Annotated in this window: 54 protein-coding genes and 5 tRNA genes (1 of these 59 running past the window's edge); 13 read left to right on the forward strand and 46 right to left on the reverse strand. The window is 60.3% G+C overall.

Going from position 1 to position 55,292, the window contains the following annotated elements:
• Positions 1 to 78: 78 nt before the first annotated feature.
• The 4 genes from Q0I19_RS05035 (at position 79) to Q0I19_RS05050 (ending at position 467) form a co-directional block, all read left to right on the forward strand.
• A tRNA-Asp gene (locus Q0I19_RS05035) sits at positions 79 to 155 on the forward strand.
• 3 nt (positions 156 to 158) lie between these two features.
• Positions 159 to 234, forward strand: a tRNA-Phe gene (locus tag Q0I19_RS05040).
• 39 nt (positions 235 to 273) lie between these two features.
• Positions 274 to 349: transfer RNA gene (locus Q0I19_RS05045), tRNA-Gly, on the forward strand.
• A 43-nt stretch (positions 350 to 392) separates the two neighbouring features.
• A tRNA-Cys gene (locus tag Q0I19_RS05050) sits at positions 393 to 467 on the forward strand.
• 351 nt (positions 468 to 818) lie between these two features.
• On the opposite strand, the gene Q0I19_RS05055 is transcribed toward Q0I19_RS05050, so the two are convergent.
• Entirely contained in the window at positions 819 to 1,355 is a 537-nt protein-coding gene (locus tag Q0I19_RS05055) for an NADH peroxidase (protein WP_294759082.1), read from the reverse strand.
• A 120-nt stretch (positions 1,356 to 1,475) separates the two neighbouring features.
• On the reverse strand, positions 1,476 to 1,994 hold the full coding sequence (locus Q0I19_RS05060) for a Gx transporter family protein (protein WP_294759083.1): 519 nt from the start codon (positions 1,992 to 1,994) through the stop codon (positions 1,476 to 1,478).
• A gap of 229 nt (positions 1,995 to 2,223) precedes the next feature.
• Between Q0I19_RS05060 and Q0I19_RS05065 the strand changes: the two genes are divergently transcribed.
• The 3 genes from Q0I19_RS05065 to Q0I19_RS05075 all read left to right on the forward strand — a co-directional run bounded on the left by Q0I19_RS05065 (position 2,224) and on the right by Q0I19_RS05075 (position 5,450).
• A complete protein-coding gene (locus Q0I19_RS05065; protein ID WP_294759084.1) occupies positions 2,224 to 2,784 on the forward strand; it encodes a DUF4358 domain-containing protein in 561 nt (186 codons plus the stop codon).
• Between the two features lie 76 nt (positions 2,785 to 2,860).
• Positions 2,861 to 4,252: an MBOAT family O-acyltransferase gene (locus Q0I19_RS05070; protein WP_294759085.1), complete on the forward strand. Its 1,392-nt coding sequence runs from the start codon at positions 2,861 to 2,863 to the stop codon at positions 4,250 to 4,252.
• 16 nt (positions 4,253 to 4,268) lie between these two features.
• Positions 4,269 to 5,450, forward strand: coding sequence for a DHHW family protein (locus Q0I19_RS05075; protein WP_294759086.1), 1,182 nt, complete (start codon positions 4,269 to 4,271; stop codon positions 5,448 to 5,450).
• Here Q0I19_RS05075 and Q0I19_RS05080 read toward each other — a convergent pair.
• The 3 genes from Q0I19_RS05080 to Q0I19_RS05090 are packed head-to-tail and all read right to left on the reverse strand — an operon-like array spanning position 5,437 to position 8,739.
• A complete protein-coding gene (locus Q0I19_RS05080; protein ID WP_294759087.1) occupies positions 5,437 to 6,336 on the reverse strand; it encodes a hypothetical protein in 900 nt (299 codons plus the stop codon). The two genes, Q0I19_RS05075 and Q0I19_RS05080, sit on opposite strands and share 14 nt — an antisense overlap.
• Positions 6,312 to 7,307, reverse strand: a complete 996-nt coding sequence (locus Q0I19_RS05085) for a hypothetical protein (RefSeq protein ID WP_294759088.1) — start codon at positions 7,305 to 7,307, stop codon at positions 6,312 to 6,314. The genes Q0I19_RS05080 and Q0I19_RS05085 overlap by 25 nt, the downstream gene beginning before the upstream one ends.
• A complete protein-coding gene (locus tag Q0I19_RS05090; RefSeq protein ID WP_294759089.1) occupies positions 7,297 to 8,739 on the reverse strand; it encodes a spore germination protein in 1,443 nt (480 codons plus the stop codon). The genes Q0I19_RS05085 and Q0I19_RS05090 overlap by 11 nt, the downstream gene beginning before the upstream one ends.
• Before the next feature lie 58 nt (positions 8,740 to 8,797).
• On the opposite strand from Q0I19_RS05090, the gene Q0I19_RS05095 reads away from it, so the two are divergent.
• Both Q0I19_RS05095 and Q0I19_RS05100 read left to right on the forward strand, forming a co-directional pair.
• Positions 8,798 to 9,439: a YetF domain-containing protein gene (locus tag Q0I19_RS05095; RefSeq protein WP_294759090.1), complete on the forward strand. Its 642-nt coding sequence runs from the start codon at positions 8,798 to 8,800 to the stop codon at positions 9,437 to 9,439.
• Positions 9,436 to 9,804, forward strand: coding sequence for a DUF4363 family protein (locus tag Q0I19_RS05100; protein WP_294759091.1), 369 nt, complete (start codon positions 9,436 to 9,438; stop codon positions 9,802 to 9,804). The genes Q0I19_RS05095 and Q0I19_RS05100 overlap by 4 nt, the downstream gene beginning before the upstream one ends.
• On the opposite strand, the gene nrdR is transcribed toward Q0I19_RS05100, so the two are convergent.
• The 4 genes from nrdR to Q0I19_RS05120 all read right to left on the reverse strand — a co-directional run bounded on the left by nrdR (position 9,784) and on the right by Q0I19_RS05120 (position 14,406).
• Positions 9,784 to 10,257 (reverse strand): transcriptional regulator NrdR, encoded by a 474-nt coding sequence (nrdR, locus tag Q0I19_RS05105; protein WP_294759092.1) that lies wholly within the window; start codon positions 10,255 to 10,257, stop codon positions 9,784 to 9,786. The two genes, Q0I19_RS05100 and nrdR, sit on opposite strands and share 21 nt — an antisense overlap.
• Before the next feature lie 25 nt (positions 10,258 to 10,282).
• On the reverse strand, positions 10,283 to 12,598 hold the full coding sequence (gene secF, locus Q0I19_RS05110) for a protein translocase subunit SecF (RefSeq protein ID WP_294759093.1): 2,316 nt from the start codon (positions 12,596 to 12,598) through the stop codon (positions 10,283 to 10,285).
• A 269-nt stretch (positions 12,599 to 12,867) separates the two neighbouring features.
• Entirely contained in the window at positions 12,868 to 14,148 is a 1,281-nt protein-coding gene (locus Q0I19_RS05115; RefSeq protein ID WP_294759096.1) for an aminotransferase class I/II-fold pyridoxal phosphate-dependent enzyme, read from the reverse strand.
• A 174-nt stretch (positions 14,149 to 14,322) separates the two neighbouring features.
• Positions 14,323 to 14,406: transfer RNA gene (locus Q0I19_RS05120), tRNA-Leu, on the reverse strand.
• A gap of 114 nt (positions 14,407 to 14,520) precedes the next feature.
• Between Q0I19_RS05120 and Q0I19_RS05125 the strand changes: the two genes are divergently transcribed.
• A complete protein-coding gene (locus tag Q0I19_RS05125; RefSeq protein WP_294759097.1) occupies positions 14,521 to 15,432 on the forward strand; it encodes an RluA family pseudouridine synthase in 912 nt (303 codons plus the stop codon).
• Positions 15,433 to 15,472: 40 nt separating this feature from the next.
• On the opposite strand, the gene Q0I19_RS05130 is transcribed toward Q0I19_RS05125, so the two are convergent.
• The 27 genes from Q0I19_RS05130 to Q0I19_RS05260 form a co-directional block, all read right to left on the reverse strand.
• Positions 15,473 to 16,054, reverse strand: a complete 582-nt coding sequence (locus tag Q0I19_RS05130) for a DUF4093 domain-containing protein (protein ID WP_294759099.1) — start codon at positions 16,052 to 16,054, stop codon at positions 15,473 to 15,475.
• Complete coding sequence (gene holA, locus Q0I19_RS05135) at positions 16,048 to 17,082, reverse strand: DNA polymerase III subunit delta (protein ID WP_294759100.1); 1,035 nt, start codon at positions 17,080 to 17,082, stop codon at positions 16,048 to 16,050. The genes Q0I19_RS05130 and holA overlap by 7 nt, the downstream gene beginning before the upstream one ends.
• Positions 17,069 to 19,114: a ComEC/Rec2 family competence protein gene (locus tag Q0I19_RS05140; protein WP_294759101.1), complete on the reverse strand. Its 2,046-nt coding sequence runs from the start codon at positions 19,112 to 19,114 to the stop codon at positions 17,069 to 17,071. Before Q0I19_RS05140 ends, holA begins: the two co-directional genes overlap by 14 nt.
• Before the next feature lie 3 nt (positions 19,115 to 19,117).
• Positions 19,118 to 19,657 (reverse strand): phosphoribosyltransferase family protein, encoded by a 540-nt coding sequence (locus Q0I19_RS05145; RefSeq protein ID WP_294759102.1) that lies wholly within the window; start codon positions 19,655 to 19,657, stop codon positions 19,118 to 19,120.
• A gap of 43 nt (positions 19,658 to 19,700) precedes the next feature.
• The gene (locus tag Q0I19_RS05150; RefSeq protein WP_294759103.1) at positions 19,701 to 20,045 is read right to left on the reverse strand and encodes a histidine triad nucleotide-binding protein; all 345 of its coding nucleotides are present in this window, start codon (positions 20,043 to 20,045) and stop codon (positions 19,701 to 19,703) included.
• Positions 20,046 to 20,081: 36 nt separating this feature from the next.
• On the reverse strand, positions 20,082 to 22,742 hold the full coding sequence (gene alaS, locus Q0I19_RS05155; protein WP_294759104.1) for an alanine--tRNA ligase: 2,661 nt from the start codon (positions 22,740 to 22,742) through the stop codon (positions 20,082 to 20,084).
• A gap of 361 nt (positions 22,743 to 23,103) precedes the next feature.
• Positions 23,104 to 24,705 carry a penicillin-binding protein 2 gene (locus Q0I19_RS05160; protein WP_294759105.1) on the reverse strand — a complete coding sequence of 534 codons (1,602 nt, stop codon included), beginning with the start codon at positions 24,703 to 24,705 and terminating at the stop codon, positions 23,104 to 23,106.
• Between the two features lie 104 nt (positions 24,706 to 24,809).
• Entirely contained in the window at positions 24,810 to 26,444 is a 1,635-nt protein-coding gene (gene groL, locus Q0I19_RS05165) for a chaperonin GroEL (RefSeq protein WP_294759106.1), read from the reverse strand.
• Positions 26,445 to 26,487: 43 nt separating this feature from the next.
• Positions 26,488 to 26,772: a co-chaperone GroES gene (locus Q0I19_RS05170; protein ID WP_294759107.1), complete on the reverse strand. Its 285-nt coding sequence runs from the start codon at positions 26,770 to 26,772 to the stop codon at positions 26,488 to 26,490.
• 169 nt (positions 26,773 to 26,941) lie between these two features.
• Entirely contained in the window at positions 26,942 to 28,282 is a 1,341-nt protein-coding gene (gene clpX / locus Q0I19_RS05175) for an ATP-dependent Clp protease ATP-binding subunit ClpX (RefSeq protein ID WP_294759108.1), read from the reverse strand.
• A gap of 14 nt (positions 28,283 to 28,296) precedes the next feature.
• Positions 28,297 to 28,887: an ATP-dependent Clp protease proteolytic subunit gene (locus tag Q0I19_RS05180; protein WP_294759109.1), complete on the reverse strand. Its 591-nt coding sequence runs from the start codon at positions 28,885 to 28,887 to the stop codon at positions 28,297 to 28,299.
• A gap of 124 nt (positions 28,888 to 29,011) precedes the next feature.
• Positions 29,012 to 30,316: a trigger factor gene (gene tig / locus Q0I19_RS05185; protein ID WP_294759110.1), complete on the reverse strand. Its 1,305-nt coding sequence runs from the start codon at positions 30,314 to 30,316 to the stop codon at positions 29,012 to 29,014.
• Positions 30,317 to 30,444: 128 nt separating this feature from the next.
• A complete protein-coding gene (locus Q0I19_RS05190) occupies positions 30,445 to 31,128 on the reverse strand; it encodes a metallophosphoesterase (protein ID WP_294759111.1) in 684 nt (227 codons plus the stop codon).
• Between the two features lie 27 nt (positions 31,129 to 31,155).
• A complete protein-coding gene (gene thrC, locus Q0I19_RS05195) occupies positions 31,156 to 32,604 on the reverse strand; it encodes a threonine synthase (RefSeq protein ID WP_294759112.1) in 1,449 nt (482 codons plus the stop codon).
• 105 nt (positions 32,605 to 32,709) lie between these two features.
• On the reverse strand, positions 32,710 to 33,066 hold the full coding sequence (locus Q0I19_RS05200; protein WP_294759113.1) for a YraN family protein: 357 nt from the start codon (positions 33,064 to 33,066) through the stop codon (positions 32,710 to 32,712).
• Positions 33,059 to 33,706 carry a ribonuclease HII gene (rnhB, locus tag Q0I19_RS05205; RefSeq protein WP_294759114.1) on the reverse strand — a complete coding sequence of 216 codons (648 nt, stop codon included), beginning with the start codon at positions 33,704 to 33,706 and terminating at the stop codon, positions 33,059 to 33,061. Before rnhB ends, Q0I19_RS05200 begins: the two co-directional genes overlap by 8 nt.
• Positions 33,669 to 34,607, reverse strand: a complete 939-nt coding sequence (gene ylqF, locus Q0I19_RS05210; protein WP_294759115.1) for a ribosome biogenesis GTPase YlqF — start codon at positions 34,605 to 34,607, stop codon at positions 33,669 to 33,671. Before ylqF ends, rnhB begins: the two co-directional genes overlap by 38 nt.
• 14 nt (positions 34,608 to 34,621) lie before the next feature.
• Positions 34,622 to 35,161 carry a signal peptidase I gene (lepB, locus tag Q0I19_RS05215; protein ID WP_294759117.1) on the reverse strand — a complete coding sequence of 180 codons (540 nt, stop codon included), beginning with the start codon at positions 35,159 to 35,161 and terminating at the stop codon, positions 34,622 to 34,624.
• 73 nt (positions 35,162 to 35,234) lie between these two features.
• Positions 35,235 to 35,576 (reverse strand): 50S ribosomal protein L19, encoded by a 342-nt coding sequence (gene rplS, locus Q0I19_RS05220; RefSeq protein WP_294759118.1) that lies wholly within the window; start codon positions 35,574 to 35,576, stop codon positions 35,235 to 35,237.
• A gap of 210 nt (positions 35,577 to 35,786) precedes the next feature.
• On the reverse strand, positions 35,787 to 36,437 hold the full coding sequence (locus Q0I19_RS05225; protein ID WP_294759119.1) for a TIGR03936 family radical SAM-associated protein: 651 nt from the start codon (positions 36,435 to 36,437) through the stop codon (positions 35,787 to 35,789).
• On the reverse strand, positions 36,412 to 38,277 hold the full coding sequence (locus tag Q0I19_RS05230; RefSeq protein ID WP_294759121.1) for a TIGR03960 family B12-binding radical SAM protein: 1,866 nt from the start codon (positions 38,275 to 38,277) through the stop codon (positions 36,412 to 36,414). Before Q0I19_RS05230 ends, Q0I19_RS05225 begins: the two co-directional genes overlap by 26 nt.
• On the reverse strand, positions 38,241 to 38,795 hold the full coding sequence (locus tag Q0I19_RS05235) for a peptidase (RefSeq protein ID WP_294759122.1): 555 nt from the start codon (positions 38,793 to 38,795) through the stop codon (positions 38,241 to 38,243). Before Q0I19_RS05235 ends, Q0I19_RS05230 begins: the two co-directional genes overlap by 37 nt.
• Positions 38,761 to 39,522, reverse strand: coding sequence for a M23 family metallopeptidase (locus Q0I19_RS05240; protein WP_294759123.1), 762 nt, complete (start codon positions 39,520 to 39,522; stop codon positions 38,761 to 38,763). Before Q0I19_RS05240 ends, Q0I19_RS05235 begins: the two co-directional genes overlap by 35 nt.
• 103 nt (positions 39,523 to 39,625) lie before the next feature.
• Positions 39,626 to 40,006 carry a hypothetical protein gene (locus Q0I19_RS05245; RefSeq protein ID WP_294759125.1) on the reverse strand — a complete coding sequence of 127 codons (381 nt, stop codon included), beginning with the start codon at positions 40,004 to 40,006 and terminating at the stop codon, positions 39,626 to 39,628.
• 13 nt (positions 40,007 to 40,019) lie between these two features.
• Positions 40,020 to 42,215 (reverse strand): polyphosphate kinase 1, encoded by a 2,196-nt coding sequence (gene ppk1, locus Q0I19_RS05250; protein WP_294759127.1) that lies wholly within the window; start codon positions 42,213 to 42,215, stop codon positions 40,020 to 40,022.
• On the reverse strand, positions 42,208 to 42,597 hold the full coding sequence (locus Q0I19_RS05255) for a helix-hairpin-helix domain-containing protein (protein ID WP_294759128.1): 390 nt from the start codon (positions 42,595 to 42,597) through the stop codon (positions 42,208 to 42,210). Before Q0I19_RS05255 ends, ppk1 begins: the two co-directional genes overlap by 8 nt.
• 85 nt (positions 42,598 to 42,682) lie before the next feature.
• Entirely contained in the window at positions 42,683 to 42,943 is a 261-nt protein-coding gene (locus Q0I19_RS05260) for a YlmC/YmxH family sporulation protein (protein WP_294759129.1), read from the reverse strand.
• Between the two features lie 104 nt (positions 42,944 to 43,047).
• Between Q0I19_RS05260 and Q0I19_RS05265 the strand changes: the two genes are divergently transcribed.
• The gene (locus Q0I19_RS05265) at positions 43,048 to 43,662 is read left to right on the forward strand and encodes an HAD family phosphatase (protein ID WP_294759130.1); all 615 of its coding nucleotides are present in this window, start codon (positions 43,048 to 43,050) and stop codon (positions 43,660 to 43,662) included.
• 151 nt (positions 43,663 to 43,813) lie between these two features.
• On the opposite strand, the gene Q0I19_RS05270 is transcribed toward Q0I19_RS05265, so the two are convergent.
• Complete coding sequence (locus Q0I19_RS05270) at positions 43,814 to 44,593, reverse strand: SigB/SigF/SigG family RNA polymerase sigma factor (protein WP_294759131.1); 780 nt, start codon at positions 44,591 to 44,593, stop codon at positions 43,814 to 43,816.
• Positions 44,594 to 44,710: 117 nt separating this feature from the next.
• On the opposite strand from Q0I19_RS05270, the gene Q0I19_RS05275 reads away from it, so the two are divergent.
• On the forward strand, positions 44,711 to 45,229 hold the full coding sequence (locus tag Q0I19_RS05275; RefSeq protein ID WP_294759132.1) for a hypothetical protein: 519 nt from the start codon (positions 44,711 to 44,713) through the stop codon (positions 45,227 to 45,229).
• Positions 45,230 to 45,244: 15 nt separating this feature from the next.
• Here the strand turns inward: Q0I19_RS05275 and sigK are convergent, their stop codons facing one another.
• The 3 genes from sigK to Q0I19_RS05290 are packed head-to-tail and all read right to left on the reverse strand — an operon-like array spanning position 45,245 to position 48,395.
• Positions 45,245 to 45,952, reverse strand: a complete 708-nt coding sequence (gene sigK, locus Q0I19_RS05280) for an RNA polymerase sporulation sigma factor SigK (RefSeq protein WP_294759134.1) — start codon at positions 45,950 to 45,952, stop codon at positions 45,245 to 45,247.
• 16 nt (positions 45,953 to 45,968) lie between these two features.
• Positions 45,969 to 46,913: a sigma-E processing peptidase SpoIIGA gene (locus Q0I19_RS05285; protein WP_294759136.1), complete on the reverse strand. Its 945-nt coding sequence runs from the start codon at positions 46,911 to 46,913 to the stop codon at positions 45,969 to 45,971.
• Positions 46,914 to 46,973: 60 nt separating this feature from the next.
• Entirely contained in the window at positions 46,974 to 48,395 is a 1,422-nt protein-coding gene (locus tag Q0I19_RS05290) for a radical SAM protein (RefSeq protein ID WP_366012457.1), read from the reverse strand.
• Between the two features lie 247 nt (positions 48,396 to 48,642).
• Between Q0I19_RS05290 and Q0I19_RS05295 the strand changes: the two genes are divergently transcribed.
• The gene (locus tag Q0I19_RS05295; protein ID WP_294759137.1) at positions 48,643 to 49,200 is read left to right on the forward strand and encodes a TetR/AcrR family transcriptional regulator C-terminal domain-containing protein; all 558 of its coding nucleotides are present in this window, start codon (positions 48,643 to 48,645) and stop codon (positions 49,198 to 49,200) included.
• Between the two features lie 72 nt (positions 49,201 to 49,272).
• On the opposite strand, the gene Q0I19_RS05300 is transcribed toward Q0I19_RS05295, so the two are convergent.
• From Q0I19_RS05300 to ybeY, 6 genes are all read right to left on the reverse strand, one after another.
• Complete coding sequence (locus Q0I19_RS05300; protein WP_294759139.1) at positions 49,273 to 50,217, reverse strand: hypothetical protein; 945 nt, start codon at positions 50,215 to 50,217, stop codon at positions 49,273 to 49,275.
• A 148-nt stretch (positions 50,218 to 50,365) separates the two neighbouring features.
• Entirely contained in the window at positions 50,366 to 52,741 is a 2,376-nt protein-coding gene (locus tag Q0I19_RS05305; RefSeq protein ID WP_294759141.1) for an endonuclease MutS2, read from the reverse strand.
• Positions 52,742 to 52,757: 16 nt separating this feature from the next.
• The gene (gene recO, locus Q0I19_RS05310; protein WP_294759143.1) at positions 52,758 to 53,501 is read right to left on the reverse strand and encodes a DNA repair protein RecO; all 744 of its coding nucleotides are present in this window, start codon (positions 53,499 to 53,501) and stop codon (positions 52,758 to 52,760) included.
• A 175-nt stretch (positions 53,502 to 53,676) separates the two neighbouring features.
• On the reverse strand, positions 53,677 to 54,588 hold the full coding sequence (era, locus tag Q0I19_RS05315; RefSeq protein ID WP_294759145.1) for a GTPase Era: 912 nt from the start codon (positions 54,586 to 54,588) through the stop codon (positions 53,677 to 53,679).
• Positions 54,569 to 55,072 carry a diacylglycerol kinase family protein gene (locus tag Q0I19_RS05320; RefSeq protein WP_294759146.1) on the reverse strand — a complete coding sequence of 168 codons (504 nt, stop codon included), beginning with the start codon at positions 55,070 to 55,072 and terminating at the stop codon, positions 54,569 to 54,571. Before Q0I19_RS05320 ends, era begins: the two co-directional genes overlap by 20 nt.
• Positions 55,062 to 55,292, reverse strand: the 3' end of a protein-coding gene (gene ybeY, locus Q0I19_RS05325; RefSeq protein WP_294759147.1) for an rRNA maturation RNase YbeY. It continues 270 nt past the right edge of the window; only the last 231 of its 501 coding nucleotides appear in the window; its start codon lies beyond the right edge, outside the window — the gene reads right to left on this strand; the stop codon is at positions 55,062 to 55,064. The genes Q0I19_RS05320 and ybeY overlap by 11 nt, the downstream gene beginning before the upstream one ends.

The following is a 55,292-nucleotide window of genomic DNA, read 5'->3' on the forward strand; positions in this document are numbered from 1 at the left end:
AGTTTAGCTCAGCTGGGAGAGCATCTGCCTTACAAGCAGAGGGTCAGCGGTTCGAGCCCGTTAACTTCCACCATGTGTGGCCCGGTAGTTCAGTTGGTTAGAACGCTAGCCTGTCACGCTAGAGGTCGTCAGTTCGAGCCTGATTCGGGTCGCCATTTGCCTCTGTAGCTCAGTCGGTAGAGCAGGGGACTGAAAATCCCCGTGTCATTGGTTCGATTCCGATCGGAGGCACCAAGTTCTTGTACGTTCTCTTATAAAGAACGTACTTTTTATGCGGCCGTAGCTCATCTGGTAGAGCGCCACCTTGCCAAGGTGGAGGTAGCGAGTTCGAGCCTCGTCGGCCGCTCCAAAAAACAGTGAAACCGGCTCCTATGCCGGTTTTTCACTAATATGGTGACGTGGCCAAGTGGTAAGGCAAAGGTCTGCAAAACCTTCATTCACCAGTTCAAATCTGGTCGTCACCTCCACAAACCGCTTTCAAGTGCAAGCTTGAAAGCGGTTTTTGTTTTGGGGGTCTCCCCTGCTCCGGGCTGTCACCCCGCCCTACGGGGCAAAAAAATATGTTACGGCGTAGGGGCGGGGCATGCCCCGCCCGCGACCATATACTATAATGAATAGAATGGGTTGGCTTGTAGGGGCGGCATATATGCCGCCCGCTGCAATCATACCGTTATTTCCTACCGGGTAAACCCCACGGGACGCAACTATGCGTCCCTACAAACCTGCCGAAGGTTCGCAATCGTCCCATTCGTTTATTGACAAACTAAGGGGGAGCGCCCAACGGGCGCTCCCCCCCTTTACCTGTATTTCGGTGTCGATTATTTGAAATAGCGGTCCAGCAGGCCCTGCATACCGCGGCCGTGGCGGGCCTCGTCCTTGGCCATTTCATGCACGGTGTCATGAATAGCGTCGAGGTTCAGCTCCTTGGCCTTCTTGGCCAGGTCCATCTTGCCGGCGCAGGCGCCGCACTCGGCGTCAACGCGCATCTGCAGGTTCTTCTTGGTGCTGTCGGTCACGACCTCACCCAGCAGCTCGGCAAACTTGGCGGCGTGCTCTGCCTCCTCAAAGGCGTAGCGCTTCCAGGCCTCGGCGATCTCGGGGTAGCCCTCGCGGTCGGCAACGCGGCTCATGGCCAGGTACATACCGACCTCGCTGCACTCGCCCTGGAAGTTCTCGCGCAGGCCCTGCACGATCTCCTCGGGGGCGTCCTTGCCCAGACCGACGACGTGCTCGGTGACGTAGGTGTTCTCTTTCTTTTCGATGAACTTAGAGGCCGGTGCTTTGCAGACCGGGCAGAAATCAGGAACAGAACCCTCGGCGATGTAGCCGCAAACGGTGCAAACATATTTAGTCATAGTGGTGCCTCCTGTTGATTGTTATCACATTTATAAGACAAATTCTTGTCTTTCTGCCTGTATTATACCGCACATAATCTGCGTTGTCAATAGGTTTGCAAAATAAATTAGGAATAAATCTTAAAAATGAACACGGCTCTCCCCTGCTGCGGGCAGTGCCCTGAACAGTGCCTTGCTTACCATATAACTCAGGCTGCCCACAACCAGCCCCGCCACCAGCAGCACGGGCGCGTAGCCCAGCGCCACGGCATCCGAAAGCAGCAGCGCCGCGCCGCAAAGCTGGCCGATGTTGTGTGCCAGTGCGCCGCTGACGCAAAAAATGTACCCGCCGACACAGGGCAGAAAACTCAGCGCCAGCAGCACGGCCAGTGACAGTCCGCCGCCGCACAGCGACAAAAACCCCGCGGTGGCCCCGCGCGTCAGCAGGGCGAACAGCGCCTTCAACAGGACCAGTGCGGCGGCATCGCGGCGGCGCACAAACAGCAGCGCATACATGACCACCAGATTGGCAAGCCCTAACTTCATGGCGGGCATCAGCCCCAAAAGCGGCGTGACCATGCTTTCCAGATAAGAAAGCGCGATGGCCAGCGCAAACAGCATTCCGTTGCGGGCCACGGTGCGGGCGGTGCGGTTTCTCATGCAAAGTGACCTTTCCTTGTGGATTTTACCTTCTATCTTGAGTTTACGGCAGTTGCCGCGCAAAGTCAAGCGCGCGGCGCAAAGCACAAAAAATTTACAATCTCTGCGGCCCGCCATTCGACCGAAACGTCTTGAAATACCACTCAAAATAGTGTATTCTAATAGTATGCAGCGATGCCCCGCCCGTGCGGCGCTGCCGTTACTAAACACAAAAGGAGAATTCTCTTTTATGAAAAAACTGCTTTCTGTTGCCTTGTGCGCTTTGCTTTTGACCGGCTGCGGCGGTGCCGCCGCTTCCTCCGGCAGTGCCGAATCCACCCCCGCTTCCTCTGCCGTGAGCAGTGAGGCGGCTTCCTCCGACACTGCGCAGGACAGCACCCCGGCTGCCGAAACCGTCGATCTGGACGGCATTGTTTCGGCGCTGGAGGCCGTCAACCCCATCGCCAACCCCCGCGCGCTGGACGATTTCTCGGTGCAGAATGAGCTGCTGCTGACGATGGACAACATCGAGGCCTACAAGGGCGATGTGACCAACGATCAGGCAGACTGCGGCCTGGTATTTGCCGTGCAGGCCAAGCCCGGCAAGGCCGCTGACGTGGAGGCCGAGCTGAACGCCTACAAGGACAGCCTGGCCGCCAACGACCTGTATGCCGAGTTTGCCGACAAGGTCGCCCAGGCCAAGGACGCCCGCATTGTCAGCAAAGGCGACTGCGTGGTGCTGGTGATCGCCGGTGTGGGCGGCCCCGACTACGCGGACATCGACACCGCCATTGCCGCTGCCCTGAACTGAACCTGAGCCGTAACAAGGCCGCTGCCCTACGGCAGCGGCCTTGTTTTTTACCACTTTCAAAAGAGGAGAGCCTAGCATGGTTTTTAACAGTGTTGTGTTTCTGTTCGGCTTTTTGCCGTTGGCGCTGCTTTTGTATTATCTGGTGCCCGGCAAGCTGAAAAACGCCGTTCTGCTGCTGGAAAGCCTTGCCTTTTACTGCTGGACCGGGGTGCAGTACCTGCCGCTGATCGTGTTTCTGGTGGTATTCAACTACATCTGGGGCCTGCTGGAGGAGTTTTTTACCCGTCGGCGTCCCCTGCTGCTGACGGTATCGGTGCTGGTCAACCTGGCGGCACTCGTGTATTTTAAGTATGCGAATTTCCTGATCGACAGCCTGAACAGCCTGACGCAGCTGGGCATTGCCCGCCTGGACGTCGGCGCCGTGCTGCCGCTCGGCATCAGCTACTATATTTTTAAGATCATCAGCTATCAGGCCGATATCTGCACCGAAAAGATCAAGGCGGAAAAAGACCCCGTGACCTTTGCCGTCTATGTGCTGTTTTTCCCGCAGCTGATCGTAGGCCCCATCATCAAATACCGCGACATGGCCCCGCAGCTGCACAACACCCGCGACCGCTGCACCGCCGCGCTGGCGCAGACGGGCTGCGAGCTGTTTGTTTTCGGTCTGGCGCAAAAGGTCATTCTGGCGGATTCCATCGGCGCCTTATGGAGCGACATCATCGGCACGGGCGGCGTGGGGCTGGCCAATGTCTCCACCCCGCTGGCGTGGCTGGGCATTCTGGCGTATTCCCTGCAGCTGTACCTGGATTTTGCAGGCTTCAGCGCCATGAGCAACGGCCTGGCCGCCATGCTGGGCTTTGAATGTGCCGCCAACTTTGATTTGCCGTATATTTCCGGCAGCATCACGGAGTTCTGGCGCCGGTGGCATATCTCGCTGTCGGGCTGGTTCCGCGAGTACATTTATATCCCGCTGGGCGGCAACCGCAGGGGCGCTGCCCGCCAGATGCTGAATATGTTCGCCGTGTGGGCGGCCACCGGCATCTGGCACGGCGCAAGCTGGAACTTTATTGTGTGGGGGCTGTACTACTTTGTGCTGCTGGCGGTGGAAAAGCAATTTTTGCTGCCGTACCTCAAAAAAGGGCGTGTCTGGCCGCACCTGTACACCCTGTTCTTTGTGGTGGTGGGCTGGGGCATCTTTACCGCCAACCAGCCCGGTGCGCCGCTGGGGCTTTTGCTGCAAAAGCTGTTTGTGCCGCAGGGGGGCATCTCGGCGATGTATTACCTGCGCAACTACGGGGTATTTTTGCTGCTGGGCGGTGTGTTTTCCTCGGCGCTGCCGCGCAAGCTCTGGCAAAAGCTGGAGCGCTGCACCCCTGTGCGGCTGGCGCTGTTTGCCGCTGTTGCGGTGCTGAGTGTGGCCTATGTGGTGGCTGCCACCAATGCCACGGCGCTGTACGCCAATTTCTGAAAGGAGGATACCCTGTATGGACAAGGTCATTTACCGCAAAAATGCGGGCAAGAAACGGGGCTATCCCCTGCTGACGCTCTCGGCCGTGCTGCTGTTCGGTTTTGCGGCGGTCAACCTGGTGTGGCCCAAGCGTGATGTGCTGGAGCTGGAAAACCGCAAGGCGGCGGCACTGCCGGCGTTCCGCGTGCAGGATGTGCTGGACGGCAGCTGGCAGGCGGGGCTGGGCCGCTGGATGCAGGACCGAATTGCCTTGCGCGATGTCTGGGTGAACACCCAGCGCGCCGTGGACGAGACACTGTTTGCCAAGGCGGAGGAAAACGGCATCTTGCTGGGCAAAGAGCATTGGATGTTCACAAAGCTGTTTACCGTGAACGAGGCCGCCCAAAAACAGCTGGACAAAAATGTACAGGCGGTCAGCGCGTTTGCCGCCGCCCACCCCGGCAAGGTGACGTTTCTGCTGGCCCCCTCGGCCAGCGTCATCTACCCCGAAATGCTGCCCGTAGGTGCGCCGATGGCGGACGAGAATGCCCTGCTGGACGGTATTTTTGCCGAGGTATCCAAGACGGCCGATGTCATCGACCTGCGCGAAACCTTTACCGCCGACAAGCAGGAGTACCTGTATTTTAAGACCGACCACCACTGGACGACCCACGGCGCCTACCGCGCGTATGAGCAGTTCTGCCGCCAAAAGGGGCTGACCCCCTTTGACACCGCCGCGCACGAGGCTGTGACTGTGCCGGATTTTCAGGGCACGCACTACTCCGCCACGCGGCTGTGGAACGTGGAAAATGACGAGATCGTCTACTATCCCCTGCCCAACCGGATGACGATTTTCAGCATTGTGGGCGAGGCGCAGTACGAGCCGCAGACCACCGAAACCCTGATCAACACCGAAAAATTTGCCGCGCGGGATAAGTACGCCGCCTTTTTGGACGGCAACAACGGCTACTCCGAAATCGAGGGCGACGGCAAGGGCAGCATTCTGGTGGTCAAGGACAGCTACGCCAACAGCTTTGTGCCCTACCTGACCGCCAACTACAAGAAGATCGGCGTGGTGGATTTCCGCAATTTCAAGTACGGCCTGGATTCCACGATAGAAAAAGAGGGCTACGATGAGGTGCTGATCTTGTACAACTTCCAGACCTTTATCAGCGATGCCAACCTGATCTATATCACACGACCCACTACGATACAATAATCAGCCTTGGGGGCTGCGGTTTGTCCGCAGCCCCTGTTTTGTTGGCGCACTGCCGCCAGAATGCAAAATGGTAGAGGTCCGCCCCTGCGGCGGCCGCATCGCCGCACAGCGCCCCGTAGGCGGCGCACAGGGCGGTTTCCAATGTGGCAGAGACATCCTGCCTGACGGGGGCATCCGACGGCTTCTGCAGCTGCGTATCGCGCAGATAGAGGTACAGCGTTTCTCCGTCGCAGACAAGGTTGGTCTTGGCGTTTACGCTACAGGTGCCGAAGCGGCAGCGCAGCGCCCCGGCGTGGCCTGCCAGAACCGCAGCCAGTTGGGCTTGCAGGGGCTGCTCGTACAACACGGAGGCGTCGGGTGTCAGCAGCCGCATGGCGTAGCATTCGGGGCGAAACACAGGGATAACAAACCCCGCATCACTGCTGAAAAGCTGCTGTAAACCGAAATGCAGCCGATTTTGCCGCAGCGTCTGCTGCATGGCGGGCAAAAGTGCGGCGGGGTCACTGCCGAGGGTCTGCACAAGAAAAAGGGAGATCTCAGGCGCGGGGGCGGCACGCTCGTACAATAGTTCCCCCAGCTGCCGCGCCTGCTGCCAAGTGGAGCTGTCGGGAAAGGCGGCCAACTCCAGCTGCCCGTAAAAGACCTCGCCGGGCAGGGCCTCCTCGGCGGCGGAGAGCGCCTGTGCGGGCGTTGCGGCGGATGCCGTGGTTACGGTACAGGCTTCGGCCGTGTCGCTTTTCGGGTCGGCGGCAAGCAGGGTGGCGGTGTAGCCGCTGCCCTGCCTTTGCCAGAACACCGCCCGCACGATGGTGCGCTGCGAGAGTGATGTGCCCGCGCAGCCGCAGAGCAGCAGCGCGGCGATCAGCGGGACGAACCTTTTTTGCATAGCGATACCAACCCCCCTCCCGCAATGACGGTACCCGCCAACAGCAGGCACAGTGTGCTGCGCAGCCGAAAGGCGGCATCCAGATCCAGCTTGCCAAGCACAACGCATAAAAACCAAACGCCGCCGATGAACAGAGGAAAATCACGCAAGGACGTTGCATTTTTGCGATTCTCCCCGCCGGACAGACGGGTGACGGCGTACAGATAGAGCGCGATTTTGAGTGTGACGGCCATCACCCACAGGGTCAGCTGCAGCCAGTCCAGCCGATGAAACACCGAAACACCGCCGCTGCGGGCGGCGGCATGCAGCGGGTCTGCCTGCCGAAACATGGCATCGCCGTAAAACAAGGCCAGCAAAAAATGTGCGCCCACGTCCGCCCCCAGGGCAAGCGCCGCCAGCCTGCCCGCCGTGCGGCGGTCCTGCTTTTGCGGTGCGGGCCAAAGCGCGGGCAGCAGGTATTCGGGGAAAAGCGTCAGCTGGTCGGCGGCTGCCGTGCCCAGCTGTGCCGGCGTCAGCGGACGTACCGACAGGTTGGGCAGGCGCAGAAACGGCGCGGCGGACAAAAGCAGCAGCACCCCCGCCCCCGCCAAAAGGCACAAAACGGCGTAGGCGCTTTGGGATAAAGCCGACACCCGACGCAGGTACAAAACGGGCAAAAGCAGCAAAAGGCAGACGGCAGACAGCCGGATGCTGCCGGGGTAGATGCGCTGTATCAGCGCGGCCAGGCGCAAAATTTCCAACACGCAGGAGAAAACCAGCAGGGCGGCAAAGGGCCATGCGACGGCCCGCCCGACCCCTGCCACCGAAAAGCCATAGGAAAACAGCAGGCACACGGCCGCCAGAATCGGCGCACAGAGCAGCGCCGCAAAAAAGCCCGCGCGCGGCAGGTAGGCCGTTTGGCTGCGCAGCAGCACGTTGGACAAAAGCCCCACCAGCAAGGCGGCAAACAGGTTTGGGGATTCACGTTTCATCGCGGCCGAGCACCTCCCCTGCCTTGGCCAGCCTGGACCAGATGCTGCGCACAAAGCCGTCCCGCCAGGCGGCAGGCCCCGGCGGCATCAGCGGGTAGAGATAGTCATAGCCGAAGGGTTCACTGCCGCAGGCCATCGCCAGGACGGTCAGCGCGGCGGCGGCCAGCCCCGGCACGCCAAAGCAGCCCGCCAGCAGAATGACCGCAAAGCGGAACAGAATGGTCTGCTCATACAGGGAAGGAACCGCCAGCGTGGCCACGGTGGCGGCGGCAGCGGTCGTCAGGATAGGCACACTGAGGATGCCCGCCGAAACGGCAGTCTCGCCCAGGATCAGCGCCCCCACCAGGCTGACCGTGTGGCTGATGGACTGCGGCGCGCGCAGACCTGCCTCGCGCACGATCTCCAGCAGCAGGGTCACGCCCAGCATTTCCGGCATGGGCGGCAAGGGGGTTGCCTGTTCGCCGCGGGCCAGCTTGGCCAAAAGCTGCAGGGGGATGATTTCCGGCGTGAACGCCACGGCCATGACATACAGCCCCGGCCCGAATACCGCCAACAGAAAGGCCAGATATTTCAGCAGCCGTATCAGCCCCGCAAACACCGCACCGGAGGAATAGTCGTCCAGACATTCAAAATGCTCGGCAAAAAAGCCGGGCACCACCAGCGCATAGGGGCTGCCCGCCACCAGCACGGCGGCCTTGCCTTCGCACAGGCGGGCGCAGACGGTGGCCGGGCGCTCGGTGTAGGCGGCTGCCGGGAAAAGATTCAGCTTGTCCTGCTTCAGGAAGGACGCAAAGTAGGCGCTGTCCAGCAGAACGGGTATCTCAACGTCCGCCAGCTTTTTGCGCAGCGCGTCCACGAGGTCGGGCGGGGCCAGCGCACGGTCGTAACAAAGGCAGTATTCGGTCTTGGCGCGGCTGTGGGCGGTGGCGATCTCCGCCACCAGTGTGCCGCTGCGGAACTGCCGCCGCAGCAGCGAAAGATTGCTGCGCAGATGCTCGGTAAAGGCGTCCTGTGCCCCGCGCAGGTTGCCCTCCCCCTGCGGGGTGCCCACGCTGCGGCCCGGCATATCCTGGGTCGAAAGCACGACCGCCCCGCCAAAGCCCTCAATGAACAGAAGCGTCATGCCGCCGGACAAGAACTCGGCGGCCGATTGCCAGTCCGTGACGGGCTGCGGCTCGGTGGGGATGCGGCTTTGCTGCAAAAGGAAGCGGCACAGGCCTGCCCCGCCCTGCAGGACGACGGGGTCACGGTCCAGCATATCCAGGGCCAGGCGGCACAGGCGCTCGGCGCTGGACACCCCCGTGTACATGGCCACGGCGCAGCAGATGCCGCTGATTTGCAGCGGCTTTGTATAAAAGTCATCCGAGACGGCAAAATTGTTTTTCAGATAGGCAAGATTCTCTTGCAGGGACACGCTGATTTTTTGTGACATGGCAAACCCTCCCGGCCATAGTGTGGCCCGGCGGGCGCAAATTATGAGGGGGCTTACGGTGTTTTCTTTGCTGTTTCGGACGGTCGTACTGTATGCGGCGGTGGTGGCGGCGATGCGGTGCATGGGTAAGCGCCAGCTGGGCGAGCTGCAGCCCGGTGAGCTGGTGACGACCCTTTTGGTCTCCAACGTGGCGACCCTCTGCATTGATGAGCCGGACCTGCCGCTTTTGGCGGGGCTGGTGCCGATTTTTCTGTTGGCGGCGCTGGAAATATTACACGCGGCGGCCTCCTGGCGGTGGCCGCGCTACACGCGGGTATTGTTCGGCAAACCCGTCACGGTCATTCTGCGGGGCGAGGTGCAGCAGGACAGCCTGCAAAGGCTGCGCATCAGCGGACGCGACCTGGCCGAGGCGCTGCGCGGGCAGAAAATCGACACCCCCGCGCGGGTGCTGTGGGCGGTTATGGAGCCGGGCGGGCGGCTGAATGCGGTGCCCTATGCGCAGGGCGGCGAGCCGCCGCCCTACCTGCCGCTGCTGCTGGACGGCGTTGTGTACGGTGACTGTCTGCGGGCGTTTGGCAGGGACGAGGTATGGCTGGCGACGTTGCTGCAGGCGCAGGGCACCGCGAAAAGCCGCGTGCTGATGCTGTATTATAACGGGCAGGATACGCTGCTGGTGCCCAAAAAGGAGGCTAAGAGATGAAACGCAGCTTGTCGGCCCTGCTGATGTTGGCGGCGCTGGTAGCCGCGCTGAGCGCGGCAGGGATATATCTGCGGCAAAGCACGGCGCGGGTGGATACGGCGCTGCAGGCTGCCTGCACCCTGGCGCAAAGCGGGCAATACAAAACCTCCGCCGCCGCTTACAGAGAAGCGGCGGCGGAGGCGGAACATGCTATGCGGTTGTGGAGACTGCTGGTGCGGCGCAACACGTTGGAGGCCCTGCAGCAGACGTTGGCGTGTCTGCCGGGCTATGCGCAGCAGGACAATTTAGCCGACCTTTGGGTGGAGACCGCCCGTGCAAGGTGCCAGCTGCGGCAGCTTACCGCATCATTTTTCGGCAGCTTTTGAGCGGTTGTCCAGCATGTCCTTCAGCTCTTCCATAAAGGTGTTGACATCGCTGAACTGGCGGTAGACGGAGGCAAAGCGCACATAGGCGACGTCGTCCATCTTTTTCAGCTCCTGCATGGCAAGATCACCGATCTTCATCGAGAGAACTTCACGGTCATAGGAGTTGAGCAGCTGCTGCTCAATGCGCTCTACGGCTTCGTCCAACTGCTGGTAGCTCACGGGGCGTTTCTGGCAGGCGCGCAGCATACCGTTCAGCAGCTTTTGCCGGTCAAAGACCTCGCGGGATTTATCCTTCTTGATCACCATCAGGGGCACCGTTTCCACGACTTCATAGGTGGTAAAGCGCTTTTTGCAGTTCAGGCACTCGCGGCGGCGGCGGATACGCTCACCGTCCTCCGTGGGGCGCGAGTCAATGACCTTGGAGTCGACCTCGCCGCAGTAGGGGCATTTCATAAACGGAAACCTCCTTGCCGAAAAATCAATCCTTCTTGGGGGCAGCCTTCTTGCGCTGTTTCCAGTCGACCCACAGCGGGGTGGCAATGCAGATGGTGCTGTACACACCGCTGATCATACCGAACAGCAGCGGGAATGCGAAGGTGTAGATGCTGTCCAGACGGTAGATGATGGACACCACGCAGACGACACCCAGGGCGCAGCAGGTGGTGATGGTGGTCATCAAAGAGCGGGAGAAGCTCTGGTTGATGGACAGGTTGACCAGCTCCGGCAGGCTGAGCTGCTTTTTGCTGTACAGGGCGCTGTTCTCGCGGATACGGTCGTAGATAACGACGGTATCGTTGATGGAGTAGCCCAGAATGGTCAGCATGGCGGCGATAAAGTTGCCGTTCAGGGGGATGCGCAGGATGACAAACACGCCGAACACCACAAACAGGTCATGCAGCAGCGCCACAACAGCGGTGGCACCGGCCTTGAAACCGCCGATGCGGCGGAAACGGTAGGCGACGTACAGCATGATCAGCACGCAGGCGGCGACCAGCGCGACAACGCTCTTGAGCAGGAATTCCTTGCCGATGGTGGCATCGACGTTGCTGACCTCATTCTGGGTGAAGGCATTGTCGGGATACTGCTCGTTCAGGGTGCTCAGCAGGTTGTCCAGCTGCTCGGTGGTCAGGGTCTGGCTGCCGGGCAGGGTGACGGTCAGGGTCTGGCTGCCGGAAATGTCGGAGCCGGTCTGCAAAGTCAGGTTGGACTGGTTCAGCTCCCCGCTGATGGTGGACTTGAGGGCGCTGAGGTCGGCCTCGCCCTGATACGCCAAGGTGACCATGGAGCCGCCTTTGAATTCGACGTCCATGTGCACACCGAACACGCCGCAGAACACCAGCACCACGGCAATCAGCGCGCAGGAGAAACCGTAGAACTTCTTGCGGTTGGGGATAAAGCGGATCGCGGGGGTCTTGTAGTCAGCACCGCCCTGCTTTTTGCCGCCGTACAGGGCGGGGCTGCGCAGCGCCTTGCAGTGGATGGCACCGCGGATCATCACGCGGGTGGCACCCACGCCGAACACGAAGTTCAGCAAAACGCTGGTCAGCAAGGTGAAGCCGAAGGAGTAGATGGTGCCGGCGGTGGAGGGTCCGAACCACCAGAAGATGGGGTTAAAGACCTTGGCCCAGAAGCCGTCGGTGGGGCCGAAAGCGCCCATCAGCAGGGCGGCAACGATGACGATGGTGACGTTGCCGTCGATGATGGGGGTAAGACCCATCTTGAAGCCGCTGTTGACAGCGCCGTCCAGCGTCTTGTTCTTGGACAGCTCTTCCTTGATGCGCTCAGCGGTGATGACGTTGGCGTCAACGCCCATGCCGATGCCTAAGATGATACCGGCGATGCCGGGCAGGGTCAGGGTGGAACCGTTGAATACCGGGAAATAACCGGAAACCACAGCCAGCGTGGCGGCGACCTGACCGGCCAGAGAGATGACGGCGATGGTGCCGGGCAGACGGTAGCGGGCGATCATCAGCACAGCGACGATGATAAAGGCGATGATACCCGCCAGTACCATGACCTCAAGGCTCTTGGCGCCCAAGGTGGGGCTGATGGTGGAGTAGCTCTCGGCAGACAGGGCAAACGGCAGCGAGCCGGAGTTGATCTGGTTGGCCAGCGAGGAGGCACTCTCCTGGGTGAAGTTGCCCTTGATGATGGCCTCGCCGTTGGTGATGGCCTCGTTGACGGTGGCAACGGAGATGCTTTCGTCATCGAGCCAGATGGAGATGGGGGTGCTGCCGCCCGCCAGCTCGGTGGTGGCATCCGCAAAAGCGGCGGAACCCTGCGTGCTGAAGCGCAGCTGAACGACCCAGCCCTCGGTCTCGTTGTAGCCGACGGTGGCGGAAGTCACGTCGTCGCCGCTGAGGATCTCCTCGCCGTCGGCGGAAGAACCCTTGCGGAACACCATCTTGGCGGTGGTGCCGATCTCATCGATAGCGGTCTGGGGGTTGAAGTCAGACTCGCCGGTTTTCCAGGGAAAACGAACGATGATACGGTCTTTGTTGGTGTCGATGTAGCTTTCGTAATCGGTGATGCCAAGACCCACCAGACGATCCTCGATGACCGTTTTGGCGGCAGAAAGCTGCTCATCGGTGGCGTCCACGTCATTCGCGGGCATAAAGGTGACATCCACGCCGCCGCGGATATCAATGCCGAAACGGATGTCGGATGCACCCTTGACGTAGGTGTTTTTGGTGTCGCCGTACTGATAGCTGACACCGAGAATCGCAGTCAGGGAAAATACCACGATCAGAATTGCCACGACGAATAGCGGCCATGACTTCCCTTTTTTGTTCATAGAAACCTCCAAAAAACTTGCCCGCGCCTGCGGGCGGGATTATATTATAGGCAACGCCGCACAATTCCCGCCTTACGGCTTAAGCACCGCTTCGGCGGCTGCGGCACGGCATCTGCGTTGCCAAAATGCTCGATAAGACATCCAGTATTATCTGCACTTTTGGCTTAGCAGCTGCCGCACCTCGCTCGCCGTATCGGCACTTAGAATTATGCGGTATTGCCTTTAGGCAGCGCCGCAGCAAGAACCGCGGTGCTGCTTAAAGCAAGGGGTCACTGCTTGTCTGCCAGCAGCTTTTCCACAACGGCCAGACGCACGCAGACACACAGCAGCGCCGAGGCGGTTTCGACCTCATCCAGGCTCGGATAGGTGGGCGCAATGCGCAGGTGGGAATCGTCCGGGTCCTTGTGGTAGGGGTAGGCGGAGCCTGCGCCGGTCAGGGTCAGGCCACATTCCTTGCACAGGGTGGCAACGCGCTTGGCGCAGCCGGGCAGCACATACAGGCTGATAAAGTAACCGCCCTTGGGGTTGGTCCAGTGGGCGATGTCGCCGCAGGGGGTCAGCTCGGTGGCAAACGCGGTCTTGACGGCGTCAAAGCAGGGCACCAGACGGCGGCGATGCTTGGCCATGTGGGCCAGAACACCCTGCTTGTCCTTCAAAAAGCGGACGTGGCGCAGCTGGTTCATCTTGTCGTAGCTGATGATCATCGTCGAGAAACGGCGGCAGATGTACTTCATGGAGTTTTCGCTGCAGGCGATCGCGGACACACCGGCACCGGGGAAGGTGATCTTGCTGGTGGAGGTGAACATAAACACGCGATCCTCGGTGCCGTACTTTTTGGCTTCATTCAGCAGCACGGGCGTTTCGATGATCTGCTCGGTCAGGTGGTGGACGATGTACGCCTCGTCCCAGAAGATCTTGAAATCGGGCGCGGCGGTTTTCATAGCGGCAAAGCGGCGGACGGTTTCGTCGCTGTAGGTGTAGCCGTCGGGGTTGGAATACTGCGGCACGCACCAGATGCCCTTGATGGTATCGTCCTCGGCCACGAGCTTTTCGATCATATCCATATCGGGGCCGGACTCGGACATGGGGATGTTGATCATCTCAAAGCCGAGATCCTCGGTGATGGCAAAGTGGCGGTCATAGCCGGGCACAGGGCAAAGGAACTTGCGCTTTTCGACCTGCGACCACGGGCAGGGCGAATCCTGAAAACCGAAGATATAGCCGATGGTCACAAGGTTGTACATCAGCTGCAGGCTGGAGTTGCCGCCCACAAAAATTTCGCTGGCGGTCGTGCCCATCACGTCGGCAAACAGCTTGCGGGCCTCGTCCAGACCCTCCAGATTGCCGTAGTTGCGGGCGTCGGTGCCCTCATCGGTGGTGTAATCATCCATCTTCAAAAGGTCCATTGCCAGATCCATCTGGTGAGGACCGGGCTTGCCGCGCGCCATATTCAGGTTAAGACCCATCGCCTGATACTTTTTGTACTCAGATTCCAGCGCGGCCTTTTCGGCGGTAAGCTCATCGACATTCATTGCAAAATAATCAGCCATTTTCCATTTCCCCCTGTTTGTTTTTTTGCCGTTATGCGTCCCCTCTATTCAGACGCATACAAAGGCATACACTACATTATATACGATATGCGGAAAATAAACAAGCGCTTTTTGCCGTATTTTGCCAAGGAAACACAAAAAACCGCCCTTTCCCAAAGGAAAGAGCGGGCTGTATGCCGCCGACCGGGATCGAACCGGTACGATGTCTCCACCGAGGGATTTTAAGTCCCTTGCGTCTGCCAGTTCCGCCACGGCGGCATAACAAATATATTGTAGCGCAACCGCCGCAAATTGTCAATGGCAAACACGTTGCGAAACCGCGCGGTTTGTGGTAAAATATACGCAGGAAATCAATCTTATGAGGGTGCTGTGATGAAAGAACTGCGTGTAAAATGCCTTCTGCCTGTGCGGATGGACAAATATCTGATGGACCTCTACCCTGCCCTGGGGACGGGGCGGCTGAACAAAGCCCTGCGCGAAAACAAAATCAAGCTCAACGGCAAAAAGCAGCCGCTTTCCACGCGGGTGCAAAACGGCGATGTCATCAAGCTGTTTTTGACCGATGACCAGCTGGAACAGCAGCGCGGGCTGCCCCCGGCGGTCTTTGTGTATGAGGACGAGGACATCATCATCGCCTCCAAGCCGGCGGGCATCGCGGTGGACGGCGCTGACAACGACACGCTGCTCAAGCGCGTGCAGGAAAAATTAAAGGCGGCGGGCAAGGGCGAGCGCGCGGTTTTGTGCCACCGCCTGGACACCGGCACCAGCGGGCTGATTCTGCTTGCCAAAAATAACGCCGCAGAGTCCTTTTTGACCGCGCAGATCAAGGCGCGCAGCATTACCAAGCACTATCTGTGTGTCACCTTTGGGCGCCCCAACCCCCCGGCGGCGCTGCTGCGGGATTACCTTTTGAAGGACGCCGAGCGCGGCATCGTCTATATTACCGACGGCACGGCGGGCGGCGCGAAGGAAGTCATTACCGGGTACGAAACGCTGGCGGTCAGCGGGCGGCTGGCGGAATTGAAGGTCGAGCTGGTCACGGGGCGCACCCACCAGATCCGCGCGCATCTGGCGCACATCGGCTGCCCGATCCTGGGCGACAGCAAGTACGGCAACAACGCCGCCAACCGTGAGCTGCGGTTCAAGTATCAGGCGCTCTGCGCGTGGGAGCTGCGCTTCCCCGATACGATTAAGGACGAGCGTTTTGCGCACCTGGCAGGGCGGGTATTCCACGCCGAAAAGCCGTGGTACTGCAAGCAGGTCGAGGACGGGACATTAAAGTAAAAAATCGGCAGCAGACCGCCGGGTCTGCTGCCGATTTTGTTTATCCGTGCCGAATCTCAGCGTCAAGGCTTTCGTAGGTGTAGAGAATATTAAGTACGTCCAGCAGTTCTTTTTTGCTCAGACGCGGGGGCAGCCCCAGGCGGTGCAGCAGCTTGCGGCGGTTGTCGGCGCTGTTGGCGGTGCCGGAAATGCCCCACTCATACAAATCGGTGTAGGTGATGCTGCGGTCTGCGGCGGCCGTGTCGGCCGCACTGGCAAGGGCGGTTTGCAGCCCCTGCAAAATCAGGGCATCGTCCACGCCCTCGACCCCCAAAAGCCCCTCCTTGCCGGGCTGGGCCTTGCGGGATTCCTTGCCGGGAACAGCGGGTACATAAGCTTGCAGAACGTTTTGCGCCCCGACCAGCCCCGTGACAAAATGGCGAATTTTAAACCCCGCAGCGTCGGAGTCGGTCAGAATGATCAGCCCCTGCGCGGCGGCTACTTTTTTGAGCAGATTTTGCAGCGCGGCGTCCTTAAAAACGCGGAAGCCGTCGGTCGTCAGCACCGTGCCGTCCACAAGGTTGTGCAGCCGGGCGGCGTCGTATTTGCCCTCCACCAAAAGGGCGCGGGTCAGTTTCAGCATGATTTACTCCGAGTCAAAGCAAGCTCGCACAGTGCCTTTTGCAGCAAAAGATCGCTGCCCAGCTTGCTGCTTTTCAGGTCGATATCCAGCTTGCGCAACACCCGCAGACACTGCTCCAGCTGGGCGGTCTTGTAGCGGGCGGCGGTGCTCTCGGCCTCCGAAAGGCGGTAGTTCCAGTTGCCGGTATAGCCGAAATCCTTGGCGACGTCTGCCAGGGCGCGGCGGCTGCGCTTTGCCAAAGAAACACGGTACAGCGTCAGATAATTGCTGCTGAGTGCCCCTGTGATGAGAATCGGCTCATTTTGCAGTGCCAGCAGGGTGCGCAGCTTTTGCTGTGCCGCCGTAAGCTGCCCGGCCGCCACCAGCTTGACCATGTCAAAGGTGTCGGCATCCAGCGTGACGGTGCCCAGCTGCTGCACCATGGCCGCCGTGATGGTGCCGTAGCCCGAAAGCGCCGCCAGCTTGTCAATCTCGTTGCGCAGAAGGAACTGGTCCTCGCCGCAGCGGTCCAGCAAGGCACCCTCTGCCCCGCGGGCAAAGGTCGTGCCCAGCTCCCCTGCCCATTGCCGTGCCAGTGTCTGCAAGGCGGCGCGGGTGGGCTTGTTGATCTGCACACAATAGCCGAGCTTTTCGCAGGCGGCAATGAGTTTTTTCTCCCGCTTGCCGGGGCGCAGCTTGCCGTAATACTCCTCCACGACGCCCGTCAGCACAAAGATGGCGTTTTCGGTGTCGGCAAGGGTGTCGCAAAGCTCCTGCAGATCCTTGTCCGAGTAGGTTGACGGGCGAACCATCGGCATCAGCACAAGGCGCTTGCCGCCGAAAAACGAGATGGTGCCCGCTGCCAGGACGATATCCTCCACACGGGGAGTGGGGCCGTCCAGCACGGTGACTTCGGGGTCGTCCTGCTGCAAAAATTTCAGCGCCTTTTGCGCGGCGCTGTGTACCAGTGCCTCATCGGCGGCATAAAAATAGTATACGGCGCAGCCGGCGCGCAGTTTTTTCTCCAACTCTTTTTCACTGTACAGCATAGGGCTTCGCCTCCTCAAAAATCATGGCGGCACCCGGCCGCAAAACCACGGCGGGGGTGTCGGAACCATAATACAGCTGCGCGGCGTCCGCGTCGGCCAGCCACCTGGGGGATTCCGATGTAAACAGGATCGTCTCGGCCTGTACCGAGTCGGACAAGGCCCCGGCGGCGCACAGAACATCGACCTGCACGGGGGTGTCCAGCTTGATGCTGCCGGACATCAGCGCAATGTGGCGATCCCCCACTTCCAGCACGGCCAGACTGCTGCTGCCTTTATGATACAGGTCCAGCGTCAGTCCGTCAAGTACCTCGTATCGGGCGGGCGCGGTTTGTGCGGCGGCATTTACGGTGCGGTCGGCGGTAAGGCCGATATCACCCGGCGTTGCGCGCAAATCGACTGCCAGTGTGCAGACAGGTTCGCCGTGGCGCGCCAGATAATTTTTGACCGCCCGGCGGTTGGCAGCGCCGCCGCGGAACACCACAGCGGCCTGTCCGTCTTGGGTGATGACGGCGCACGGGTTGCCCGCCGTACCGACCAGCGCGACGGTGACGATGCCCTGCTGCATCCGCACACCCATAAAGACGGCAAGCGCCGCGCAGCAAAGTGCCGCAGGCAGGTAGAACCGCAGCCTGCCCGCAAGATAGTAAACGATGGCAAGAACTGCCAGCACACCCAGGACAAACAGCGTGTAGCGCGCGGGCAGCAGCAGCCGCGCCCCGGGCAGCGAGGCACAGAAAAGCACGATGCCGCGCAAAAGTTTTAATAGCAGCGCCAGCAGAAAGCTGACCATATGGCAAAGCGGTGCCAAAAACGGCAGGCAGGAAAGCCCCAGCACCGCCAGCCCCAACAGCAGCAGATACCGCATCAGCGGCAGGGTCAGCAGGTTACCCAAAATGCCCACGGCGCTGATGGTCATACCGTGTGCCACCAGGATCGGCAGTGTGAAAAGTGATGCCAAAGCAGCGGTCATGGCGGCGGATATGAGCTTGAAAATCCGCTTAGGCAGGCGGGATTTCAGCGGGTTGGCCAGTGCCGCCGCGCACTGTACGCCCAAAACCGCGCAGAAGGAAAGCTGAAACCCCAGATCGCAGGGCATGTAGGCATTTTGCAGCCCCAGCAGCAAAGCCGCCGCGCCGGTGGAGGTCAGCAGATCGACGGGCTGCAAGAACCAATGTCCCAAAATAGCCAGCAGAAACACAAGCCCTGCGCGCAGCACCGAGACCGGCAGCCCTGTCACCAGCATGTAACCAACGATGACGCCCGCCTGTACGGCGAGCGCCGCATGGGCGAACCGGCGTCTGTGCGGGAACAAAAGCCCTGCCAGCAAGGCAACATGCAGCCCCGATACCGCCAGCAGATGGGACACCCCGGCGGCGGCAAAGGCGTCGCGGTCGGCGTCTGATAAACGTGTGGTGTCCCCCAGCAGCATGGCGCTGATGAGCGCTGCCGAATCGGCGGGAATCCAGTGCTTTAAGGCGGTGCTGCCCCGCTGCCGCAGACGGAACAGCCCAAAAACAGGGTGACGGCTGGCGGGCAAGGGCGCGTAGCTGCCGACATAATCGGCCCGCAGATAGACGCCCTTGCTTTGGCTCGCCAGGCGGTAGCGGTCGTTTTTCAGCGTGCGCAGGGAAAATTTGGCGGTGAAGCGCTCCCCTGCTTCGGTGGCGGGAAAGTCCGAGCACTGCACCCGAATGTGGGCGGGCTTGCCGTCCAGTTCGGTGATCAGCAGGGTGCCCCGCATATGGTAGGCCTCATACGCGGCCTCTGCATCGGTCTGCACGGTCACGGCGGCGGTGACAGTCTGCCCTGCCTGCGCCTGCACGGGGCGCACGAACAAGACAGCAAAAACGGCAAAGTAAACAAACCCGCACACGGCACCCAAAGCCGGGATGTGCAGGCTGCGCTTGCGAAGCCCAAGGACCGCAAAAGCAAAAAGTGCCGCCGCAGGCACACAGACCAGCGGCGGCAGATTTGCCGCGGCAAGTTCGGCCAGGGCAAAGCCCAGGGCGAACCACGCGAGATTGCGTTTCATTGCTTAGTGGAAGAACAGGGGCAGCGGCTCCAGGAAGATGATGTCCTTGCGCTCGGCGGCATCACCCTCGGCCAAGGCGGCGCAGCGGCCCACAACGGTGCCGGTGCTCTTGGCAGCCAGGGCGTCCAGCGCGTGCAGCGAACCGCCGGTGGAGATGACATCGTCCACGATCAGAATGCGCTTGCCGTTCATATACTCGATGTCCTTCTTGTCGATGACAAGGGTCTGCTTGCCGGCGGTGGTGATGGACTGGTCCTCGATGACGACAGGCTCACGCATATAGAGCTTGGCACCCTTGCGGGCGGGGATCCAATATTTGCCGCTCTGACGTGCCATTTCGTAGGCAAGGGGGATGCCCTTGGCCTCGGCGGTCAGGATAACGTCAAATTCGGGCGCTTTTTTCAGCAGCTCGGCGGCGCAGGCCACGGTCAGCTCGACATCGCTGAACATAATAAAGGCGGCGATGTCCATATGGTCGTTGACCTTGCAGATGGGCAGTTCACGGGTCAGACCCGCAACGTGCAAAGTATAGGTATCAGCCATAACAAGTACCTCATTTCGTTGTAAAAATCAGGCGGTGCGGGCATCAGCCCGGAGGCCACGCAAGGCTGCGTCCCGCCAGAACGTGGAAATGCAGATGCTTCACGCTCTGACCGCCGTCGGCACCGACGTTGGTGACCACGCGGTAGCCGTTTTCGGCAATGCCGAGCTGGGCAGCCAGCTGCGCGATAACGGCGTAGATGTGCCCCAGCAGGGCGGCATCGTCCTCGGTCAGCACCGCGGCAGAGTCGATGTGCTTTTTGGGAATGACCAGAAAATGGACGGGCGCCTGCGGGTCAATGTCATAAAATGCCAGCAGTTGGTCATCCTCAAACAGCTTGTTGGAGGGGATGTCCCCCGCTGCGATTTTGCAGAACAGGCAATCAGCCATACAATATCCCTCCTTTGCCGAAAAAATGATAGAAACTTACTTGCTCAGTTCGTTCTTGACGATTTCGGGTACGGCGTTCAGCGCGTCGTCGATCTTGGAGCAGTCACGGATGCCCGCCATAGCGAAGTCGGGCTTGCCGCCGCCGTTGCCGCCTGCGATGGCAGCGATCTGCTTGACCAGCGCGCCGGCTTTCAGACCGCGGGCAAGGGCGTTCTTGCAGACGCCGACAGCCATCATCGTCTTGCTGCCGTCATTGCCGATGAGAACGGCGACGGTATCGGGTGCCTTGTCGCGGATCTTGTCGATCATATCGCGCAGGGTGTCGGCACCGGTGCCGGTCAGGTAGGCGGAAACAATGCGTACACCGTCAATGTTGGCGGCGTCCTGGAACAAACCGTCGATCTTGGAGGAAGCCATCTCCGCCTTGAGGATATCCAGCTGTTTGTTGGTTTCCTTCAATTCGGCGGTCAGGGCCTCGGCGCGGGCGGGGGCATCCTTCATGTTGTTGGCCTTCAGGGCAACGGCGGTCTGCGCCAGCAGCTCGGTGCGCTCGTCCAGCAGGTCCAGCACGCCGAAACCGGTGGTTGCCTCGATACGGCGGATACCGGCGGCAACGCTGGATTCGCCCAAAATCTTAAAGCAGCCGATCTGCGCGGTGTTCTTGACGTGGGTGCCGCCGCAGAACTCGGTGCTCCAGCCGCCGGCGTCCACAACGCGGACAACGCTGCCGTACTTCTCGCCGAACAGTGCCATAGCGCCCATCTTCTTGGCTTCCTCGATGGGCAGGTTCTTGATCTCGACGTTCAGGCTCTCGAAAATCTTCTCGTTGACCTTCTTTTCGACCTCGACCAGCTCCTCGGCGGTGACGGCGCTGAAATGGGTGAAGTCAAAGCGGGTGATGTGGTCGTCCTGATAGCTGCCTGCCTGATGCACATGGTCGCCCAGAACCTCACGCAGAGCCTTCTGCATCAGGTGGGTGGCGGTGTGGTTGCGGCAAATGGCCATGCGGCGCTGGGCATCCACGGCGGCGGTGACGTCATCGCCAACGTGCAGGGTGCCGTCCAGCAGCTCGCAGGTGTGGACAAAGTAGCCCTTGGGGGTCTTTTTGACCTGCGTGACCTTCAGCTTGGCATTGCCGCAGCTGATGTAGCCGTGGTCAGCGACCTGGCCGCCCATCTCGGCATAGAACGGGGTGCGGTCCAGCACGACCAGCACACCCTCCTTGCTCTCACCGGCTTCGTCGGTGGCAATGGCGTCGTTCAGCTCCTCGCCGTCAGACAGGGCAACGACCTTGGCGGACTCGGTCAGAGTCTCGTAGCCGTCAAACTGGGTCGGCTCGGTGGTCAGCTCGCCGAACAGGTCGGCGCTCCAGCCGGAAATGTCCTTGGCCAGGCGCTCGGCGCGGGCGCGCTCACGCTGCTTGGTCATTTCCATGTGGAAGGCTGCCTCGTCCACGCGCACGCCGGCCTCGGCGGCGATCTCGCGGGTCAGGTCGAGGGGGAAGCCGAAGGTATCGTTCAGCTTGAACACCTCAGCGCCGGACAGAACCTTCTCGTGCACGTCCTTGAGGCGGCTCATCATACCGTTCAGGATGTTCAGGCCGGCGTCGATGGTGCGGCCAAAGCGCAGCTCCTCGGTGCCGATGACCTTCTTGATATAGCTTTCATGCTCGCGCAGTTCGGGGTAACCGGCCTCGCTGGACTCGATGACGGTATCGACCAGCTCGGTCAGGAAGGGGCGGTCGATGCCCAGCATACGACCGTGGCGGGCGGCGCGGCGCAGCAGGCGGCGCATAACGTAGCCGCGACCCTCGTTGGAAGGCAGAACGCCGTCGGATGCCATAAACACGGTGGCGCGGATGTGGTCGGTGATGACGCGGATGGAGATATCGTCCTTGTCGTTCTCGCCGTACTTTTTGCCGGCGATGCGCTCAACATGGTGCAGAACGGCGGCGACGGTGTCGACCTCAAACAGGTTGCCAACGCCCTGCATAACGCAGGCCAGACGCTCCAAGCCCATACCGGTGTCGATGTTGGGTTTGGCCAGCAGCTCATAGTGACCCTTGCCGTCGGAATCGAACTGGCTGAACACGAGGTTCCAGATCTCCATATAGCGGTCGCAGTCGCAGCCGACGCCGCAGGTGGGCTTGTGGCAGCCGTACTCCTCGCCGCGGTCAAAGTAAATTTCGCTGCAGGGACCGCAGGGGCCGGAGCCATGCTCCCAGAAGTTGTCCTCTTTGCCGAGGCGCACCATGTGGCTTTCGGGGATGCCGATGACTTTGGTCCAGATGTCGTAAGCCTCGTCGTCCTCCTGATAGACCGAGATGTACAGGCGGTCAGCGGGGATCTCCAGTTCCTGGGTCAAAAATTCCCAAGCCCAGGGAATGACCTCTTTTTTGAAGTAATCCTGAAAGCTGAAGTTGCCCAGCATTTCAAAGAAGCAGCCGTGGCGGGCGGTGATGCCCACGCGATCGATGTCGGGGGTGCGGATGCACTTCTGGCAGGTGGTCACGCGGTGACGCGGCGGCTCCTCCTGGCCGAGGAACCATTTTTTCATGGGTGCCATACCGCTGTTGATCAGCAGCAGGCTGGGGTCGTCCTTCGGCACCAGAGGAAAGCTGCCCAGACGCAGGTGATCCTTGGTTTCAAAAAAGTGCAGGTATTTTTCGCGCAGTTCGTTCAGTCCGGTCCATTGCATAGTTGGTGTTCTCCCATCCGTGGTTTGTATTGTTGCGATAAAAGGTACCAAAAAAATATAGCCCTCGCCCCTTGACAGGGACGAAGGCTGACAGCTTCCGTGGTACCACCCGGTTTGCGGCATATCGAAAAAAATATGCCACCGCTTTGTCCGCGTTAACGCCGCAGGTACGTTCGGCTTTTGCACCGAAAGCTCCGGGGTGGCTTTGCCGAAAACGTCAGCCAAGCGCCTTTCACCATGCGGCGCTCTCTCTTATGACCTGTTTTGTGCGGCATTTGCCCTTTCATCGCCATTTTCTTTTTAACAAATCTATTATATGCCGCTTTTCGCGCGGTGTCAACTGTTTTTTGCGATGGTAGCGTCAAGCTGCGTCCAGAACGTGCAGCCCCTGCACCACGTCGGCAAAAACGGCGGCGCTGGAGGTTTCGGGCGCTTGCCGGGCATCCTGCAAAACGGTGATGGTATAGCGCGGGGCATCGGCGGGGTAAAAGCCGGTAAACCAGTAGTTCAGCAGCTCCCTGCCGTCGGCGTCAAACTGCCCGGTCTGGGCGGTGCCGGTCTTGCCCGCGCACTCCCCCGCCCCTGTCATGGCATCGCTTCCGATGCCCTGCTCCACCACGGTGTGCAGCATACTGCGCAGGATTCTGGCGGTGGCGGCGCTGCACACCCGGCGGGGCGCGGGAACCTCGTTGGGGGTGATGCTGCCGTCAGCGCGGCGCACCCCCTGCACGGCGGCGGGCGTATGGTAGACCCCGCCGCCCGCTATGACATTGGTCATGGCGGCAATTTGCAGCGGCGTTGCGGTCAGTGCCCCCTGCCCGAAGCTGAACAGCGCAAGGTCGCCCGCGTTTTGCAGCTGCGCGGCGCTGGGCAGCGAGGCGGCATCGCTCTGCAGCCCCGATGCGAGCGTGATGCTTTGCCCCAAGCCGAAATCTTGTGCGGCCTTTATCAGGCGCTGCGCACCCAGTTTTTGCCCCAGTTCTATAAAGTAGCAGTTGCAGCTCTGTGCCAGCGCCGCGCGCAGGTTGACCTCGCCGTGGGCGCGGCTTTGGGCGCAGCGGTAGGTCTGCCCGTTTACCGTGACGCTGCCCGTGCAGTCCGCGGTGAACCAGTCCAGCCCGGCGTCGTAGGCGGCGGCTGCCGCCACTATCTTAAACACCGACCCCACGCAAAAGGGGGTCAGCAGGCGGTCGATCAGCGAGGTATCGTCCGCCGCAATGCTTTTGGCAACATCGTTGGGGTCGTAGCGGGGCACACTGACGGCGGCCAAAATTTCACCGGTATCGGGCTGCAGCACTACGATGCAGCCGCGGGTCATAGTCAGGTCGGCCACCCCCTCGCACAGGCGCTGGATGTCGGCGTCCAAGGTCAGCGCTACCCCCTGCCCCGTGCCGGTATGCCGGGTGACGAACACCGGCTCGCTGCCGGTCAGCGGCAGCCCCTGCGCGCTGGCGGCGCAGGCGGCAACGACCTCGTCCCCGGATGCCGAGAGCAGCGCATCGTAGGCGCGCTCCAGCCCCGCGACGCCCAGTCCCTCGCCGTTGCGGTAGCCCAGAAGATGCACCGCAATGGGCAGCGGCAGATACCGCTGTGCGATGCGGCGGCACGGGATGCCCAGCGCGGATACATCCCGATCTACCGACACAAAAAACAACGAAGTATCGTTGCGGCGGCGGTACAGCTCGGTCTGCTCGGCGTAGGAAACATAAGGCAACAGCTCGGCGTAGCCGTCGCTGCCCGGCACACACAGGGCGTACCAGCCGTCGGCAGCCCCGGTCAGCAGCCGCCCCGTGCGGTCATAAAAGTTGCCGCGGTCGGGCGGCAGCGCCGCCTCACGCTCGGTCTGCTGCAGGGCGCTTTGGGCGTACCCGATATTTTGCCCCACCCAATACACCCGGCACAGCACAAGACCGATGCACCCCGCAAGACAAACCACCAACGCCCGCAGCCGCCGAAAAGACATACCGCCGCCCCCTTTTGTATTCAGTATGTGCGCCGGGCGGGCATCTATACAAAAAAGGCGCGGAGCCTTTCGGCTCCGCGCCCTGTGGGTGCGAATTTGGAAAATTAGTACATACCGCCCATGTCACCGCCGGCAGGTGCCACGGGTGCCGGGGGTTCCGGCAGGTCGGCAACCAGGCTCTCGGTGGTCAGGACCATAGCGGCAACGCTGGCAGCGTTCTCCAGAGCAGAGCGGGTGACCTTGGTCGGGTCAACGATGCCCGCCTCGATCATATCCTCGACATACTCTTCCTTCTGGGCGTCAAAGCCATAGTTGGCCTTGTTGGCCTTCAGGATGTTGTCGATGACAACGCTGCCCTCCAGACCGGCGTTGGCAGCGATCTGGCGCAGAGGTGCTTCCAGAGCCTTGCGGACGATCTTGGCGCCGGTGCGCTCGTCACCCTCCAGCTCGGCAACGACCTTGTCCACAGCGGGGATGGCGTTGATGGTGGCCGTGCCGCCGCCGGCAACGATGCCTTCCTCCACGGCAGCCTTGGTGGCGTTCAGGGCGTCCTCGATGCGCAGCTTCTTGTCCTTCATCTCGACTTCGGTAGCGGCACCGACCTTGATGACGGCAACACCGCCAGCCATCTTGGCAAGGCGCTCCTGCAGCTTCTCGCGGTCGAAGTCAGAGGTCGCGGTGACGATCTGGCTGCGGATCTGGGCAACGCGGTCGGCAATGGCCTGCTTGTCGCCGTTGCCGCCGACGATGGTGGTGTTCTCCTTGGTGACCTTGACCTGACGGGCAGAGCCGAGCAGCTGCATGGTGGCATCCTTCAGCTCATAGCCGAGGTCGCTGCTGATGACGGTGCCGCCGGTCAGGATGGCGATATCCTGCAGCATCTCCTTGCGGCGGTCGCCGAAGCCGGGCGCCTTGACGGCAACCACGTTCAAGCCGCCGCGCAGACGGTTGATGATCAGGTTGGACAGGGCGTCGCCCTCGACATCCTCAGCGATGATCAGCAGCTTGCGGCCGGACTGGATGACCTGCTCCAGCAGGGGTACGATATCCTGGAACACGCTGATCTTCTTGTCGGTGATCAGCACGCTGCAATCGTCGTAGACGGTTTCCATCTTCTCGGTGTCGGTGACCATGTAGGGGGTCACATAGCCGCGGTCAAACTGCATACCCTCGACGACCTCGGTGTAGGTCTCGGCGGTGGTCTTGTTTTCCTCGATGGTGATAACGCCGTCGGCGGTGACCTTCTCCATAGCGTCGGCGATCAGCTGACCGATCTCGGCATCACCGGCAGAAACAGTGCCGACACGGGCAATGTCCTTGGCACCGTTGACCTTCTGGCTGTGGGCCTTGACGGCCTCGACAGCGGCGGCAACAGCCTTCTGCATACCGCGCTTGATGTCCATGGGGTTGGCGCCGGCGGTGACGTTCTTCATGCCCTCGGTGACCAGAGCCTGTGCCAGAACGGTGGCGGTGGTGGTGCCGTCGCCGGCGGCGTCGTTGGTCTTGGTGGCGACTTCGCGCACGAGCTGGGCGCCCATGTTCTCGAACTCGTCCTTCAGCTCGATCTCCTTGGCGATGGTGACACCGTCATTGGTGATGAGGGGGCTGCCGAACTTTTTGCTCAGCACAACGTTGCGGCCCTTGGGGCCCAGGGTGACCTTAACGGTGTCGGCCAGCTGGTCGATACCGGCGCAAAGGGCTTTACGGGCGTCCTCGCCCTGTTTGATCTGTTTTGCCATAAAGCATCGCTCCTTTTATAAAGAAAGAAAAGTAGAAATCCGATTACTCAACCACAGCGAGGATGTCGCTCTGGCGCACGATGGTGCATTCTTCGCCGTCAACCTTGACCTCGGTGCCGGCATACTTGCTGGTCAGGACTTTGTCGCCGACCTTGACGATCATCTCGACTTCCTTGCCGTCCACGTTGCCGCCGGGACCGACAGCCAGAACTTCGGCGACCTGCGGCTTTTCCTTGGCGGAGCCGGACAGGATCAGACCGCCCTTGGTGGTTTCTTCTTCTTCGACCAGTTTGATGACAACACGGTCTGCAAGAGGTTTGATTTTCATTTGAAAGTTCCTCCTATGAAAAGATTTCTCTTTTTGATACTGATTTAGCACTCATTATTCCTGAGTGCTAAATATATAATAGCCATTTCTTTATGAAAAATCAAGGGTTTTGTGTATAAAATTTTTGTGAACAAAAAATCGGCAGTGCCAAAAGGCACTGCCGTGTGCATTATTGCTGCTGCATCGCGATATTTTTGTAACGCGGGCGCATGATGCCATGCTCGATATGCGCCTGGCCCCCTTCGACCGTGTCAGCGTCGATGGTTACGCGGGTGATGGTCGCATCCGACGGAATGTCGTACATAATGGGAATCAGCAGATCCTCCACCACGCTGCGCAGACCGCGGGCACCGCTCTTGCGCTGCACCGTCTTTTTGGCGATGGCGTGCAGGGCGGCGTCGGTAAAGACCAGCTCGGCGTTGTCCAGATGCAAAAGCTCCTTGTACTGGCGCACCAGGCTGTTTTTCGGCTCGGTCAGAACGCGCACCAGCGCGTCCTCGTCCAAGGGGTCCAGCACGGTGACGACCGGCAGACGACCGATCAGCTCAGGGATAAGACCGAACTTGACCAGATCATCCGGCTCGACCTTTTTCAGCAGCTTCTGGCGCGTTTCGTCCTTGTCCAGCGTTGTGCGCAGCTGGCTGCCGAAGCCCAGAGAGGCGTTGTCGGTGCGGCGCTGGATGAGCTTTTCCAGCCCGTCAAACGCACCGCCGCAGATGAACAGGATGTTCTTGGTGTTGATCTGGATGAACTCCTGCTGGGGGTGCTTGCGCCCGCCGTTGGGCGGCACGTTGCTGACGGTGCCTTCGACGATCTTCAGCAGCGCCTGCTGCACGCCCTCGCCGCCGACGTCGCGGGTGATGGAGGGGTTCTCGCTCTTGCGGGTGATCTTGTCGATCTCGTCGACGTAGATGATGCCGATTTCCGCCTTGGGGATGTCGAAATCCGCCGCCTGAATCAGCTTGAGCAGGATGTTCTCGACGTCCTCGCCGACATAGCCCGCCTCGGTCAGGGTGGTGGCGTCCGCGATGGCGAAGGGCACGTTCAGCATTTTGGCAAGGGTCTGCGCCAGCAGGGTCTTGCCCGTGCCGGAGGGACCCAGCAGCAGAACGTTGGATTTTTGCAGCTCCACGCCGGTTTCGCGCCCCGAAAGGATGCGCTTATAGTGGTTGTACACCGAGACGGCCAGCACCTTTTTGGCGTCGTCCTGCCCGATGACATACTGATCCAACCCGGCCTTGATTTCGGCGGGGGTCAGAATATTGACGTCCTGCAGCGGATTTTCGCCGTAGGTGGCTTGTGCGGCACCCCGCGGCTGGCGGCGTGCCCCGGCGCGCGGCATAGGCGGCTCGTCCTTGTACAGGGTGTGATAGCACATGTCGATGCAGTCGTTGCAGATATTGACGCCGGGGCCGATCAAAAGCTGCTCGACCTCATTTTGCGAACGTCCGCAGAAGCTGCAGACCATTTCGCGTCCTTTTCCGCCCTTTCCGGGCGTTGTATTTGCCATTTTGTTCCCCCGAATCAGTGTTTATAGAGGATGTCGTCGATCAGGCCGTATTCCTTGGCCTGCTGCGCAGTCATATAATTGTCGCGCTCGGTGTCGCGCTGGATGGTTTCCAGCGGCTGGCCGGTGTATTGGCTGAGCAGGGTGTTCATCTTCTCGCGGATGTGGATGATGTGGTTGGCGTGGATCTGGATATCCGTGGCCTGACCGCTGATGCCGTTGCCGCCGATGAGGGGCTGGTGGATCAGGATCTCGGAGTTGGGCAGTGCAAAGCGCTTGCCCTTGGTGCCGCTGGCCAGCAGGAAGGAGCCCATGGAGGCAGCCATGCCGACGCAGATGGTGGATACATCGCACTTGATGTAGTTCATCGTGTCATGGATGGCCATGCCGTCAGAGATGGAGCCGCCGGGGCTGTTGATATAAAAGTAGATGTCCTTTTCGGGATCCTGGCCTTCCAGATAGAGAAGCTGGGCCACGATCACACTGGCGGAGGCAGAGTTGACATCCTCGCTCAGCACAATGATGCGGTCATTGAGCAGACGGGAGAAAATGTCGTAGCTGCGTTCACCGCGGGCAGTCTGTTCGACTACATAAGGTACAAGACTCATGTGGGTTTCCCTCCTTAAATATGGGATTGCCTAAGAAACGGGCGGATAAAGCAGCCGATACGGCCGCAAAGGCGAACCGTATCGGCCTGATTACTTTATACTTCCGTTGGGGTTTTGCTTGGGATCAGTCCTTGTTTTCCTCGGACTTGCCGGCAACGATGTTGGCCTTGCTCTTGACGAACTCGATGGCCTTGTTGACAGCCAGATCCTTCTTGACGGCAGCGGCGTCGACCAGGCTCTTGACCTTGTCGGCTTCCATCTGGTAAGCGTCGGCGATCTGCTTGATCTCGGCCTCGAACTCATCCTCGGTAGCCTCGATGCTCTCCTTGGCAACGATGGCTTCCATGGCCAGGCGCATCTTGACCTGCTTGTCGGCCTGCTCACGGAACTGCTCCTTGAAGTTCTCCATGGTCATGCCCATGTACTGCAGGTACTGCTCCAGCTTGAGACCCTGCTGGGAGATGCGGTAGCCGAAGTCCTGAACCAGCTCTTCGATGCGGGAGTCGATCATGGCGTCGGGAATGTCAGCCTTCATGCCGGCAACGATCTGGTCGATCAGGTCGTTCTCGACCTTCTGGTCGGCCTGCTTCTCGTGGTTGGCGGCGATGTTCTTGCGGATGGAATCCTTCAGCTCGTCCAGGGTGTCGTACTCGCTGACGTCCTTGGCGAAGTCGTCATCCAGCTCGGGCAGCTCTTTGTACTGCACCTCGTGCAGCTTGATCTTGAAGGTGGCGTCCTTGCCGGCCAGCTCCTCGGCCTGGTACTCCTCGGGGAACTTGACGTTGACGTCGAATTCCTCACCGGCCTTGTGACCGACGACCTGCTCCTCGAAGCCGGGGATGAAGGAACCGCTGCCCAGCACCAGAGAGTAATGCTCGGCCTTGCCGCCCTCAAAGGCAACGCCGTCGACGAAGCCCTCGAAGTCGATGTCCACGGTGTCACCGTTCTGGGCCTCGCCCTCACGGGTCAGCAGACGGCCGTTGCGGTCCTGCATACGCTTGATCTCGGCGTCAACATCGGCCTCATCCACAGTCTGGACATCTTTGTTGACGGTTAAACCGGCATATTCGCCCAGTTCCACCTCGGGCTTGACGGCGACCTTGACCTTCAGCACGGCACCGTCGGCCTCGGACATGGAAACGACCTCGGGGTCGGGACGGCCGACAACCTCGATACCGGCCTCCTTGACGGCGGCCTCGTAGTTCTCGGGGAACAGATCGTTCACAGCGTCATACTGGAACAGGTCAGCGCCGTACATTTTCTCGATCATAGCCTTGGGGGCCTTGCCCTTGCGGAAGCCGGGAACGGCGTACTTCTTGCTCTCGCGCTTGAAAGCGGCGTTGACGGCGGACTTGAAGGTCTCCGCGTCAATAGAGAACTGCAGTTCTACCATGCTCTTTTCGAGCTTTTCACAGGAAATGAGTTTCATTTATAAATTCCTCCAAAAATTGATGTACATAAAAATACAAGTTATTATACCATACCTACAAGCGGAATACCAGCCCTGCGGCGAAAAAAATCCCGATTTTTCAGCGATTTTTACGCAAAAAAGGGCTTTTATCCGATTTTGCAGGGGCAAAAGCCCAATCCGTCGGCGGAAATCAGACGGTAAGCGATGCCGTCAACCGTACCCTGACGGGCGTAGTGGATGGATTTTCCGTGCAGATGGCCGTAGTAGCACTCGGTCACGCCGAACTCGTGCAGCACGGCGACCAGCTCCTCGGCGCAGGCACCGGGAAAGACCGGCGGGTAATGCAAAAAGGCAATTTTGCGCGGGGTCTCCCCTGCCGCCTGCAGCGACATGCGCAGCCGCCCTGCCTCGCGCGCCATCAGCTTCTCGCCTTGGGCGGCGGCATCGTCAAACGGCCAGCCGCGGGTGCCGCACAGGGCGGTATCCCCCACAAGGCAGGCGTTATTGTGCAGAATGTGCAGCGAGTCAAAGCCGTTGGCTGCCAAAAAGGTTTCCATCTTGCGGGTGGTCGTCCACCAATAATCATGGTTGCCCTTTATGAGCCATTTTTGCCCCGGCAGCGACTGGATATACGCAAAGTCCGCGCGGGTATCGTTGAGATTCATCGCCCAGCTGGTGTCCCCCGCCAGAAGTACGGTGTCCTCGGGCGAAATCAGGCGGCGCCAGTTAGCCTCCAGCTTGGGCAGGTAGCCTTCCCAACCGGGGAACACGTCCATGGGCTTGTCGGTGCCTAAGGAGAGGTGCAGATCTCCGATTGCAAAAATGGCCATAAATCGTCCTTTCTTGAGTGAAGCAGGTCAGCGCAGCGCGGCGGCGCTGATGTCGGCGGGGTCGATGGAGTCGGTAAAGCGCACGGGCAGCGTGTCCAGCACGCGCAGGCTTTCGGGCGCGGGGGCGTCGGTGGCGGCAGTCAGGGCTGCCATGGCGGCAAAGTCGCTTGCGGGGGCTTCCTCGCCCAGGGCAGTTAGCACATCGCGCGGGAACTTGAAGGGGCTGGCGGTGGACAGAACAGCCATCGGGGTTTCGGTGCCAAGGTCTTTGGCAACGCGGAACGCCACGGCGGTGTGGGTGTCGCAGAGGTAGTTGTCCTCGGCAAAGCGGGCTTTGATCTCGGTAAAGCCGGCGGCGTCGTCGGCACAGCCTGCGGCAAAGCTCTCCTGAATTTTAGCAAGCGTGTCGGCATCGACGGTGTAAACGCCGGTTTCGGCCAGCTGCTGCATCCAGGCGGCGACCTTCTCGGAGCTGCCGCTGACGTGGTAGAGCAGGCGCTCCAGATTGGAGGAGATCAGAATGTCCATCGAGGGGGAGGTCGTCTTGTAGAAGGTGCGGCGGGCATCGTAGGTGCCGGTGCGCAAAAAGTCGGTAAGTACGTTGTTTTTGTTGGACGCGCAAACCAGGCGGCCGACGGGCAGACCCATCTGCTTGGCATAGTAGCCGGCAAGAATATCACCAAAATTACCCGTAGGCACGCAGAAATCCACAGGGCTGCCCCAAGCGGCGGCGCCCTGCTCGACCAGACGGAAGTAGGCGTAGAAGTAGTAGACGATCTGCGGCACCAGACGACCCCAGTTGATGGAGTTGGCGCTGGACAGACGGATGCCGCGCTTTTCCAGCTCCTCGGCAACGGAGGCATCGGCAAAGACGCGCTTGACGCCGGTCTGGGCATCGTCAAAGTTGCCGTTTACAGCATAGACCTGCACATTTTTGCCGGTCTGGGTCGCCATCTGCAGGCGCTGGATCTCGCTGGTGCCGTCGTTGGGGTAAAAGACCTCGATCTCAATGCCGTCCAGATCGGCGTAGCCCGCCAGCGCGGCCTTGCCGGTATCGCCGGAGGTGGCAACCAGAATGCGGGTGGTTTCGGTGCGGTGCAGCATCTTTTTGGCCTCGACCAGCAGCTTGGGCATCAGCTGCAAAGCGTAGTCCTTAAAGGCGCAGGTCGGGCCGTGCCACAGCTCAACGGCGTACAATCCGTCGTGCACCTTGACGGTCTGCCCTGCCTTGCCGCCGAAGGCCGCACCGTAGGTGGCGGCGGTGGCATCGTGCAGGAAGTCAGGCGAATAGTCGGTCAGAAAACCGGCCAGCACCTTTTCTGCCAGTTCGGGGTAGGAAAGATCCTTCCAGCCGGAAAGATCGGCCTTGGGGAAGGTCTGCGGCACAAACAGCCCGCTTTTGGGGGCCAGACCACGGACGATCGCCTCGGCGGCACAAACGCGGAGCGAAGAATCTCTGGTACTTACATACTGCATAACGTACACCCTTTCATACTCAAAAAATACACCTTTATATACAATGCCGTGGCACTGTCAACAATAGAAATTTCTGCGGGCGGTCGCGGCCGCCCTGCTTTTGTATTAACAGGTAAACGCATTCTCGATGCAATGCACCCGCCAGCCGCCCGCTGCGGGGGTGACCTCCACCACGTCAAAGCGGATGCAGGCATCGGCATAGGGGCTGGCTTGCAGGTACTGGGCAGCGGCGGCAAGGAGCCGCTGCTGTTTTTGGGCGGTCACCGCTTCGGCGGGGGCTGCCAGCATACGCCCCGCGCGGGTCTTGACCTCGGCAAAAACAAGGGTGTTGTCCTTATATAAAACCAGGTCCAGCTCCCCCAGGCGGGTGCGGTAGTTGTGGTTCAGCAGCAGATAGCCGCGTTGGCGGTAGTATTTGGCGGCGATGGCCTCCCCCTTGCTGCCAAGGCTTTTATCAGTCATGCCAGTAGCCCTGCTTTTTCAAAAAGCTGCGGCGGTAAAAGGGCTGAATACCGTATTGGGCGATCAGCTCATAGTGCAGCTTGGTGGGGTAGCCCTTGTGCTTGGCAAGCTGGTACTGGGGGTACTGCCTGTCCAGTTCCAGCATATAGCGGTCACGGCTGACCTTTGCCAGAATGGAGGCGGCGGCAATGCTGGCGCTGGTAGCGTCCCCCTTGACAACGGCCTCGGCCGGAACGCAAAGCTCCGGCGGGCAGCGGTTGCCGTCAATCAGCGCATAGTCGGGCGCGGGGGTAAGCCCTGCCACCGCCTGCGCCATGCCGTCCATCGTCGCCCACAGGATGTTGCGCTCGTCGATCTCCTGCGGGGTGATAAACACGATTTTATAGGCCAAAGCGCGGGCGGTGATCTGCTCAAACAGGGCTTCGCGGCGCTTTTCGGTCAGCTTTTTGGAATCATTGACCCCCTCGATGGGGTCGTCGGGGTTCAAAATGACGGCGGCACAGCAGACCGGCCCGCACAAAGGGCCGCGTCCGGCTTCGTCCACGCCGCAGACAATGCCGTGGTCGGTGCGTTTGGCATCGTCAAAGGCGAACAGCAGCTCGTTATTGCTCGTCGTCGTCGAAGAATTCTTCCTCGGCATCGTCCTCTACCTCCTCAACAGCGCGGCGGGGCGGGCGTTCCAGCGAAAGGCGGCCCCATTTGCTGGCGCGGAACTCCCCCACCAGCATCTTGGCGGCGCGCTCGGTGTCCACCTCGCCGCCGGAAACCAGCATCCCGCGCTTGGCACCGATGGCCTGCAACAGGTCGTAGGGCGGCAGCGCCAGCGCGGCTTCGTCCAGCTTGTAGCGCGCCAGCAGCTGATCGGGGTAAATGCCCCGCACGCTGGAAAGCAAGCCACAGGCCAGCTCCTCGATATCCAGAATGTCATCGCGGATGGAGCCGATGAACGCCAGGTTGGACGCCGTTTCCAGCGAGTCGAATTTTTTCCACAGCACGCCGGGCATGTCCATCAAATCGAAATTGTCCACGGTGATCCACTGCTTGCCGCGGGTGACGCCGGGCTTGTTGGCGGCCTTGGCGCGGGTGGTGCCCGCGAAGGAGTTAATAAAGGTGGACTTGCCCACGTTGGGGATGCCCACGACCATGACGCGCACCGAGGCACCCACCATGCCGCGGTTGCGGCGGCGCTCCATCAGGGCGGAAAGCTCCCTGATGATGGGGCCTTTGACGGCGGCGGCGCGCCCCTTTTGCTTGGAGTCCATGGCGATGCAGCCTGCCCCTGCGCTTTGGAAGTACGCCAGCCACTGTTTGGTGATGTCCGGGTCGGCCAAATCGGCCTTGTTCAGCACATACAGGTGGGGCTTACCGGCGGTGATGCGCTCAATTTCCGGGTTCAGGCTGGAAAGCGGGATGCGGGCGTCGAGGATCTGCAAAACGCAGTCTACGTTGCGGATCTCCTTTTCCATCAGACGCAGGGTCTTGGTCATGTGGCCGGGAAACCACTGGATCTGCCGGGAGTTGATGATGTCGTTCTGGCTCATGGGGTAGGCTCCTTTTATCGGGTAAACAGGGTGAACGGTGCCAAACGCAGCACCGCCACGCCCAAAATGTCGCGGGTGTCCACGCAGCCGATCAGGCTGCTGCGGCTGTCGCCGGAATGGTTGCGGTTGTCCCCCATCAGGAACAGGCCGTTTTCCGGCACGGTCAGGGGGAACACGGTGCCCTCCTCCACATAGGTGGGCTCGGCGGTATAAGGCTCGTCCAGAGCCTCGCCGTTGCGGTAGACGATGCCCGCGGTAAAGTCAATGTCGATGGTGTCCCCCGCCTTGCCGATGACCCGCTTGATGAGGGGCTTGCCGTAGTCGATGCGGCTGTCGGTGACAACGATGTCGCCGTAATCGGGGGTGAGCAGACGCGTGATGAGCAGCCGCTGCCCGTGCAAAAGGCCGGGATTCATCGAGCTGCCGTCTACCTGCACCAGACGTGCACAGAAGGTGGAGAGCAGTGCTACGGTGACAACGGCCAGAACCACAGCGTCCAGCCACTCTAAAATATCCTTATTGTGCCGATAGCGGGTCTTGAAATCTGTGTTCAAGCGGCGGACACCTCCTGAAAATTACAAAAAAGGGGAGAACGCCAACCGTCCTCCCCTTTTTTGGATAGTATGCTCAGATGCGTGCCTTGACCTTGGCAGCCTTGCCGGTGCGCTCGCGCAGGTAGAACAGCTTCGCACGACGGACCTTGCCGCGGCGGATCACTTCAACCTTCTCGACAAACGGGCTGTTGACGGGGAAAACGCGCTCAACACCAACGCCGTAGGAAGTGCGGCGAACGGTGAAAGTCTCGGCGATGCCGCCGTGCTTCTTGGCGATAACAGTGCCCTCAAAAGCCTGAACACGCTCTTTGTCGCCTTCCTTGATGCGGACGGAGACGCGAACGGTGTCGCCGACTTCGAACTGGGGCTTGTTCTCTTTGATCATACCCTCGGTAAAATGCTTCATTGCGTCCATAATTATGAATCCTCCATTTTATTGCGACGTTCATACACGAAAGCTCGTCAGAGGACCGCCTGTATAATGATGTGTCATTATCCCGCCGATGGCTCGGCGGCACTAACGCTTTAGTATTATACCACTGTCAATAGGGTTTGGCAAGTGGTTTTTCACAAAAAGGTGCGAAAAATTTCGGCAAAGTGGCAAATTTTTGCAAACAGAGCCGCGTTAGGCAAAATCGGCACCGGATTTTGTGTACAGGTGGGTGCGCAGCACACGGCACTGCCAGGCGGGCGCGCCGCCGTTTTCGTGCAGAAAGTCCATCAGCAGCGCGGGGTTCAGGTTCAGCGCTTCGCCGGAGCCGCAGGGCAGCTTGACGGTAAAGCGCAGCTCCTCCCCTGCCGATTCATAGTCGATGCGGGGCAGATGCTCCTTGAGGTCCAGCGTTTTGTGGCCGCGCTTGGTCTTTTTGGTGACCTCGGCGTGTTCGGCGGCGTTGTAAAAAGCGATGGCGTCGGCGGCATCGGCGGGCATTGTGACGTCGTAGGCGGCGGTTTCGATCTCGCCGACCTTTTCGACAGCCGGGGCCACCTTGGTGATAACGATGCCGCGCGGCATCAGCGGCTGCAGGGCGGCGATCCAGGCGGCGGCGTCGATGGACTCGGCCTCGGTCTTGACCTCACAGCTTTCGCACAGGCTCTCCTGCCCTAAGGACAGCGGGCAGGAAAAGGAAAGGTAGATGTGCGGGTTGAAGCCCATCGTGTACCACACAGGCAGACCGCTGCGCTTGAGCACACGGTGGAACACCCGCTGCAGATCCAGCAGCGAGATGTAGGCGGATTCGCCGCACTTTTCAAAGAAGATCCTGATGGTAGTCAAAGCACGGTCCTCCGATCAATTTATTCGCGCCGCAGGCGCTGCACTGGCGGTTGCAGGGCGGGGTGGTCTGCGCCTGCAGGGCTTTTTGGTATTCGCGCACAAGGTGGGCGTGGCTGACGCCGACGTCCAGATGCGCCCACGGGGTGACTTCGTCCAGCGCGATGGTGCGGTAGTTGTAGAAATCCGGGTCGATGCCGCAGGCGGCAAAGGCGTCCATCCAGCGGTCGTAGTTAAAGTATTCCTCCCAAGTGTCAAAGAAGGCGCCGTTTTCAAACGCGGTTTCAATGACCTTGCCCAGACGGCGGTCGCCCTTGGCAAAAACGCCCTCCAGCACCGAGGTGGCGCTGTCGTGATAGTTGACCTTGATCTTGCGGGAATGTACGCAGCTAAGCAGATATTTCTGCTTTTCCTGCAAGGATTCCCGCCGATCCTGCGCGCAGAACTGGAACGGGGTGTCGGGCTTGGGTACAAAGCACGCCACGCTGATGGTGACCTGCACGCCCTTGCCCTTCGGGCGGTCGGGAATCTGGTAGAACAGATCGACCACCTGCTGGGCGGTGTCGGCAATGCCCTTGATGTCCTCCATCGTTTCGGTGGGCAGACCCATCATGAAATACAGCTTGACCGAGGTGTACCCTTCCGAAAAAGCAATGCGGCAGCCGCGCTCGATCTGCTCCCAGGTGACGTTTTTGTTGATGACGTCGCGCAGGCGCTGGGTGCCGGCTTCGGCGGCAAAGGTCAGACCGCTTTTGCGTACCTTGGTGGTTTTTTCGACCAGAGACTGCGAGAAGTTGTCCACGCGCAAACTCGGCAGCGACAGGCTGACGTGGTCGTCCTCCGCCCAGGAGTTGAGGTTGTCCAGAATATCCTCCAGCCGGGAATGGTCGGAGGTGGAAAGGCTGGACAGGCTCAGCTCGTCATAGCCGGTGTTGCGGCACAGCTCGCGCGCGCAGTCGCTGATGAGTTCGGGGCTGCGCTCACGGAACGGGCGGTACAGCTGCCCCGCCTGGCAGAAACGGCAGCCGCGCACGCAGCCGCGCAGAACCTCCACGCAGGCGCGGTCCTGCACAGCGCCCACCAAAGGCACCACAAAGTTTGTGGGCGGGGCGAAATCGTCCATATTCTGCACGATGGCCTTGGTCACGGTGGCGGGTACGCCGGGGCGGTTGGGGGTGACGGACTCGATGCGGCCATCCTCTTTGTACGTTACATCGTAAAAAGACGGCACATACACGCCGGGCAGCTTGGCAAGCTCCAACAAAAGCTGCTCCTTGCTCCAGTGCTGCTTTTTGCCGGTTTCCACGGTGGCGCAGATGTCCTGCAGCATCTGTTCGCCCTCGCCCAGCTGCATCACGTCAAAGAAATCCGCCATCGGCTCGGCGTTGCAGACACACGGCCCGCCGGAGATGATCAGCGGCCAGCGCTCGTCACGGTCAGCGGCGCGCAGCGGGATGCCCGCCAGACGCAGCATGGCGAGGATGTTGGTGTAGCAAAGCTCGTATTCCAGGGAGAAGCCGACGATGTCAAACTCGGTCAGCGGGTCCTTGCTTTCCAGGCAGTACAGGGGCAGCCCCAGGCGCTCCATCTGCTCTTTCATATCCGTCCAGGGCATGAACGCGCGCTCGCACCACCAGTTTTCGTGGCGGTTGAGCAGCTCATACAGGATTTTTTCGCCCAGAAAGGACATGCCGATCTCGTAGGTGTCCGGAAAGCAGAACGCCATACGGACATCGACCTTGGACTTATCTTTATAGGTACAGCCCGGTTCACCGCCGGTGTAGCGGCCGGGTTTTTGCACAAGGCTTAACGCCTCTTTGAATTTGGGGGAAAATTCCGCCATAGTGATAACCTTCCTAAACTGTTTGATACCCCTATTGTACCCGATTGCAGCAGAAAAAGCAACCTGTGCGGCAACACGGCGGCTGCAATGTTGGCGCCGTCCAGGGGCGGCAGCGGCAGCAGATTGACCGCACCTACCAGCAGGTGGCAGGCGGCAAACCGATAGCCGTAAAAACTCCAACAGGAAAATTTCTCCATAGAAAAAAGGGTAAGCGCGGCGCACAGGAAATTGGTCAGCGGCCCGGCGGCAGATAAAACCAGCTGCTCGCGTCGGGTCATGGGCTGCCCGCGCAGCCGCAGGCAGATGCCGAAGGGAGAAAGCTCCAACAGCGGCAGCCGGTGCCATAAAAAGGCGTAGGCGGCAATGTGGCCGCACTCATGCAGGGCGGCGCAGCAAAGCCCTGTGCGCACCGTGCCTGTGCTGTCAAAAAGCAAGGCCAGCGTCAGCAGAAACAGCGTCAGACACGGCATACGCAGGCGCAGCCTACGCCGCAGCCTGTAATGCCTGGGTCGGGTCATAGCGCAGCCCCTTGTGCAAAATCTCAAAATGCAGGTGCGGCCCCGTGGCGTTGCCGGTCTGCCCCACCGTGCCCAAAAGCTGCCCGGCCTGCACCGTTTCGCCCGCGCGCACAAACAGGTACTGCATGTGCGCGTACAGTGTTTCATCCCCGATGGGGTGCAGAAGGCGCAGATAGTTGCCGTAGCTTTTGTGGCTGCCCGCGATGCGCACCACGCCCGCCGCGGCGGCATATACGGGGGTGCCCATGGCAGCGGCCAGGTCGGTGCCGTAGTGGAACTCTGTCCCCTGCCCGCCCATGGGGTCGGTGCGCCAGCCGTAGCCGGAACTGCGGGTGCAGCTGCCCGTCGGCAGCGGAAATTGCAGCGAAAAGTCCGGCAGATAGCTTTCCTCCCGCACGGCGGCGGGGGCGGTCTTGGCGGGCTTGCCGTGGGCGGGGCGGCTTTCGGGCAGGGCGGCCGCCAAAGTGCGCAGAGCCTCGGCCGCTTGCTCGGTAAATTTTGAAAAGATGCGCTCTTGCGTTAAAAAGGTAGACTGCTCCGGCTGCAGGGCCTGTATAAAGCCGCGGCGCAGGGCTTCGTACCCTGCCCCGCCGACACTGCGCAGTGCCAGCGCCGCCGCGATGGCCGCCGCGGCCAGCAGAATTTGTGCGTACAGTACAAGATTTTCCTCCCGCTTGGGGCGGGTTTTGCCCGTCGGCGCGGGCTTGGGGACAGATTCCTCCCACATACAAACACCCCCTTTGTGCAGGATATGCGGCAAAGCGGAGCGCTATGCGTAAAGGCAACACCCCCGCAAGGGCAGCCCTTGCGGGGGTGACATGGCAATCAGGTTATGCGCCCAAAGCGCGGCGCAGCATCTCCAACCGTTCTTCCAGCAGCTTTTGGGGTTTGGTGAACAGCCCCAGGCCGTCGACGTCCAGCAGACATTCCAGGCTGGTGGAATCGCCGCCGCCCAGCAGGATGGCGGTAAAGGTGCCGTGGATCTTGCCTTTTTGGAAGTTGCAGCTTATGCAGCGGTTTTTCTCCCGGCGGGTAAAGGTCAGCTGGGTGTCCTTGCCGTCGGTATTGTGCTCGGTGGCCTGCATACCGTCGGGGGTTTCCTCGTAATCCTTTACGTCGGTGCGCCAGTGGTTCAGGGTGGGCTTGGTCAGGTACAGCCAGACCTTGCTTGGGTCGCAGCTGAAATTGGCAGTGACAACACAGGTTTTCATGGTGGGATTCTCCTTACTTTTTACCGCGCCCGAAGAAATCCAGCAGACTGCGGGCAGGGCGCAGGCCGGTGGTGCGGCGCGGGGTGATCTGTTGGGGGGCAGCCTTGCGCACAGCGGGTCGGGCTGCGGCGGGGGTCGGGTCGGGCTGCATCTCAAAGCCGTTGTTGAAATAGCCGAACATCGCCATCTGGCTGTCGATGGGGGGCTGGCCGGGCAGCGGCTTGACCTTGACATAGCTGCCGTCGGGCTGCATCTCGCGGGCGTTGACGGTGTCGCGCAGCTGCAGGTCCAGGATACCGCGCAGCTTTTGGGCGATTTTCGCGTCATCGATGCGCACACCGACCTCGACGCGGCGCTCGGTATTGCGGGTCAGGAAGTCGCCGGAGGCAATGTAGATGCGCATATCCTCCCCGCTGCCGAAGCAGTAAATGCGGGAATGTTCCAGATACCGCCCGACAAGGCTGCGGATATGCACGTTTTCGGTGCGGCCGGGCACGCCCGCGCGCACACAGCAGATACCGCGCACGATCATATCCACCCGCACACCGGCGCAGCTGGCCTGGCTGATTTTTTCGATGATTTCGGGGTCGTTGATGGAGTTGTTTTTTAAGATGATGCCGGCGGGCTTGCCCTGCATGGCCAATGCGATCTGGCGGTCCATCTCCTCCAAAAGCACACTCTTGAAGTGCAGCGGCGCAACCAGCATGGTGCTTACTTCACCGGTCAGGCGCTGCAGGGCCATGTTGTTAAATACGGCGCTGGCCTCCTCACCGATTTCCTGCCGCGTGGTGATGAAGGAAAGGTCGGTGTACAGCTCGCTGGTTTTTTCGTTGTAGTTGCCGGTGCCGATCTGGGTCAGGTAGCGGTACTTACCGTTGACGCGGCTGGTGATCAGCGTCAGCTTGGAGTGTACCTTGTAGTCGTCAAAGCCGTAGAACACCGTGCAGCCGGCGTCCTGCAGCTGCTTGGACCAGTCGATGTTGTTCTGCTCGTCAAAGCGGGCGCGCAGCTCGACCATGGCGACGACTTCCTTGCCGTTTTCGGCGGCGGCAATCAGCGCGTTGACGATCTGCGAGTCGGCAGCCATACGGTACAGCGTCATTTTTATCGAAACAACGTCGGGGTCGTTGGCGGCGCGCAGCAGCATACGGATAAAGGGACGGATGCTCTGGTAAGGGTAGGCCAGCAGCACGTCGTGCTTGCGCACCTCGGTGTACAGGTCGTACCCGGCGGGCGCCTGCATGGGCTTGGCGGCGGGATAGAATAAATCCGTGTGGCCGCCGTCACTGCCGATGCGCCCGGCCAGCTTGAACAGGCAGCCGGTGTCCAGCGGCGAGGTCTGGGTGTAGCAGCGGGCTGCGGGCACGTCCAGCTTGTCGCGCAGGAAACGGGCAATATCCTGCGGCGCGTCCGGCCAGAATTGCAGGCGCACGGCGGACAGCTTGCGGCGCTTTTTGAGCAGCTCGCTCATGACATCGCGAAAGTCGATGTCGTGGTCCATCATGCCCTCGTCCACGGTGATGTCGGCGTTGCGGGTCACGCGGAACAGGCACTGCTTTTGCACGGTGCTGGCGGTAAAGATGGACGCCGCAAAGTGGCCGATAAGCTCCTCCACAAAGGCGTAGCAGGTGGCATCTCCGTCGCGGATAAAGAGGACGCGCTCAAACTGGGGATTTACGGGTACGATGCCGTAGCTGATGCCATCGTTTTTGGAGTGCAGCTGGGCGATGTAGTAGATCTGCTTGTTGTACAAAAACGGGAAGGGATGCCGCTGGTCGACGATCTGCGGGCTTAACAGCGGCAGCAGTTCGCGGTGAAAATACTCTTTCCAGAAATGCTCCTGCTGCTTGCCCAGCTTGGTGAAATCCACCTTTTTGTAGCCCTGCTCGTCCAGGGCCTGCACCAGGTGGGCAAAGTATTTGTCGCACTTGGCCTGCAGGTCGGCCACGCGCGGGGTGATGGCGGCGATCTGTTCGGCGGCGGTCATGTGGGTGACGTTGTCGGTCTTGTTGGTTTTGAGCAGCGTCTGGTCATACAGGGAGCCGACGCGTACCATAAAAAACTCGTCCATGTTGCTGCCGAAAATGGCGGCAAACTTGATGCGTTCGCACAGCGGTACGTTCTTTTCTTTGGCCAGTGCCAAAACGCGGCTGTCAAAGTCCAGCCAGCTGAGTTCGCGGTTGATAAAAATGTTTTCCGGCTTATCCAAGGCTATGCTCCTCCTGTTCCTTTACGGGCGGCTGCACACAGGCAAGACCTGCCCAGCTTTCGACCATGCGTTGGGAAATACCGCTTACGGCGGCAACGTCCTGTAAGGCGGCAAAATATCCGTGTTCGGCGCGGTAGCGCACAATGGCTTCCGCCTTTGCCTGCCCGACCCCCGGCAGGGCGGTCAGCGCGGCGGCATCGGCGGTGTTGATATCCAAAAGCGGTGCCGCGGCGGGGGCGCTTTGCGCAGAAAATACATAGGGGGCGGGGGCTTTTTGCGGCAGCCAGATCGGCACGATCAGCCAAAGCGAGGCGACCGCAACGGCCAGCGCCGCCAGCAAAAAGGCCGCCCAGGGTACGGCCTTGCCGTGCAGAAAACGCATAGCAATCCCCCTTTGTGCAGATGGTACACTTATTATAACACGACGCGGGGGGAAATGCATCTCTTTTGCGCGGTTTTTACACAAATTATACGCGGCGTTTGCGGGGTGTGGGCAGCGGGTCGGCGTCCACGATGACCACATCGGCCCCGATGCGGCGGATACTCTCCCACGGAAGCAGCAGGTCGTCGTCATAGCCCAGCAGCCCCAGCATACGCCCCCGCCCGCGCAGCAGCACCGATTGGATGCGCCCGTTGCCCTCATCAAAGAGAATGTCGTCGATGCGGCCGAGATTTTCGCCGTTTTGTATCCGAATCACGTCTTTTTCGGCCAGATCGTGCAGTGTCATGCAAAGCCCCCTTTCGTGTTGCCTTATAGTATGCGGGCAAAAAAGAATTGTTTCCTGTGCCGAAAACGTGTATAATAAAGGTAAGTACCATAGGAGGGTATACTATGTACAGAAATATCATTTTGGATTTCGGCGGCGTGGTGATCGATTTCAGCCCCAAGGAATTTTTGATGGAGCGTTTTTTGAACAAGCACGCCGAGGAGATAACCTACGAACTGACCTTTGGCAGCCAGGAATGGAACGACTTGGATCGCGGCACCCTGTCCCGCGAGGAGGGCAACCGCATTATGCTGGAGAATGCCGCCCACGTCAACCGTACCTTTGAGGTGCGCACCGTGCTGGAAGAATGGGAGGAGATGCTGCGCGACAAGGACTCCACCATTCAAATCATGCGCGAGCTGAAGGAACAGGGCTACCGCCTGTATTACCTGACCAATATGCCCGCCGATGTGTGGGAAAAAATGCAGCAGCGGGATTGGTTTGCCCTGTTTGACGGGGGCATTGCCAGCTGCGATGTGCACCTGTGCAAGCCTGAACCGGAAATTTTCCACGCGCTGATTGAGCAGTGCGGCCTGGCCTACGACGAGAGCATTTTTGTGGACGACAGCAAGGCAAACGCCCAGGCGGCCTATAACCTGGGCATTACGGGTATCTTGTACAAGAACCCCGTGTCCTTCCGCCGCGCCCTGGGCGTGTGCGGCATTGAACTGGAAAAGTAAGAAAGCATTACCGAAACAACGGGTACTGCGGCAGATTTCGCTGCGGTACCCGTTGTTTGTTGCAACCGCAAAAGCCTTCCCCCCAAGGGGGGAAAAAGCCATATAGGCGGCGATGCTGTTAAGCTGCGGGTGAGCCGCCCCTGCCCCTGCATTACTGCCCCGAAATTTGCTCCTTGATATGCGACAGGGCGCTTTTTTCCAATCGGCTGACCTGCGCCTGACTGATGCCGATGATCTGCGCCACCTGCGTCTGCGTTTTGCCCGAAAGATACCGCAGCGCAATGATGCGGCGTTCGCGCGGCGACAGGGCGCGCACCGTGTCGCGGAACATAATATCGCTGATCCAGCTTTCCTCGTCGGTGTTGTCGCGCAGGCGGTCCACCATCGAAAAGCTGTCCCCATCCTCGCTGAAAACAGGCTCGTACAGGCTGGTCGGCTCACGCACCGACTCCAACGCCAGTGCCACGTTTTCGGGGCTGGTGCCGAGCCTGGCGGCAATTTCCGACAGCTTCGGCTCCCGCCCGCCGGATTTTTGCAGTGCCTCCCGTGCCTGCATGGCGTGGTAGGCCATGTCGCGCATCGAACGGCTGACCCGCACGGCGTTGTTGTCGCGCAGATACCGCCGCAGCTCGCCGCAGATCATCGGCACCCCGTAGGTCGAAAACCGCACCCCGTGGACGGGGTCAAAGCCGTCGATGGCCTTCATCAGCCCGATGCACCCGACCTGAAACAGATCGTCCATGCTTTCGCCGCGCCCCGCAAACCGTTGCACCACGCTTAACACAAGGCGCAGATTGCCGCGTATCATCTCCTGCCGTGCGGCGGCGTCCCCCTGCCGGATCTTGCGGATCAGCGCGGATTTTTCAGCCTCGCTCAAAACCGGCAGCCGCGTGGTGTCCACGCCGCAAATTTCTACCTTGCCTGCATACATTGTGCCAGCCCTCCCCTGCTGTTTGAAGTATAGGCCGCGCTGCGCCGCCCCAAACAGGAAAATTCTGCACATGATGCCAACCGACGGCATACTGTGAAAGCGAGGAGGAGATGCACTATGATGATTTCCGTTTGGGTGACGGCGGCGTTGGTGGTCGTGGCGGCGGTGACGGCAGGGGTCATTGTCTGGCTGGCCCTGCCTGAGGCCGAGCAGCCGCGCAGCAGAGAACGCCGCGCCGAGTACGAACATCCCGATTTTGCCGACGCCGCCGGGTTTGCCGTGACCGCCTACCCCGAAAGCGACATCATCTTGCAGGAACGTATCTGGCTGATCGAGGACGAGGTCGCGGAGCTGGATTTTACCATTGTGCCGGGGCGCAGCGCACGGCTGCGGGTGGCAAGGCAGGAAAAAATGCGCCGCCCCAACGGCTTTGACCCCAAGGCGTTTGAAAGTGTGGAGCAGTACCAGATCGACGGCGTACCTGTGACCCATTACCAGAGCGCGGGCCGCATGGGGGTGCTGACGTGGAGTCGGGACGGCTTTGACTGCCTTTTGTATGCCGAGGACCCGGAGATGAATATGCTGGCGGGGCTGGCGGTGCCGTTTGTTTCCACCGTGCGCGCCGAGCAGCGGTAGGTTAAGGGTGTTGCTTTAGGATACCGATTCCAGCTCGCGCCGCAGACGGCGCAAAATGCGCTTTTCCAACCGGGAAATATAGCTTTGCGAGATGCCCAGCACGTCCGCGACCTCTTTTTGGGTGTGCTCACTCTCCCGCCCCAGGCCGAAGCGCAGTTCCATAATGCGGCGCTCGCGCGGGGAAAGCCCCGCCACGGCGCGGTACAGTGCCGCGCGCTCGGCATTTTGCTCCAACCGGTAGCCGACCTGCGGCTCGTCGGCGGTAAGTACGTCCATCAAAAGCAGCTCGTTGCCGTCGCTGTCGGTGTTCAGCGGCTCGTCGATGCTGGCGTCCTGGCGGCGGTTGGAACTTTTGCGCAGGTACATCAAAATTTCGTTTTCGATGCAGCGGCTTGCGTAGGTTGCCAGCTTGATGTTTTTGCTTGGCTCAAAGGTATTGATGGCCTTGATCAGCCCGATGGTGCCGAGGGAGATCATATCCTCCAGCCCGGCGGAGGGCGTTTCGAACTTTTTGGCGATATAGACGACCAGCCGCAGGTTGTGGGTGATCAAAAGATCCCGCGCCTGTGCGCTGCCGCTGACAAGCGCCGCCACGGCCTGCTGCTCCCGCACGGGGTCCAGCGGGGCGGGCAGTGTGTCCGAGCCGTTGATGTAATGCACGGGATGCGGCACCGAAAGCCGCGCCAAAAGCCCGCAAATAAAGCGTTCCCACGATACAACCATAGATAAGTACCCCCTTTTATAAAAAATCCGGACCGTACAACGCTTCGTACTCGCTGCTGCCGAAGGAGGCTTGGGTAAAAGCCAGCGCTGTGCGCCCCAGCCCCAGCAGCCCGGTGTCGGAAATCAGCGAGATGCCCGACACCGCAAACCCCGGCAGCAGCCCGCTGCCCGCCGCCGTGGAACAGGGAATCAAGCGCAGATGCGTCCCTGCGGGCGGCGCACGGCGGGTACTGCCGGAAAACCAATCGTCCAGAAACGCGCAGACCTCGGCGGGCAGGCGAGCGCGGGCGTCCGGGTAGCTGACGACCAGCACGGGCAGGCAGGTCACGGGGTCTTTTAAGTGGTTGGCGGTATCGGCGGCGGCGCGTAGCCGCAGGGTGTGCCCGCACAGCTCGGTCTGCAGGCCCACGGTCTGCGTCGGCGGGGTGCGGCGGCAGAAAAACCGCTGGTATATCTCCGTTCCGGCAGCTAATACCCCGGCAAGGACAAGCAGCAAAAGCGGTGAAATTCGCAGATACAGCGTTAAATTTCCTGCCTGCAGGGTCGGCGTTTGGCTGTACGCCGCCCCCAAGACCGCCAGCCCGCCCAAGGCGATGTTCAACGCGGCGTATACGGCAGTGACCGCCAGCCACCGCCGTTTGCTGCGCACACCGAAGGCGGCGCACGTCACCACGGCGGCTGTGCCCAGCTTGTACCCCAGCTGGACCGCCAAGGGCAGGGGCGGCGCAAATAAAATCAGCGCCGAGAGCGCCGCCGCCGCGCTGCCCGCCAGCAGCCGCCCGAACCGGGGACGCTGGGCGCACAAGCCCCCTGCCGCCAGCAGCAAAAAATACGCCGCCAGAAAATTGACCAGCAGCAGGATATCCAAGTAGATGACGGTCTTGATGCTGCCCACCCCCTGCCCTATACCCACATTGTATGCCCGCGCCGAAAAGAAAATGCGCAGACATTGCGCGGGCAAAACAAAAAATCCCCCTGCCGAGGCAGGGGGAAAATGATAGGGAGTAAAAACGCAAAATCGTTATTTGTCGCTGCAGGAGGTGCAGCCCGCGCAGGCGGCGCAGCCGTGGCTTTCGCTCCACAGGCGGTCTGCGGTGGGGGTCCACTGGTCGGCGTAGGGCTTGCAGCGGCGGAAAACATCATCGGTGGATTCCGGCTGCTGCATATCGGTGCTGTGGGCGCCGCTGCGCTTGACCATTTCGCCCAGAAGCTCGGGGTTTTCCAGCATCGGGCAGGGGCGCAGGTGGTTGCCGTTGAAGGGCTGACCCTTGTGGTATTCCTTGAACAGGGGCTGCTGCAGACATTCCAGCAGGCTCTTGTCGTGGATGTTGGCGTTGGAGTAGTGGATAAAGACACAAGGCTCCACGTCGCCGGCGGGGTTGATGTGGGCATACTGGCGACCGCCGGCAATGCAGCCGTCGATGTACTCGCCGTCGTTCTGGAAGTCAATGCAGAAGATGGGCTTGCCGCCGGTGAAGCCGCGGATCTCGCGCACGCGCTTGACCATATACTCGCGCTGCTCGGCGTTGAGCATCAGGTCGACGTTGGCGCCGTCACCGATGGGCATATAGTGGAAGTACCAGTTGAAGCGCACACCGTGGCTGATGAGCATATCCATAAACTCATCGCTGGTAACAGCCTTGTAGTTGGCGCTGGTGTAGCAGATGGAGGTGCCGAACAAAAGCCCGTTCTGCTTCATCAGATCCATCGCGTGCATAACGCGCGCGTACACGCCGGGACCGCGGCGGTCGTCGGTGGCGTCACCGATGCCCTCAATGGAGATAAAGAACGCCATATTGCCGACTTCCTTGACACGGTCGCAGAACGCCTGATCGATCAGGGTGCCGTTGGTGAACAGGTGGAACACGGAATTCTGGTGCTTGGCAGCCAGCTTGAACAGATCCTCCTTGCGGCAGGTCGGCTCGCCGCCGGTGCACATATACCAGTGGATGCCCAGCTCCTCGCCCTCGGTGACGATGCGGTCCATATCCTCAAAGCTCAGGTTCAGGCGGTTGCCGTACTCGGCAGCCCAGCAGCCCTTGCAGTGCAGGTTGCAGGCGGAGGTGGGGTCAAACAGCAAGATCCAGGGCATATTGCAGTCGTACTTTTTGCGCAGCTCCATAACGTAGTTGTAGCCGGCAAACATACCCTCGTACACAAGGTTGAGGGCGTTCATCTTCAGGATATGGGGGTCGATCTCGTTGATGGCGCTGTAGGCGTACTGCATCCACTTGCCGTTGGGGTCAGACACAAAGGCGCGAACCTTATCCCAGTCGGCATCGGGGTAGCGGTGTGCCAGCAGGGGCTGCGCCATATTGACCAGCTTGACGGCCTGCTCTGCCATATTTTCGGGACCCTTGCCGCGCACAGACTTGATGGCACTGTCAAGGGCGGCGCTGAAGGCAGCGCGCTCGGCGGCATGGACAATTTTATTCATCGGCATAATGGGATGCTCCTTTTTTCGTTCGATGGGCGGAATTGTTTCAATAGCCTTATTGTAAGCGTTTGGGGCAAAAAGAACATAGGCAAAAGGCGGGGTTTGTTCAAGTTTGACGATGCGGAGCGGGCAAAACTGTACAAATCGACAAAAATGTCCAAGGTACATGGGGCGCAAAAAATCATTTGCAAAGGGCGCATAAGTTGTGATATAATGATGAAAAATCGACTTTTGGGAAGGAGAAACGTCTGCTATGCCCCGATCCAACCAGACCAAGCGCCTGCTGGCACAAAGCCTGCAGGAGATCATGGCCACGACCCCGCTGGAAAAAATTTCAGTCAACGATATTGTGGATCACGCCGGCGTGGGACGCAACACCTTTTACTACCATTTTGAGGATAAGTACGATCTGGTAAACTGGTATTTTCAGAACGGCATCACCGGCTTTCTGGTCGAGCGTTCGGCGTACAGCAGCTGGGACGCCATGCTGGACGCCATTGTGGATTACTTAGAGCAAAACAAGGTGTTTTACTGCAACGCTCTTGCCTACAACGGGCAGAACAGCCTGCAGGAATATGTGTTTGAGTATCTTTGCTCCATTTTCCGCCAGCGCGCCAAGGAGATGATGCCCACCGCCACACCCGACCAGTGCCTGAATGTGGGGCGCTTTTATGCGGGTGCGCTGATGGGTGTGCTGATCCCGTGGGCGCTGGGCGGTATGAAAACACGCATTATGCGCTCGCCCCAGTGGGTGGATCTGCTGCTGCCCGAAAAGCTGGTCAAAGACCTGCGCGGCAGTGTGGCAAAATGAGTATAACAAAAAACCTGCTCTCTGTTTGTCGAAAAGACAGACAGGAAGCAGGTTTTTTATTGCGGTAAGGTGTTAAAAGTCAAGGTTTAGCGGGAAGGTGTACTCCTCCGGCAGGTGGTTGCCCAGCACTGCATACTCGGAAATGTGGCGGTTGAGGTAATTGATATCCCCTTCCCAGTCCAGCATCAGAACGGGCAAGCCGGTTTCCAGACGACCTGCCACAATGCCGCTGCGCAGCCGTTTGGAGGTTTCGGGCGTGACGTCCCCGCGGCGGGAAATCATGCAGAACAGCGATTCCTGCGCGATGCTCTCGACCCAGTCGGGCTGCAGGATGCTGTCGATCTCGTCCTCCCCTGCCTGTACGGTCAGCATATACATCATACGGTGCTTTTTCAGGGCGCGGGCGGCAAGGCAAGCCTCGGGCGTAAGCTCCGGCGTGTGCAGCAGGGGCAGCACCACGATATTCATACAGGGCAAAAGCGCCTCAATGCAGGCGGGGGTCAGGGTTTCCGGCTCTGCCAGAATGCCAAAGACGCTTTCGGGGTTGGCAAGCGCCAGCGCGGCGGCATCGGCGGGGTTGCCGCGGGTGGCATCCAGCACCCAGACAAAGCTGCCCTGTTTGGCGGCGGCGGGGACTTGCTCGGCAAGGGATGCATCGCCGCAGACGGCGACCTGCACCCAGGAAAACGGTGCGTGGTCGGCATCGGCCTGTACCTTCATCTTGCTGGCGCCGTAGATCAGCCCGCTGAAGCCGAGGTTGACACCCACGGTGCAGATGCGGTCATCCTCCACCGAATCCAGCAGGTTGTGGATCATTGAATAATAGCAGCTGTCGGTGCGCTGCAGGGCTGCCTGCGCACAGGCAAAAAAATCCTTTTGCTGCGGTTTTTTTGCCAGGGTGGCGCACATATCCACATAGTTGCGCAGCTGGCGGAATCCCCCGCGGCGGATATCTTCCACGGCGCGGTGGGCAAGGGTCAAGGTAAAGCTGCGTGTGCTGCTGTACTCCACGGCCATAAACGGTCACTCTCTTTCCTTTGGTCTTGTAATCAGTATAGCACAGGGCGGCGCAAAATCGCCATATACAAAAAGCAGGATTTGTTTTAAAAAATACCGCATAAATTCTAAGTTGTGCCGATACGGCGGGAATTGTGCGGTGTTGCCTTTACTTCAGCTCCACAACGGTGACGCCGCTCTCCCCCTCGCCGTAGCGCCCGGAGCGGAAGCTCTTGACCGCCTTGTGGGTGCGCAGATGCTTTTGGATGGCGGTGCGCAGTGCGCCGGTGCCGTTGCCGTGGATGATATACAGCGTGTGCTGGGCGCGCAGCATACCGCTGTCCAAAAATTTATCCACCTCGTTCAGCGCTTCGTCCACCGTGTAGCCCAGCAGGTTCAGCTCCATACTGGTCTTGCGGCTGCTGTCCAGCTGCACGCGGGAGCTGTTGCGGCGGGGCTGCGGCGCGGGGCGCTTGTCCATTTTGGCGGGGGCGCACAAGCCGGAAAGCGGCACCTTGGTTTTCATAATACCGGCGCGCACCTCCACCATACCGCTGCGGTCGGGGCGTGCGGTGACGGTGGCAAGCTGGTTTAGCTCGGCGATCATAACCTCCTGCCCGATCTGCACGTCCTTGAGCGGTACAAAATCGCGGGCAGCCTGCGGCTTGGCGGCGGTCTTTTTCAAAAGCCCCTCGGTATCCTTGCGGGCAATTTCCCGGGCGCGCACGGCACGCTGGGCGGCGCTGGTTTTTTCATCCTTCTGGATGCGGCGCAGCTCGTCGGTTAAATTGTACGCCTCGTTCTGCACGTTCTGCACAAGCTCGTTGGCGCGGCGGCGGGCGTTTTCCAGCTCCTCCTGCCCTTGGCGGATCAGCTCATCGCGCTTTTTCTCGGCACTTTCCAGCGCGTGTTCGGCGTCATAGCGCGCTTTTTCGGCATCGTCCTGCGCCGCCTTGAGCTGCAGTTTCAAATCGTCCAGCTGGGCAAGGACGCTGTCCAGCCGCTTGTCGTCGTTGGACATATGGCTGCGGGCGGCGTCGATGATGTTGGCGGGGATGCCAAGCTTGGCGCTGATCAAAAAGGCGTTGGACTTGCCCGGCACGCCGACGCTGAGCTTATAGGTGGGCATCAGCGTTTCTACGTTGAATTCGCAGCTGGCGTTGACCACGCCGGGCGTTTCCAGCGCATAGACCTTCATCTCGGCATAGTGGGTGGTCGCCATCAGCAGGCTGCCTTGGCGGCGCAGCTGCTCCAGAATGCTGACTGCCAGCGCCGCGCCCTCGGCGGGGTCGGTGCCGGCGCCCAGCTCGTCCAGCAGTACCAGCGAGCCGCGGCGGGCGATCTGTAAAATAGCACCGATGCGCTTCATATGACCGGAGAAGGTCGAAAGGCTCTGCTCAATGCTCTGCTCGTCGCCGATGTCCACAAGGTACTCGTCAAAATGGCAGACGGTGCTGCTCTCGTGCGCGGGGATCAAAAAGCCGTACTGCGCCATGGCGTTGAGCAGCCCGGCGGTTTTCAGCGACACAGTCTTGCCGCCGGTGTTCGGACCGGTGATGACCAGCGTGTCGTATTCGTCACCCAAGGAAATATCCACAGGTACGACCTTTTTCTTGTCGATCAACGGGTGGCGGGCTTTGTTCAGCTTAAAGCGCACACTGTCGCTGACGGCGGGCATAAAGGCGTTTTGCTCCACGGCAAGGCGCGCCTTTGCCAGCAGCAGGTCAATTTGCAGCATGGCGTCGTAGCTGTAGCTGAACTGCGGCTCCAAGCTGCCCACCTGCGCCGAGAAGGAGGACAAAATGCGGGTGATCTCCTCCTGCTCCTGCGCGCGCAGCTGCATAATGCGGGCGTTGGCTTCGACCACGGCGGTCGGCTCAACAAAGACGGTGGCGCCGGTGCTGGAAACATCGTGGATGACGCCGCCCACCTCGCCGCGGTACTCGGCGCGCACCGGTACGACATAGCGCCCGTTGCGCAGGGAAACCACGGCGTCCTGCAAAAATTTGTTGGTGGTGGAATTTTTGATGATGGCATCCAGCTTGGTGCGGATGGAATCCTCGGTCTGGCGGATCTTACGGCGCAGATCGCTCAGGGTGACGCTGGCGGTGTCCGCCATTTCGTCCGGCGAAAGAATGCTTTCGGAAATCTGGCGCTCCAACACGGGCTGGGGTGCCAGTGCGTAAAAAAGGTCGTCGGTAGGCAGCATTTCATGCTCGCTCAGACCGTACCACTGGTTCAGCCCCGCAAAATTGCGCAGTGTGGCGGCAATTTCCAGCAACTCGCCCATGGACAGAATGCCGCCCTTTTGGGCGTGCGCCACGACACGGCGCACCTCGTTGACGCTGCCAAAGCGCGGGCTGCCGTTTTTGATGAGCAGCGCGTTGACGGCGTTGGTCTGCGCCAGTGCATAGCGTTCTTCTTCCACGGTGTCAAAGGGTTGCAGGGTCTGCATCATGGCTTTGGTTTCGCGGCAGGTGCAAAGCTGCACGGCGCGCGCCAAAACCTTGTCGAGTTCTAAGGTGGTTTTATAGGCTGTATCCATACAGGGTCAAGTTCTCCTACTCTACTACGGTTTTGAGAAAATCCAGCGTTTTCAACCCGTGTTCCAGGTGCGTCAGCAGATACTGCTCACAGACGCCGGACAGATTTTTTAACGATGCATCGGCCAAAGAAAAGGAAAACAGCTTGTTATCCTCACTCAGGCAGATATGGCGCAGGGCATACAGTGCGCCGGGGTCTAAGTTGGGCAGGTGCCGCTCGCGGTCGGCGCAGGCGGCGCAGAGCAAGCGTCCCTCCGCCGGGCTGAAATAAAACGAGCCTCCGTCGTATTTTCCGCAGGCAGAGCAAGCCAGCACATCGGGCATATACCCTGCCAGGCACAGCGCGCGCAGCTCGTAGATGGCTTTCAGCTGCCGCCACGGGCGCTTTTTTTCGCAGATCATGTACAGGCAGTTCAGCAAAAGGCGCAGCTGCGCCTCGGCCTCGGGCGGCGCGGGCGAAAGCTCGGCGGCGACCTCTGCCATATAGGATGCCAGCGCCAGCCCCTCCACCGTGGAGGACACGCCGTAAAACACCTTTTTGACCTGCGCATCATCCACAAAATAGTGGCTGCGGCCGCTGGTCAGCACAAATTCGGAATAGCTGAAATGCCCGCATGCGCTGAACAGCTTGTTTTTCAGCCGCAGGCTGCCCTTGGCGGAGGCGGATATGACCCCCAGGTCAGGGGTCAGCAGGGTCAGGATCTGGTCGGCCTCCCCCAGTTTCACCTGCCGCAGCACCAGACCCGTTGTCGCTATCGGCATGGGTGCCCTCCTGTTGCGTGTTTTGCTTGTAGCGCAGATAATCGTAAACGCTGCCGGTTTGGGCAAACTGTGCCCAGTCCCCTGCCGTAGCCATACCGATGCCCCCTTTCTTTACCCTATTATAAAAGAAGGGGGCTACAAAAGTTGTCAGCTTGGGCGGGAAATAATCGGGCGTTTACGGCTTGGCAAAGCCGAGGTTGTTGAGCTGCTGCTCGCTGTCGCGCCAATCCTCGCGCACCTTGACCCAGCATTGCAGGTTCACCTTGACGCCGAGCAGCTCCTCGATGTCGGCGCGGGCGGCGGAGCCGATCTTTTTCAGCATCTGCCCGCCCTTGCCGATGATCATACCCTTGTGGCTTTTGCGCTCGCAGTAAATGTCCACATCAATATCAATTAAATCCTTGTCGGGGCGCTCCTTGAAGCGCTCGACCACAACGGCGATGCCGTGGGGGATCTCGTCCCGCATAAACAGCAGGGCTTTTTCGCGCACCAGCTCGGCCACCAGTTCTTTTTCGGGCATATCGGTAAAGGCTTCATCGTCAAAATAGTGCGGGCCTTCGTTGCCGTAGGGTTTCAGCACGGCAAACAGCTCGTCGCAGCCGGTGCCGTCCTTGGCGGAAACCGTCAGCACCTTGTCAAAGCAGCCGAACTCCTCGATCCGACGGCGGCGGGCTTCCAGCTGGGTCAGGCTGTTGAGCAGGTCTACCTTGTTGATGACCGCCACAGCGGGGCCGCCCTTTTGCAGGGCGGCGACCATGCGCAGCTCGGCGTCGGTGAACTCCCCCTCCGGCTCAAACAGCATCAGGGTCACATCCACGTCCTTCAGGCTGGCGGCGGCGGTCTGGGTCATGCGGGCGTCCAGCTTGTTGCGGGCAGCATGGATGCCGGGGGTGTCCATCAGCACATACTGCACGGGCCCCTTGGTGATGATGCCGGTGATGCGGCTGCGGGTGGTCTGGGGCTTTTGGGTGACGATGGCCACTTTTTCGCCCACAAGGTAGTTGGTCAGGCTGGATTTGCCCACGTTGGGGCGACCCACCAGCGCCACAAATACGCTGCTGGGCATTTCAGGAATCGGTTTCGCCATTCGGATTTTCGCCTTTCTGTGTTGAGTTATCGTAACGGAAAATAAAGCCCCAAAGCAGCAGGGGCACAGACACGACCACGCCGAGGACGTTGCCCCAATGCGCGGTAAAATTTGCCCACAGTACGCCAAAACGCGGGATAAACAGGAACACGGCAATGACCAGCGCTGCCAGCGCCATCACCAGCACCGCCCCGGCTGCCATATCCTTGGCGGCCCCGGCGGTCCACCAGTGGGAGGTGTCGGGCTTGTCCACGGCGCGCTCAATGGCAGAGTTTACCAGTTCCAGCGCCAGCACGGCGCCCACGCAGAGCACGATCAGCGCCCACTCGACGGCGGACAGCCTTGCCCAGTAGGACCCAAGACAGGCGTACAGTGCCGCGCACAGGTGGAACCGGAAGTTGCGTTCCTCTTTTATGGCGGCGCGGATGCCGTTGTAGGCGTACACAAAGCCGCGGGCAAAGCGGGCCAGACGTTCAAATTTCATCGCTGGTATACGAGACAGTGCGCGGCAGACCCAGCTGGATCAGCACAGCCTCCTCCTTTTCGCGCATACGCACGGCTTCCAGACCGCCCGCCTCGTGGTCGTAGCCCAGCAGGTGCAGCATGGAATGTACCGTCAGGTAGGCGACCTCGCGCTGCAGGGAATGCCCGTACAGCTCCGCTTGCTCGGTGGCGCGCTCCATCGAAATGACGATGTCGCCCAG

Source organism: uncultured Gemmiger sp. (genome assembly GCF_934561205.1).
In the GTDB taxonomy this organism is placed as follows: Bacteria; Bacillota; Clostridia; order Oscillospirales; family Ruminococcaceae; genus Gemmiger.

Excerpts from the sequence above, each read along its gene's own strand:
- Q0I19_RS05055 (WP_294759082.1), bottom strand. The coding sequence starts at position 1,355 with ATGACTAAATATGTTTGCACCGTTTGCGGCTACATCGCCGAGGGTTCT.
- Q0I19_RS05060 (WP_294759083.1), bottom strand. The coding sequence starts at position 1,994 with ATGAGAAACCGCACCGCCCGCACCGTGGCCCGCAACGGAATGCTGTTT.
- Q0I19_RS05065 (WP_294759084.1), top strand. The coding sequence starts at position 2,224 with ATGAAAAAACTGCTTTCTGTTGCCTTGTGCGCTTTGCTTTTGACCGGC.
- Q0I19_RS05070 (WP_294759085.1), top strand. The coding sequence starts at position 2,861 with ATGGTTTTTAACAGTGTTGTGTTTCTGTTCGGCTTTTTGCCGTTGGCG.
- Q0I19_RS05075 (WP_294759086.1), top strand. The coding sequence starts at position 4,269 with ATGGACAAGGTCATTTACCGCAAAAATGCGGGCAAGAAACGGGGCTAT.
- Q0I19_RS05080 (WP_294759087.1), bottom strand. The coding sequence starts at position 6,336 with ATGCAAAAAAGGTTCGTCCCGCTGATCGCCGCGCTGCTGCTCTGCGGC.
- Q0I19_RS05085 (WP_294759088.1), bottom strand. The coding sequence starts at position 7,307 with ATGAAACGTGAATCCCCAAACCTGTTTGCCGCCTTGCTGGTGGGGCTT.
- Q0I19_RS05090 (WP_294759089.1), bottom strand. The coding sequence starts at position 8,739 with ATGTCACAAAAAATCAGCGTGTCCCTGCAAGAGAATCTTGCCTATCTG.
- Q0I19_RS05100 (WP_294759091.1), top strand. The coding sequence starts at position 9,436 with ATGAAACGCAGCTTGTCGGCCCTGCTGATGTTGGCGGCGCTGGTAGCC.
- nrdR (WP_294759092.1), bottom strand. The coding sequence starts at position 10,257 with ATGAAATGCCCCTACTGCGGCGAGGTCGACTCCAAGGTCATTGACTCG.
- secF (WP_294759093.1), bottom strand. The coding sequence starts at position 12,598 with ATGAACAAAAAAGGGAAGTCATGGCCGCTATTCGTCGTGGCAATTCTG.
- Q0I19_RS05115 (WP_294759096.1), bottom strand. The coding sequence starts at position 14,148 with ATGGCTGATTATTTTGCAATGAATGTCGATGAGCTTACCGCCGAAAAG.
- Q0I19_RS05125 (WP_294759097.1), top strand. The coding sequence starts at position 14,521 with ATGAAAGAACTGCGTGTAAAATGCCTTCTGCCTGTGCGGATGGACAAA.
- Q0I19_RS05130 (WP_294759099.1), bottom strand. The coding sequence starts at position 16,054 with ATGCTGAAACTGACCCGCGCCCTTTTGGTGGAGGGCAAATACGACGCC.
- holA (WP_294759100.1), bottom strand. The coding sequence starts at position 17,082 with ATGCTGTACAGTGAAAAAGAGTTGGAGAAAAAACTGCGCGCCGGCTGC.
- Q0I19_RS05140 (WP_294759101.1), bottom strand. The coding sequence starts at position 19,114 with ATGAAACGCAATCTCGCGTGGTTCGCCCTGGGCTTTGCCCTGGCCGAA.
- Q0I19_RS05145 (WP_294759102.1), bottom strand. The coding sequence starts at position 19,657 with ATGGCTGATACCTATACTTTGCACGTTGCGGGTCTGACCCGTGAACTG.
- Q0I19_RS05150 (WP_294759103.1), bottom strand. The coding sequence starts at position 20,045 with ATGGCTGATTGCCTGTTCTGCAAAATCGCAGCGGGGGACATCCCCTCC.
- alaS (WP_294759104.1), bottom strand. The coding sequence starts at position 22,742 with ATGCAATGGACCGGACTGAACGAACTGCGCGAAAAATACCTGCACTTT.
- Q0I19_RS05160 (WP_294759105.1), bottom strand. The coding sequence starts at position 24,705 with ATGTCTTTTCGGCGGCTGCGGGCGTTGGTGGTTTGTCTTGCGGGGTGC.
- groL (WP_294759106.1), bottom strand. The coding sequence starts at position 26,444 with ATGGCAAAACAGATCAAACAGGGCGAGGACGCCCGTAAAGCCCTTTGC.
- Q0I19_RS05170 (WP_294759107.1), bottom strand. The coding sequence starts at position 26,772 with ATGAAAATCAAACCTCTTGCAGACCGTGTTGTCATCAAACTGGTCGAA.
- clpX (WP_294759108.1), bottom strand. The coding sequence starts at position 28,282 with ATGGCAAATACAACGCCCGGAAAGGGCGGAAAAGGACGCGAAATGGTC.
- Q0I19_RS05180 (WP_294759109.1), bottom strand. The coding sequence starts at position 28,887 with ATGAGTCTTGTACCTTATGTAGTCGAACAGACTGCCCGCGGTGAACGC.
- tig (WP_294759110.1), bottom strand. The coding sequence starts at position 30,316 with ATGAAACTCATTTCCTGTGAAAAGCTCGAAAAGAGCATGGTAGAACTG.
- Q0I19_RS05190 (WP_294759111.1), bottom strand. The coding sequence starts at position 31,128 with ATGGCCATTTTTGCAATCGGAGATCTGCACCTCTCCTTAGGCACCGAC.
- thrC (WP_294759112.1), bottom strand. The coding sequence starts at position 32,604 with ATGCAGTATGTAAGTACCAGAGATTCTTCGCTCCGCGTTTGTGCCGCC.
- Q0I19_RS05200 (WP_294759113.1), bottom strand. The coding sequence starts at position 33,066 with ATGACTGATAAAAGCCTTGGCAGCAAGGGGGAGGCCATCGCCGCCAAA.
- rnhB (WP_294759114.1), bottom strand. The coding sequence starts at position 33,706 with ATGCCGAGGAAGAATTCTTCGACGACGACGAGCAATAACGAGCTGCTG.
- ylqF (WP_294759115.1), bottom strand. The coding sequence starts at position 34,607 with ATGAGCCAGAACGACATCATCAACTCCCGGCAGATCCAGTGGTTTCCC.
- rplS (WP_294759118.1), bottom strand. The coding sequence starts at position 35,576 with ATGGACGCAATGAAGCATTTTACCGAGGGTATGATCAAAGAGAACAAG.
- Q0I19_RS05230 (WP_294759121.1), bottom strand. The coding sequence starts at position 38,277 with ATGGCGGAATTTTCCCCCAAATTCAAAGAGGCGTTAAGCCTTGTGCAA.
- Q0I19_RS05235 (WP_294759122.1), bottom strand. The coding sequence starts at position 38,795 with ATGACCCGACCCAGGCATTACAGGCTGCGGCGTAGGCTGCGCCTGCGT.
- Q0I19_RS05240 (WP_294759123.1), bottom strand. The coding sequence starts at position 39,522 with ATGTGGGAGGAATCTGTCCCCAAGCCCGCGCCGACGGGCAAAACCCGC.
- Q0I19_RS05245 (WP_294759125.1), bottom strand. The coding sequence starts at position 40,006 with ATGAAAACCTGTGTTGTCACTGCCAATTTCAGCTGCGACCCAAGCAAG.
- Q0I19_RS05255 (WP_294759128.1), bottom strand. The coding sequence starts at position 42,597 with ATGCGTTTTCTGCACGGCAAGGCCGTACCCTGGGCGGCCTTTTTGCTG.
- Q0I19_RS05260 (WP_294759129.1), bottom strand. The coding sequence starts at position 42,943 with ATGACACTGCACGATCTGGCCGAAAAAGACGTGATTCGGATACAAAAC.
- Q0I19_RS05265 (WP_294759130.1), top strand. The coding sequence starts at position 43,048 with ATGTACAGAAATATCATTTTGGATTTCGGCGGCGTGGTGATCGATTTC.
- Q0I19_RS05270 (WP_294759131.1), bottom strand. The coding sequence starts at position 44,593 with ATGTATGCAGGCAAGGTAGAAATTTGCGGCGTGGACACCACGCGGCTG.
- Q0I19_RS05275 (WP_294759132.1), top strand. The coding sequence starts at position 44,711 with ATGATGATTTCCGTTTGGGTGACGGCGGCGTTGGTGGTCGTGGCGGCG.
- sigK (WP_294759134.1), bottom strand. The coding sequence starts at position 45,952 with ATGGTTGTATCGTGGGAACGCTTTATTTGCGGGCTTTTGGCGCGGCTT.
- Q0I19_RS05290 (WP_366012457.1), bottom strand. The coding sequence starts at position 48,395 with ATGCCGATGAATAAAATTGTCCATGCCGCCGAGCGCGCTGCCTTCAGC.
- Q0I19_RS05295 (WP_294759137.1), top strand. The coding sequence starts at position 48,643 with ATGCCCCGATCCAACCAGACCAAGCGCCTGCTGGCACAAAGCCTGCAG.
- Q0I19_RS05300 (WP_294759139.1), bottom strand. The coding sequence starts at position 50,217 with ATGGCCGTGGAGTACAGCAGCACACGCAGCTTTACCTTGACCCTTGCC.
- Q0I19_RS05305 (WP_294759141.1), bottom strand. The coding sequence starts at position 52,741 with ATGGATACAGCCTATAAAACCACCTTAGAACTCGACAAGGTTTTGGCG.
- recO (WP_294759143.1), bottom strand. The coding sequence starts at position 53,501 with ATGCCGATAGCGACAACGGGTCTGGTGCTGCGGCAGGTGAAACTGGGG.
- era (WP_294759145.1), bottom strand. The coding sequence starts at position 54,588 with ATGGCGAAACCGATTCCTGAAATGCCCAGCAGCGTATTTGTGGCGCTG.
- Q0I19_RS05320 (WP_294759146.1), bottom strand. The coding sequence starts at position 55,072 with ATGAAATTTGAACGTCTGGCCCGCTTTGCCCGCGGCTTTGTGTACGCC.